The sequence below is a fragment of the Streptomyces sp. NPDC050636 genome, from assembly GCF_040654775.1.
In the GTDB taxonomy this organism is placed as follows: Bacteria; Actinomycetota; Actinomycetes; order Streptomycetales; family Streptomycetaceae; genus Streptomyces.
The window spans coordinates 1-57,671 of sequence record NZ_JBFAIP010000033.1; the positions used below are offsets into that span (position 1 = coordinate 1).

Genomic DNA, 57,671 nt, shown 5'->3' on the forward strand with positions numbered 1-57,671 from the left:
CGTGGACCGGCCCGGTGTGGGCATTGCAGCGGTGAACGGCCCCAAGGCCGTGGTGATTTCAGGCATCGAAGACGAAGTGCTGGCAGTGGCCCAGGCGTTGGCGCAGGCCGGGGCGCGCACCAGTCGTCTGCGGGTCTCGCACGCGTTCCACTCGCCACTGATGGACCCCATGCTGGAGGAGTTCGCGCAGGTCGTCGGCTCCGTCGAGTCCCGGGCACCTCGTCTGACGCTGGTGTCGGCCCTGACCGGGCAGCCGGTGACCAGCGAGGTGACAGATCCCTCGTACTGGGTGCGGCATGTCCGTGAGGCGGTCCGCTTCGCGGACGCCGCGGAGGGCCTGCGGGGCAGCGGTGTGCGGACCTTCGTGGAGATCGGTCCGGACGGTGTGCTGTCGGGCATGGGCCCGCAGACCCGCACGGATACAGAAGGCGGGGGCAAGGGCAAGGGCGACGTCGCCGAGGTGTGGCTGCCGGTCCTGCGCCGCGGCCGCGACGAACCCCGTGCCCTGCTCACGGCGCTGGCGAAGGTGTTCGTACGAGGCGTAGCCGTCGGCTGGGACAAGGTCTACACGGGCACGGGCACGGGCACGGGCGCGCGGCGGATCGACCTGCCGACCTATGCCTTCCAGCGGCAGCGCTACTGGCTCACCCCCGCCGTGGGAAGCCGTGCCGAGGACCTGGGCCTGGAAAGCCCGCGCCATCCGTTGCTGGGCGCGGCCGTCGAACTGCCCGCGACCGGTGGGGTGGTGCTGACCGGGCAACTCGTCGTGTCCGCGCAGCCATGGCTGGCCCAGTCGCTCGTGGCAGGGCGGGCGGTGGTACCTGCTGCGGCGCTGCTGGACATGGCGGTGCGGGCCGGTGACGAGGCCGACTGCGGACAGGTCGAGGAACTGGTCATCGAGACGCCGCTGGTGCTGCCGGAACGTGGCGACATGCGGGTCCAGGTCACCGTCGGGGAGGCCGGTCCTGCGGGGCGGCGCGAGGTCACCGTGTTCGCGCGGGCGGCCGAGGGGGAGTGGGTGCGCCATGCGTCGGGCACCCTGTCTCAGGCCGAACCGGACGGTGACGCCGTCGCGGAAACGGCGGTGTGGAGCGTGCAGTGGCCACCGGTGGGTGCCGTGGTGGCCGACGTGGACGGGCTGTACGAGGCTCTGGAGGCTGCCGGGTTCGAGTATGGGGGGGTGTTCCAGGGCGTACGGGCGGCTTGGCGGCGCGGCGACGAGGTGTTCGCGGAGGTGGCGCTGCCGGAGGGCGTGAACGCGGACGGCTTCGGGGTGCATCCGGCGCTGCTGGACGCCGCGTTGCATGTGACGGGGCTGGAGCAGGCGGGCGACGAGGGGCCGTTGCTGCCCTTCGCGTGGAGTGGTGTGCGGGTGCACGCGTCGGGAGCGATGGCGGCGCGGGTACGGGTGGCGCCGTCGGACTCGGGCGAAGGCACCTCGGTGACGCTCGCCGACGCGGCCGGACAGCTGATCGCCTCGGCGGGATCGGTGGTGCTGGGGCCGCTGGCCGCCGGAGCGCTGGACCAGGCCGCCGGACCGGCCCGTGAAGGGCTCTTCCGGATGGAGTGGCTCCCGGCCGCCGTGGAGGAGGGGGCCGGTGAGCCGGGCCGCAGCTGGGCGGTGCTCGGCGAGGACGGCGGACTGGGCGTGCCCGGCGCGGCGGCGTACGCGGATATGGCGGAGATGCTCGCGGCGGTCGAGGCGGGCGCCGCGGTGCCCGACGTGGTGGTGACCTGCTGCGTCCCCGGCCTCGTACACGACGGTGGCGCCGCGTACGGAGAGGGCTCAAGAGGTGATGGCACCGCGTACGGAGAGGCCTCAAGAGGCGATGGCACCGCGTACGGAGAGGCCTCAAGGGGCGATGGCGCCGCGTACGGAGAGGCCTCCGGCGGTGTCGAGGACCTGGCGCAGGGCGCCGTACTGCGTGTCCTGGGCATCGTGCGGGAATGGCTGGCCGCGGGAGTGCTGGACGGGTCGCGGCTTGTAGTGGTGACTGAGCGCGGCGTGGACACCGGACCAGGCGTGGGCCTGCGGATGGACAGCGCGGGCGTCACCGGCCTGGTGCGCGCGGCGGCGGGTGAACATCCGGAGCGGATCGTGCTGGCGGACGTGCAGGCGCTCAAGCGCTCAGGACCTCTCGTCGTGGCCGGAACGGCGCTGGGGGAGCCCGAGTTCGCGGTGCGGGACGCGCAGGTACGAGTGCGGCGTCTGGCGCGTGCGGCCGGGGACGGATTGGCGGTGCCGGACGGGACGGAGTGGCGGCTGGGGGTCTCCGAGCGCGGCACGGTCGAGAACCTGGTGCTGGAGGAGTACGAGGACGGGCGGCGGCCGCTGGCGGCCGGTGAGGTGCGGGTGGCGGTGCGCGCGGCCGGCGTGAACTTCCACGACGTTCTGAACGTGCTGGGCAGGTACCCCGGTGAGGCGGGGGCGCTGGGGCTCGAAGGCACCGGTGTCGTGCTGGAGACCGGGCCGGGCGTGGTGGAACCGGCGGTCGGGGACGCGGTGATGGGTCTGTTCCCGGCCGCGTTCGGGCCCGTGGCGGTGGCCGATGCGCGCGCCGTGACGCGGGTGCCGTCGGGCTGGTCGTCGGCGGAAGCGGCCGGTGCGCCGATGGCGTTTCTGACCGCGTATTACGCGCTGGCGGAGCTGGCCGGGCTGCGGCGTGGTGAGCGGGTGCTGATCCACGCCGCCGCGGGTGGTGTGGGGATGGCCGCCGTGCAGGTGGCCCGGCACCTGGGCGCCGAGGTCTTCGCGACCGCGTCGCCGTCGAAGTGGCGGGCGTTGCGTGAACTCGGCCTGGATGAACGGCACTTGGCGTCGTCCCGGACCACGGAGTTCGAGGAGGCGTTCCGTGCGGAGTCCTGTGGACGCGGCATGGACGTGGTGCTGGGCTCCCTGACAGAGGAGTTCGTGGATGCGTCGCTGCGGTTGACCCGTCCCGGCGGGCGGTTCATCGAGATGGGCAAGGCCGACGTGCGCGACCCCGGCCGGGTGGAGCGGGATCATCAGGTTGCCTATCGGACGTTCGACCTGCTGCTTCAGGACCCGGATGCGATCGGCGGGCTGCTGTCGTCGCTGTCGGGGCTGTTCGCGGAGGGTGTGCTGCGGCCGTTGCCGGTGGCGTGCTGGGATGTGCGGCGCGCGGTGGAGGCCTTCCGGTTCCTGAGCCAGGCCCGGCACGTCGGGAAGGTCGTCCTGACCGTTCCCTCGTCGGCCGGCCGTGTGGGCACGGTACTGGTGACCGGTGCGTCCGGTGCGCTGGGCGGCCTCGTCGCCCGGCATCTGGCGACGACCGGGCGGGCCCGGCGCGTGCTGCTGGCCTCGCGGCGCGGCATGGGCACGTCCAGGATGCCGGAACTGGTCGCCGAGTTGGCCGGCTCCGGGACGAGCGTGCAGGTGGTGGCCTGTGACGTGGCGGACCGGGACCAGCTGGCCGGGGTGATCGCCGGTGTGCCGACGGAGGCACCGCTGACGGGGGTCATCCACACGGCGGGCGTTCTCGACGACGGTGTCATCGGGTCGCTCACCCCGGACCGGGTACGGCAGGTCATGCGCCCGAAGGCCGATGCGGCGTGGCACCTGCACGAGTTGACCCGCCACCTGGACCTGGACACCTTCACCCTCTTCTCCTCGGTGGCCGGGGTATTGGGCACCCCGGGGCAGGCCAACTACGCGGCAGGCAACACCTTCCTGGACGCCCTTGCCGCCCACCGGTGCCACCAGGGCCTGCCCGCCGTGTCTTTGGCGTGGGGCCCCTGGGAACAGGGCATGGCCGGCGAGATCACGGACGCCGACCGGCAGCGGATGGGCCGGCAGGGGCTGCGGCCGCTGGCCACACCCGACGGGCTCGCCCTGCTGGACGCGGCCGCAGGACAGACGGACCCGCTGCTGGTGACGGCCCGCCTCGACCTGCCCGCGCTGCGCCGCCTCGGAACTGCCGTCCCCGCCCTGGTCACCGGCCTGGTCCGCCCCGGTCGACGCACCGCCGCAGCGGCGGGGCCGGACGCCGGCAAGAACCTGGCGAACCAGCTGGCCGCGCTGCCGCCCGAACAGCTCGAAGGCGCGATCACGAATCTGGTCCTGACCCAGGCGGCCCTCGTGCTCGGCAGGCCCGGCCCCGAATCCATCGAGTCCGCCCGGTACTTCCGCCAGCTCGGCTTCGACTCGCTGACCGCGCTGGAACTCCGTAACCGGATCAGCAGCGCCGTCGGGCTGCGGCTGCCCGCCGCGGTGGTCTTCGACTACCCCACTCCCGCCGAGCTCGCCGGATATCTCCGGGAAAGGATCGCCGACCAGGAAATCGACTACGAGCCGGTGCTCAGCGAACTCGACCGGCTCAAGTCCCTGCTCTCCGGGATAGCTCAGCGGGGCGGCAAGAAAGCGAAGATCATGAGCCGCCTTGAGGGCATCGTGGAGGAATTCCGCGGCGGGGACGCGGACAGCGCGCCCGACGACAAGGACATCAGCGGGGCGACGGACGACGAGATATTCGATCTCATCGACAAGGAATTGGGCATCTAGCGTGGTCGGGCACCCAGGGGAAAACCGGCGGAGTCAACGGATTTGTGAAGGAGCGACGTGATGAATTCCGCGAAGGGGAATACGCCTGCGGAACGGGGTGATGAAGCGGAGCTCTCTCCGAAGGAAGAGGCCCTGTGGCTGCTTGAGTCGCTGGCGCCGGGCACCCCCGTGAACAATCTGTCCGTGGCGTTCGCCGTCGCAGGACACGTGGATGCGTCCCGGCTCGGCACGGCGCTGGCCGTCGTGCTGCGGCGCCACGAGGCGCTGCGCACCGTCTACCGCAGCGAGGGCACCCGGCTGGTCAAGCGCGTGGTCGGCCCGGACGCAATCCGGCTCGACGTGGTGCAGGTCGTACTGCCGGGCGAGCCCACCGAGGACGACCTGGCGACCGTGACCGCCGTACCTTTCGGCCTGGACGGCGGGCCGATGCTGAGGGCGGCCCTCTTCCGCTCCCCGGACACGGACGTCTTCTGCGTCACGGCGCACCACCTGGTCTTCGACGAGGTGTCCGCCTCGGTCTTCCGGGAGGAGCTGATGTCCGCGTACGAGCACGCGGACGGAGCGCAGGAGGAGGGCCTCGCAGCGGTGCCCGGGTGGACAGAGCCGCCGCCGAGCGGGGAGAGCCTCGCCTTCTGGCGCGAGGAGTTGGCGGGCGCGAGCACCGACGGCATGGAGCTGGCGTGCGCCGTGCCCGAGCCGGACCGGCCGACGCCGGCGGCGGCGCAGGTCGGCCGCGAGCTGCCGCCGCGTACGGTGTCCGCGGTCCGGCGGCTCGCCGACGACCTCGGGGTCCCGGAGTCCGCGGTCCTGCTGGCCGCGTACTACGTGCTGCTCGACGCGCACGGCGCCGGACCCGACCTGCTCGTCGGCTCCCCGGTCGACGTCAGGCCGGCGCACGCCGCCCGCACGATCGGATACCACGTCACCCACGTGCCGCTGCGGCTGCGGGTGGACCGGGAGGAGAGCGTGCGCGACCTGGTGCGCCGGAGCAGCGAGCGACTGCTGACGGCCGTGGCGCACGCCGACGTGGCCGTGGACGCGTATGCCGACCTCATGCCCGCGGCGCGGTCCGGCCGAGGGTCCCTGCCGTTCCGGCACGTGTACGACCACCGGACGGAGCGCGGTCCCGCCGCCTTCACCCTCGGCGGCCTCGTGGCCAGGCCGTTCCCCGCCGCGAGCGGCTTCGGCAAGTTCGACCTCCACCTCTCCACCACCTCGACCGACGACGGCGTCTCGGTACGGGCCGTCTACCGGACCGAGCTCTTCGAGCGGCCCCACGCCGAACTGCTGCTGGCGCGTTACGAGTCGGTGCTGTCCTCGTTCACGGACGCCCCCGAGCGTGCGGTCGGGGACCTCCACTGGTGGAGCGAGAGGGACCACGAGATCATCGGGGCGGCGAACGACACGGCCCGGCCCGTCGAGCCCGCCTCGGTCCTCGACGCCGTCCACGAGCACGTTCTGCGGACGCCGGATGCCGTCGCCGTCGTGGACGGTGACCGGTCGGTCGGCTACGGGCAACTGTGGAGCGCGGCACACGCCATGAGCGCTCTCGTCCGGGGCGCCGGCCTCCGACCGGGGGACGTGGTGGCGATAGCCCTCCCGCGCGGGCCCGAGCTGGTCGCGGCGGTCCTCGGGACCTGGCTGGCGGGCGCGGCGTACCTGCCCCTGGACGCGGCCCACCCCGAGGAGCGGATCCGCTACCAACTCACCGACTCGGCCGCGAAGTTGCTCGTGGCGACCGAGGACATGGCGCACTTCGCCGACCACGGACTCGTGGTGCTGACCGCGCCGGCGGTCGACGCGGCCTCGGATGCGAAGACGGCCGACGTCTCGCCCGTGGAGGTGGACCCGGAGTCCTGCGCGTACCTGATCTACACCTCGGGATCGACCGGCCGGCCGAAGGGGACCCTCGTCACACACGCGGCCCTGGCCAATGTGGCCGCGCACTTCGCTGAGCAGTTGGAGGCGCAGCCCGGTGACACGATGCTGTGGACGACGACGTTCGCGTTCGACATGTCCGGCATCGAACTGCACGTGTCGCTGGTCTCCGGCGGCCGCCTGGTGGCTGCCCCCGACCGGGCCAGGAGCGACGGCCGGGTCCTGAGGGAGCTGGTGGAGCGGTACGGGGTGCGGTTCGTCGAGGCGACGCCGACGACCTGGCGGCTGGTCATCGACCGGATGGAGGGCTGCCTGCGGGGCCGCAGCGTCATAGTGGGCGGTGAGCCCGTGCCGGTCTCCCTGGCCCAGCGGCTGGTGGCCGCCGGCTGCGTGTTGCACCACGCCTATGGGCCCACGGAGACGACCATCTGGTCGACGTCACGCGTTGTCACGGAACACCCGGCGGCCCGCCTCGACGTCGGCCGGCCGATCCGTAACACCCAGGTCCATGTGGTCGATCAGCACGGTCGCGAACTGCCCGTCGGCGTCCGTGGGGAACTCTGCATCTCGGGCATCGGCGTGGCGATCGGGTACCACGGCCGGCCGGAGCTCAACGCGCAGCGCTTCGGTGAACACCGCGAGTATGGCCGCTTCTACCGTACGGGCGACGTGGCCTGCTGGCGTGCGGACGGAGTGCTCGACCTGTTCGGCCGGAGCGACCGGCAGGTCAAACTCCGCGGGAACCGTATCGAGCTCGGCGAGATCGAGTCGACGCTCCTCGCGCACCCCGAAGTCGGTGCCGCTGCGGTGGTCATGGTCGGCGACCCGAGTGCGGACGCCGTGCTCATCGGCTGCCTGGAGCCGGCCGCCGGCTCGCTCGACACCGGGAGCGTCTGGACGCACGCCGGTGCCCGCCTGTCCCGGGCGATGCTTCCCGGCGACCTCGTCACGGTCGACCCGATGCCGATCAACGCCAGCGGGAAGGTCGACTACCCCGCACTGGAGCGGATGGTCGCCGACCGGCGCGCGAACCTCGCCCCGACACGGCTGGAGCTGCACCACCCGGACCTGGACGAGCTGACGGACCGGCTGACCGCGCTGTGGCGGAGCACCCTCCGGCGCGAGGACGTCAACGCCGACACGGACTTCTTCGCGTACGGAGGGAACTCCATGCTCGCCGCCGTGGCGATCCAGGAGTTCGAGAACATGAGCGGCGTGTCGCTCAGCCTCACCGAGGTGTTCGAGCGGCGCACCCCGCGGGAACTGGCCGCCCGCGTCCGGGACATGGAGGGGCGCGAGGAGGCGGCCGCCGGTTGAGGCCCCGCGGCCCCGGCTGCTACTTCGCTGTGAGGTCGTTGCCGGTGAGGGCGAGGAACGCGTCCTCCAGTGTCGCCTGTTCGACACGGAGGTGCTCGGGCATGACGGTGTGGCGCGCCAGTTCCGACGTGACCGCGTACAGCGCGTCGGTGGTGCCGGTGACCGTCACGTAGTCGCCCTCGCGGGTCATGCCGGTCACGTCGGGCAGCCGGGTCAGGAGGTGGTCGTCGAACGGCACGGACGGGCGGAACGTGATCCGCGTGTCGCTCTGGATCCGCTCGATCAGTCCGGACGGTGTGTCGACCGTCGCGACGTGGCCCTTGCTGATCAGGGCGATCCGGTCGCACAGCCGCTCCGCCTCCTCCATGAAGTGCGTGGCGAGGAGGATGGTGATGCCGCTGGCGCGGACGGTCTCGATCAGTTCCCATGTGTCGCGCCGGGCCTGCGGGTCCAGGCCGGTGGTGAGCTCGTCGAAGACCGCCACCTGAGGGTTCCCGACCAGGGCCAGTGCGACGGACAGGCGCTGCTCCTGGCTCTCGGACGACGTGCCTAAGGGGGGCTTGGCCTTGCCGGTGAGCCCGAGTGACCCCATGAGCTGAAGCCAGTCGGCGGGGTCGCGGTAGAAGGAGCTGTAGAGCGACAGCGCCTCGGCGACCTGCAGCCGGTCGGGCCGCCCGCTGTCCTGGAGCCGGACGTCGAGCCGCTGGGTGATCTCGGCCCGCTGTGCGTGGGGGTCGCTGCCGAGCACGCGGATCTCCCCGCTGTCGCGCTTCCGCAGCCCCTCGATGCATTCCAGGGTCGTGGTCTTGCCTGCGCCGTTGGGGCCGACGATCCCGAAGATCTCACCTTCCTCGACGGTGAAGGACACATCATCGACCGCCACCAGGTCGCCGTATTTCTTGTGGAGGTTCTGCACTTCAATCACTGCGGACATGATCTTGTCCTTCCGTGTGCTGGTCGCTTGGCGTCCTCGGCGTCGCTCTACGCCGTGTGCGCGGTGGGTCAAGACCCACTCACTGGCCGTAACGGTGTGCGGAATCGCGGCAGCCGACTGCGCTGCTTGCTGGTTGCCCGGCTCACGCCGGACCGGCCCCGATCACCAGGGCAGGTCCGCATGTTCCCGGCACCACGTGCTCAGGAACTGACGTGTGCCTTCACTGATCGTTCGGTGCGTCGGCGCCGAGATAGGTGAGGACCGCCCGGACCCGGCGGTTGGTGTCGTCGTCGGTGGCGAGGCCGAGCTTGGCGAAGATCGTGGTCGTGTACTTGCTGATGGCGCCCTCGCTCAGGAACAGCCGGCCCGCGATCGCCGTGTTGGAGAGGCCCTCGGCCATCAGCGCGAGCACCGAGCGTTCCCGCTCGGTGAGCGTGGCGAGCGGATCGGTCCGCATGGGTCTGCCAAGCAGTTTCGCGACGACCGTCGGGTCAAGTGCCGTACCGCCGCCGGCGACGCGGTTGAGCGCGTCCATGAACTGGCCGGCGTCCAGGACCCGATCCTTGAGCTGGTAGCCGACGCCGCCGTGCCCGTCGGCGAGAAGTTCGCGCGCATACAGCTGTTCCACGTGCTGCGAGAGGATGAGCACAGGCAGCCCCGGAACCTCCCGGCGGGCGGCGAGAGCGGCCTGAAGTCCTTCGTCGGAGAACGTCGGCGGCAGTCGGACGTCCACGATCGCCGCGTCCGGCCGCAGGGTGAGCAGCGCATCCAGCGTGTCGGGCCCCGTGTCGACCGCTGCGACCACGGTGTGCCCGTGCGCCTCGACGATGCGGACCATCCCGTCGCGGAGCAGGAAGAGGTCTTCGGCTACGACAACGCGCATGGCACCGCCACAGTGATGTGAGTGGGACCCCCGGTGGGGCTGTCGATCTCCAGACGGCCGGTGAATGCCGCCATCCGACGCTCGATCCCGCGCAGCCCTGAGCCTGCCGAGGCGACGGCTCCGCCGATCCCGTCGTCGGTCACCGTCGCGGTGAGCATCTGCTGCGCATAGCCGAATTCGACTGTCACCTGAGAGGCTTCGGCATGCTTGGCGACATTCGCCATCAGTTCCGCGACGGCGAAGTAGACCGCCGACTCGACGGGACGCTCGACTCGGGAGGGCACCGTGCTGTGCACGGCGATCTCGACAGGAGCGTCGAGCGCCAGGGCCCGGACGGCGTCCACCAGGCCGCGCTCGGCGAGCACGGGCGGGTTGATGCCGCGGACCAGCGAGCGCAGCTCGGCGAGCGCGGTCGCAGACGCGGTACGGGCCTCGGCGAGGATCGCCTTTGCGGCGGCGGGGTCAGTGTCGACGAGTTGCTCGGCGGCCCCCACGGACATACCCATGGCGAGCAGCCGGGCCTGGGTTCCGTCGTGCAAATCCCGCTCGATGCGCTCCAGTTCGGCTGCCTGAGTCTGGGTCAGGTCCGCCTGGATGGCTTCCAGCTCCTTCACCCGCCGACCGAGCCACGAGCGCGGGATCGGTCCGAGGAACCGAAGCGCCGGGGGCCCGAAGATCCGCCACGCGAACGGGGCAGCGGCCAGGCCGGCGACGATCAGGGCGACGCCGTATCCGATGAGATCCGGCGTCAACGTCATGTACACGCCGCCGGCGAGCCCGAGCAGCGGCAGGGCCGCGACCGGTAGCACGGTCACACCGGCGACCACGCCCCACAGCCCGTCCCAGTGCAATTGCGGATCATGGAATCGGGCGTGCACCCTGGCCCGGCGGCGCGCTTCCCGTTCGGATCGGTGGTACTCGTGGCCGTCCCACCAGTAACCCGTCGACATACGGCTGACCTGTGGAACGGAGCGGTAGGTCACCTCGATCCGCACGTCCAGCCAGCGTTCCGCGCATCGGCGCGCGGCCTTGGCGAGGGGCCGGCTGGTCAGTGGGTGCACGACCCAGACGGCCACGGTGATCCACAGAATCACCATCAAAATCTGTCCGAGGGTCACCAGCGCCCGGACGATCAGGGGCGCGCTCAGCCCCTCAGACCAGGAGCTGACCGCTTGGGAGCCGCCCAGCCCGACGGCCAGCCATACCGCCGGCATCAGCCAGGTCAGTCCGGTCAGTACCGCGGACCGGTACAACCCACGCACGATCTCGACCCACCAGCGCAGTGGACCGCCTCCCGCAGGCAGCCTCATCCGTCTGTTCCTTTCGCCACGGCGCCATTCTGCCAGCCGGGAATCGATGTACCCGACCGCTACTGGAGAACGTATGCCCGGACGGTCTGTGCTGGTATCCCGCTACGCCCCGCGGGCGGTGGGGCTAGCCCCACCCGGCCCAGTCCCACCCGGTCCAGGCCGTCCGACCGCGGCGTGGGATCAAGGGTGGTGGACCGTCACCGCGGTCGTGACCAGGCCCTGGCGGACGGTCCACCGCCCCTCGAAGTGTCCGAGCCGTCGGGGGCCCACCAGCGGTCCGGGAACGAGCAGTTCGGCGCGGAAGCGGCCGTGCGGCGCCGTTCCAGGGTCCGCGTGGATCTCGATGTCCGCCTCCTCGAAGCCCAGCCACTTCCCCGTCAGGGGGAACCACGCCTTGTAGACGGACTCCTTCGCGCTGAACAGCAGCCGGTCCCAGTGGACGGCGGGCTGCCGGGCGGCGAGGAGGGCCAGGCGCTCCTGCTCGGCGGGGAGCGCGACGGGGCTCAGGACGCCGTCCGGGAGCGGACCGTGGGGTTCGGCGTCGATGCCGAGAGAGGCCAGGTCGGTGGCGCGCACCAGGGCGGCGGCGCGGTAGCCGTCGCAGTGGGTCATGCTGCCGAGCAGGCCCTCCGGCCAGCGCGGGGCGCCGCGCTCACCGGGCAGGACGGGCTGCGGCGGCACGCCGAGCTTCTCCATGGCGCGGCGGGCGCAGCCGCGCACGGCGGCGAACTCGCGGCGACGCTTGTCCACCGCCCGCGCCACCACCGCCTGTTCCTCGGGGTAGAGCGGGGCCTGGTCGGCCTCGTCGTCACCGTAGGTCTCCACGGCCACCACCGAGTCCGGGAGCAACTCCTCGATCACCGGCCGTGCCCTTCCGTCGGCAGGATGCGGCGCGGTCTGCCGGGCGGCCCCGGGCGGTTGCGCCACTCGCGGGGATAGCCCACCGACACCTCTTCGAAGCGGACGCCCTCGTGCCAGGTGGTCCGCGGGATGTGGAGATGGCCGTAGACCATGGCGCCCACGCGGAATCGGCGGTGCCAGCCGGCGGTCAGCCGGGTGCCGCACCACATGGCGAACTCGGGGTACCACAGGACGTCCGTGGGGTGGCGGTCCAGCGGGTAGTGGTTGACGAGGACCGTGGGCAAGTCGTCGGGGAGCGCGGCGAGTCGGCGCTCGGTCTCGGCCACCCGGTCCCGGCACCAGGCCTCGCGGCTCGGGTAGGGGTCGGGGTGCAGCAGGTACTCGTCGTTGCAGATGACGCCGGTTTCGTGCGCGTAGGCAAGTCCCTCGTCCTTGGTGGCGCAGCCGGCCGGCAGGAAGCTGTAGTCGTACAGCAGGAACAACGGCGCCACGGCGACCGGGCCGCCGGGGCCGTGCCAGACCGGGTAGGGGTCCTCGGGGGTGGTCACGCCCAGGTCGCGGCACAGGTCGACCAGGTGCTCGTAGCGGGCGGCGCCGCGGAGGGTGACGGCGTCTTTCGGATGGGTCCACAGTTCGTGGTTGCCGGGAGCCCAGACGACCTTGCGGAAGCGGCTCGCCAGCGTCTTGAGGGCCCAGCGGATGTCGGCCACGGTCTCGGCGACATCCCCGGCCACGAGCAGCCAGTCGTCGTCGGAGTCGGGCACCATACGCTCGACCAGGGCACGGTTCTCGGCGTAGCTGATGTGCAGGTCGCTGATGGCCAGCAGCTGCCCGGTACCGTCGGCCATCGATGTCCCCCTCGCCCCGCACACACACGATCGGGACCACGAGAACACACCCCGTCGCACCCGGGCAAGGGTGTTCAAGTGCTGCCGGCAGGTGTCAGGCGGCAGTAGAACGACGGTGGCTGGGCGGTGCCGGGGCGCGGAGTGGCCGCGCCACCGACGGCCACCGCGACGGCGTGGAAGGAGTGGGGCTGGACCCACCCGCGACGGGGCGTAGCGGGATACCAGGGGTGGGTCTGTCGACCCTACCTTCTCCAGCGTCGGCCGTTCCTGCGGACGTACCCGGAAACGGTCTGCGGACAGACAACCATCGACGAACGTCCCCCACGGATCAGTGCAGCCCGGAACGGACTGTTCCAGCTTCCACGAACCAGACGTCAGGAGATCTCAATGCCCCGCTCCGCACATGTCGTTGCATCTGTTCTCCTGCTTGCTACTCCGCTGTTGGCGGTGACCGGCTGCGCCCCTGAGGACGTCGATGCGCGCTGCGCGGGAAGCTCATGCACCGTTCATGCACGCTCAGGGACGTCAATCAAGATCCAGAACCTTGAGCTGGATATCAAAGAGGTGAGCGAGAGCTATGTGAAGCTCAGTTCACATGGTGTGAGCCTGAAGCTGGCCAAGGAGCTCGACCTCCGCTTGGGGAGCCACCGGCTTCACCTGGTGGGGACGGAGGGGGGAACGGCGGACATCCAGATCAAGTAGAACGCGCGCAACGCGCGCAACGCGCCCAACACGACAAACAGCCGTCCTGTCCCGGGTGACAAGTACCCGGGACAGGACGGCTGTTGGCGTGGCGGTCGCGCCTTACGAAGTCTTGGGGAATACGGCGCGCATTCCGGCACCCTTGACGACGGATGCGGCAAGGAGGAGGCCCAGGGCGGAGACGCCCTGCATCACGGCGTACCACGCCGGGCAGAGGCCGGGGATCAGGTCGACGCCGATGATCGCGATCGGCAGGATGATGGTGAGGGTGCTCAAGCGCTCGTACGCCCGTCGCGATCCCTGTGAAGCGCTCACGGCCATCCGGTGGATCAGCACGGAGACCACAAGCAGGATGGCCGACCGGACCCACATGAACGAGGTCACCGACTCGCCGCGGAACGCCATCACGGCAACCGTGCCGAGGACGATGGCGCTGACGACGCCATAGAGCACGATGCCCTTCTTCGCCGTGTCGAAGGCCTTTTGGACGTGCGGGGTGTTGAGCTGAGCTTCCTCGACCTGAGCGTCGTTGGTCTTTGCCATGACTTTCTTCCTCCGTCTAGTTGTGGTGTCGACGCTACGGAGTGCGTGGGCGGCGCGGTATGGGCCTGGGCGTACGGGTGGGTGGGTCCAGACCCACCCACCTCTCAAAGAGGCGGAACCTGACCGATGTCGGGCTCGGACCGTACCTCGATCCGGTCCCCGGTCCGCTCCATCTCCAGGACGACGAGCTCGTTCCGCCCCCGCCGCCACAGATGGCTCGGCGCGTACAGGGTGACCTGCGGGCCGAGGGACCAGTACCGGCCGAGCGGGAACCCGTTGAGCCACACCATGCCCTTGTCCCAGCCGGGAAACGCGAGGAAGCCGTCCGCCGGGGTGTCGACATGAACCCGGGCCCGGTGGAACGCGGGGCCGGTCGGCTTGTCTCCGCTGCCGAACTTCAGAGCCGAGAGGTCGTCGAGAGGCAGCCGGCGGATCTCCCAGTCGCTCAGTTCCTCGTCGTCGAGGAGAACCTTGCCGCTGATTCCCTTGGGGTCATTGAGTCCCTGGCCGAAGTTGATCCGTCCGGTGGGATCGACCAGGAGGTCGAGGGTGCTGGACGTGCCGGCCACGGTGAAGTCGACGGTGTGGTCCGGCTGGTTTCGGTCGAAGGTGCCTATGCGCTCTCCGTCGCCGAACACCAGGGCACGGTCGCCCAGGCCCGTGACCCTCAGCCCCTTGGTCCCCTGCGGCCCGCGCACCCGGGTGCGGTAGTGGATCAGTCCGTACGACTGCCCGAGCGCCTCCATGTGGACCGGAGCGGTACGCCGTACCGGAGTGCTCAGCGCGTCGAGCACGTCCATCAGCGGCACCGACTCGCGGACGGCGACCCTCTGGGCCGGTATGCGGCGCGGCGTGGCCGGCAGGGGCGTGCCGGGCAAGGTGGTGTACTTGGCCAGCACGTCACGCACCTTGTGGAACTTCTCGGTGAGTTCGCCGGATTCGCTGATCGGGGAGTCGTAGTCGTAGCTGGTGACGGTGGGCTGGTAGGAGCTACCGCTCAGGTTGGCGCCCGCGAACCAGCCGAAGTTCGTTCCGCCCACCGCCATATAGAAGTTGATCGACGCTCCCGCTTCGAGGAGCTTCTCCACGTCGGCGGCGGTCTGCGCCGGGTCGGTGGTGTGGTGCTGCTCCCCCCAGTGGTCGAACCAGCCGTCCCAGAACTCCGTGCAGAACAGGGGCTTGTCCGGCTGGAATTCGCGCAGCTCGGCGAAGGGTCCGGTGGGGTCCCCGGCGAAGTTGACGGTGGAGAGGAGGTCGGGAAGGCTGCCGTCCTTCAGCGCTTCCTGGGTGGCTCCGTTGGAGCAGAAGAGCAGGCTGTCCACGCCCTGTGCCCGCATGGTGTCCCGCAGATGTTCCAGGTGCGCATGGTCGTCGTCGTAGCTGCCGTACTCGTTCTCGACCTGCATGGCGATGATGGGCCCGCCGCGCGTGGCCTGGAGATCGACGAACCGGGGCAGCAGTTCGGCGAACCAGGCGTCAACCGCCCGCTCGTAGGCGGGGTCGGAGCGGCGCAGCGGCGCGTCCTTGTCCTTGAGGAGCCAGGCCGGCAGGCCGCCGAAGTCCCATTCCGCGCAGATGTACGGTCCCGGTCTCACGATCACCTTGAGCCCGACCTCGTCCGCGATCCGTACGAAGGCTGCGACGTCGCGCCATCCGGTGAAGTCGGTCTTCCCCTCATACGGTTGGTGGAAGTTCCAGGCGACGTAGGTCTCCACCGTGTTCAGGCCCATGGCCCGCATCCGCAGCAACCGGTCGCGCCAGTCCTTGGGATGTGTCCGGAAGTAGTGGAAGGCACCCGAGAGGATCCGGAACGGCTCGCCGTCCAGCAGGAATTCGTTCCCGCGGATGGTCAGCCCCCGCGGGCTGGCGGCCTGGGCGAGGGGCGTACGGCCGCCGCCCAGGGCGACACCCACGGACGCGACCCCCACCATGGCCGCGCTCACAAATCTACGGCGGCTGAACTGCGTCATGTCTGCTCTCCTCGACTCGACCGGCCGTCACTCAAGGTTCGAACATGTTCAGTGGTGCGCGTTTCTGTGTATTGAGAGTGTTATGTAGAACAGAAACGAGCACAAGGGTTCGTGGCTGAGCACGGCGAACCGGACGTGCGGGGACGCGGACGGGCGGGGACGCGGACGTGCGGGCACCTGCCCGGCCGGCCGATGGACACCGCCTCCACCACCACGGCATCAGGGAAGTCGCTGACGCGCTCCGCTCGCACATCGATCCCCGGAATCACCGCACTCTCAAGTGCCTTGCTCGGGCGGTGGCGGTCATTCCTCCGTCGGGCGTACCGCTCGAAGGATCTTCCGGATGCTCTCGATCCGCTCCTTGTCGGTGAGAGTCCCGGAGTGCAGGAGCCCGGACGCGCACTCCGCGCACACCTCCACCACCCCCTTGAGCTGCTTGCGCAGGGGCGCGCGATTCTCGCCGGTGGCGGAACGCATCTGCTCACGTACCGCCAGCGCCTGTTGGTAGAGCGCGACGGCCAGATGGTAATGCGCCTCCACGTTGTCCGGATCCTGCTCCAACAGCTCGCGCAGATCGTTCGAGAGCGCACGCGTGGCGGTCACGGGGTCCAGACCGCTGCGGTCCTCGGTCAATGTCGCCGCCACGACCAGCAGTCGGAGGTCCTTGACGGTGTCGGGGTCGGTCCACCGCGCGAAGTCCTCGGCGATGCTCGACGCGGTGGGGGTGTTGTTCCCGGAGTTGATCCAGAGGTTGTAGGCCTCGGTGAGCAGGCCGCGCAGCCGCTCCTCGTCGGAGCCGTCGTCATCGTCGAGGAGCTCCCGCACCAGGTCCACGGCCTCGGCGAACCTCCCGCGGGTGAGGTCGAGACGGACGAACGACAGGGCGACCTGCCGTCGCCCCCGCGCACCGAACGCCTCACGCCTGGCCCTGGACAACACCTCCTGGGCCTCGTCGTGCAGGTCGAGGGTGGCGAGAAGCACGGCCAGGGTGCGGGCGGGGCCGGTGGCTCCGGGGAGGCGCTCCACCCAGCGCTCCAACGAGGTCACGGCAGCCGTGAGGATGTCGCGTTGCCGGTCGTCGGCGGGGAGGCCGGACTTCCTCAGGTTGTCCAGGATCCCGAACGCCGACTCCACGGACGCGTAGTAGAGGCGGTGCGGGTCGTCGAGGAGGTCGGCGTACCGCTCGGGGATGGCGTCGCCGTTGCGCCCCCAGGAGCGCGCCATGCGCCGGAACCGGTCGGAGAAGTGCCGCGTGGCAGGGCCGGACGCCGACTCGTCGGCCGCCGCGTAGATCCGCCCCAGGGCGAAGTCGCAGACGAGCTCGGAGAGTTGGTTGTACCGCTCGATGGCCTCCGTGGGATCGCCCTGGACACCCACCTGCTGGGCGACGCGCCGCATCGCCTCGTCCGCCGGATCCAGGGGCAGCGAGTCGACGAGGCTCAGATTCGCGATCACGTCGCCGGAGTGCTCGGCGAGCGGCCATTCGGCGTCCCGGCTCCGTGCAGCCTTGACGAGTCGGTCCTTCCACAGGAGCCGGCCGCGCGCCCATTCCAGGTGCGCCTCCTCCTCGGCCTCATAACGTGGCCTCCGGGTGCGCCCCCGCGCCTGGGAGGCCTCGCGGTACGCCTCGTCGATCATCTTGCGGCACAGCTTCCCGAAGGGGGCCCGGACCCTGGGCGGCAGCAGCCGTACGGCTGCTGCGACGGCGGCCGTACGACGGTCCCGGGCGGCGGCCAGCTCGGTGTCCTCGACGGAGCGGCCGACGCCGAGGAGGAGGGTCGCGCCGTGGTGGGAGAGGGCGTGGTTGAGCTCCTCCAGCCGTAGATGGGCGACAGCGGTCGCGACCTTGCCGGCGCTGGCCAGCACCGGCACCACCTGCCCCGAGTCCCCGTCCGGCTCCCGGCCGGCCGTGCGACGCGGGCAGAGGGGGGCCGTGCCGAAGGACGCGGCCAGAACGCGGTGCAGTTCGGCGCGTTCGGCGGCGCCGCGGCGGATGTCGCCGTCCAGCACAGCACCCAGATACAGCGCTTCGAGATGGCGGCTCCACGCCTGTGCGGCCGGGCCCAGGTCCCCGGCGGAGGTATGCGCCACCGCGAGGTTGCGCAGTACGGCGGGGTGCAGGGGGTCGTCGGCGAGCATCGCGTTCCAGCGCCGCCGGGCCGCCGTCGTCCGCCCCAGCCGCAGATCGGTCTCCGCCTGCTGCCCGCCGAGGCAGGCGCGCAACAGGGCGACAGCCTCCCGGTGCCTCAACCCGACCGGATAGGCGTCCAGCGTCCGCCAGGCGTCCGAGAAGTTGGCGTCGAGGCTCTGCTCGGCGGCGGCCCGGGCGTGGTCGACCCGCTCTCGGGGACCGGCTTGGGCGGGCAGCGGCGGGGGAGCGGGGCGCCGATCGGGAGGCGGAACGGATGAAGAGGGCGGAGCGCCGGTTGCCGTCGGGGCATCAGCGGTCGTACGGGGCTGCTGCCCCTCCAGTTCGGAGAGGCGTTCCGCGAGAGCGAGGGCGGGCGGCGAGGGCATGGGCGTGACGGTGGCGAACTCCGCCTGCTTCGCCGCCAGCTTCTTGCGGACCCTCTTGGTGAGGATGTTGCGCAGACTGCCCGGGCCTTCCTGGAAGCGCGTCTCGCATTCCTCCAGCCGCCGGTGGAACTCGGCGAAGGGCATGACCAGGCCGGATGCCGAGGTCTCGGGGGCTTTGAGCTGTTGCAGGGCCTCCAGCCGGCCCATTCGTACGGCTTCCAGACGGTCCACCAGGTCGGTGAGGATTCCCTGGTCTCCCGTGGCGCGGGCGTAGTCGGTCTCGTGGTCCACTGCGGCCTTGGCCAGGGTCTTGGCGTGGTCGAGCGCGTCGTTGGTGAGGCCGGACAGCCGGGCGGCCACCTCCTCGAACAGGGCCAGCTGTTCGTCGGGGGTGGGGGTGTGCGGGGCCGGTGCGGCGGTCGGCCGCTCCAAGGCGGACAGGCGGTCCTCCAGTGACCGTGCCTGGTCCGTGGGCGCGGGTGCGGTCGGCGGGAAGTCCTTCTCCTTCGCCGCCAGTCGCTTGCCGATCCGCTTGCTCAGGATGGTCCGCAAACTGCCCAGGGGCTCCTGGAACAGGGCCAGGCACTCGCCCACCCGCCGCTGGAACTCCTCGAAGGCCATCACCAGACCGGACGGCTCGGAGTCCTGGAACCGTTGCAGCTCCTCCAACCGGGCCTGCCGCACGGCCTCCAGGCGTTTCACCAGGACCGTCAGGACGTCCCGGTCCCCGGAGACCCGGGCGTAGTCGGTCGCGTCCGCCACTGTGGCCGAGGCCAGGGCTTTGGCCTGGGCCTGTGCGTCCTTCGCGAGGTCGGTCAGGCCGGCGGCGGCCTCCTCGAAAGCCGCCAGCCGCTCGTCGGGACCCGGCGCGTCCGGCGCGGCGCGATCGGACCGTTGCGGGACGTCCGCCATCGGCTCGGCCGGGTCGGGGTCGAGCTGCTCCGCCACCAGCCGCAGCGCCTTCTCGTACCGCTCAGGATCGCCGTCGGTGAACTCCCGCGCCGCCGCGTGGGCACCCAGGTCCGGGAACCGGAGCGGGCGCCAGAACAGGCGCCGGCGGTGAATCAGCGCGATGAGCACGTCGGGCAGGGAGCGCTCGGCGAGGCAGTCGGCGAGCCGGGCCGGGAGTTCGGCGCGGTCGGTCTCGAAGAGGTCGCAGACCAGGTGCAGCAAGCGCGTCGCGGGGCGGTCGTCCGGCGGCAGCCGCTTCGCCAGGCGACGTACGGTCGCGCTCGGATAGCCGTACACCATCCACTGCACGGCGAGGACGGTGAACGCGGCCGTTCCGCCCCGGCGGCGGCCCGCCAGCTTGACGATGCTCTCCAGCTCGGCGGCGAGTACGTCCCTGGTCTGCGTCGTCGTGTTGCCGCGCAGTCGGCTGTCGGCCACCATGTCGTGGATGCCGGTCCACCGGCACTCTCCGGGGCGCAGCAGCGGCAGTGCGGGCGGCGGCGCCGCTTCTGAGCCTTCCGAGCCTTCCTCTGAGTCTTCCTCCGAGTCTTCTGAGCCGAAGTCGTGGGCGCCCTCGCGGATCTTGGCGGCGATCGTCTCGGCACGCGCGCGATGGTTCTCGTCGGAGCCGCTGGGGCCCTGCCGTTGTTCGTCGAGTCCTCGGTGCGCGAGGCTCAGATGGGCCCAGATGCGGTGGTTGGCGGGAGACAGGGTGGCCGCCGCGGTGAACCAGCGGACGGCTGCGTCCAGTCGCCCGTGCCGCAGGTAGAGCAGCCCGACGTGGTACGGGTGCTTGGGGTTCGTGCCGTCCAGCCGGTGGGCGCGCGTCAGCATGGTCAGCGCGGTGACCGCGTCGGTGGTGGGATGCACGCCGATCCGGAAGCAGGCCTCGACGACCGCGTCGAACTGGCCCTGGGTGAGCTGCTGTCCTTCCTCCAGGTCCGACCACAGCCCGTTGACCATGCGCCACAGCACCTCGGGCCGGTTCTCCAGCGCCGTACGGGATGTCATGCCGGTTCCTCCTGCTCCTTCCGGGGAGCCGCGCTCGCGTCGGCGGCGTCCAGCTCCTCGGGCGAAAGGACCAGCAGACGCTCCCCGTCCGACACCGCCGCCCGCCGCCCGTCCGGGGACACGGCCATCGGGTGCCCGGAGAGATAGGTGGTACGGCCGTCGCGGACCAGGGCGTGGGAGCCGTCGGGATACTCCAGCACCAGCAGCCGCCCGTCCTGTCCGGAGCTCACCGGCCGGGCGCCCGGCACGGTGCGGAAGCCGACGCGCACCGCCAACTCGGCGTCGAAGGAGACACCGTGGCCTTCCGCGTCGACGATCGCGGTCAGTTCGCCACCCGGCAGTGTCCCGGTGATCGCCGTCACGGGCTGGGTGACCTGCAGTAGCCGTCCACCGGTCAAGTCCAGCCGGTGCACGCGGTGTTCGCCGACGAGGAGGACGAAGTCCCGTATACGCGTGACGGCGAGAAGCACCGGTTCCAGGGTGTGCTCCGCTCCGGCCCGGCCCCCCGCATAGTCGGCGTAGTCGGTGAGCTTCCCGTCGAGACCGCCTACCAGCAGACCCATGCCGTCGGCCGCCAACACCTGGACGCCGGACCGGTGTTCCAGCACCAACTCCGGCTCCTCGACGTCGAGGGACAGCGACCACACGGACCCGCCCCACATACCGACGTACAGGACGTCCCCGGCGAAGGCCAGCGCGCCCGGCACATTGAGCCGCGCACCGTGCGGTGCCGGGAGATCCACGACCCGGGTCCGCCCGTCCGGGGCGGCCAGGACCACCCGCCCCGACCAGTCGGCGACGGCCAGGCAGTGCTCCCCGCGCGCCCACAGCCGGGGCCGCTCCCCGAGCTCCGCCGTACCGGTGGCCTGGTACTCGGCCGAATGGAACGTCAGGGTCCGCCCGTTGCGTACGGCCAGCGCCCGGCCGTCGGGGAAGAAGACCGGGTGTCCGCGCGCGGCGAGGACAGGACGGTCGGGCTCGTCCCAGGACGGCTGCTCTTCGGGTGCCCGCACCGCGAAGGGCGCGGTCGTCGCCGGTTCGCAGCCGGGGGCGGTTGCGACGAGCCGCACCTCGGCGGCGGGCGTACGGAACGCGAGGTCGCCGAAGACCGCGGTGCTCCCGGTGACCGACGCGGACAGTGTGCCGGTCAGTTCGGCGGTGGGCGGTTGCGCGATCAGGGCGACCGTCGCCCCGGCCGGCCACGGGGACACGCCGTCCGGTGCCGTGCCGGTCACCTTCAGGGGCGGCAGCGTGTGACCGGCGACCACGCCGGTGACCGGTGTGTCGAACCGGAGGGCGGTACGGGTCTCGGCCGGGCGCAACCCCACGACCTTGCACACCTCGTCGATCCAGTGCGGCCGCGCCGTGGGGATCCAGTTGATCCGGTGCACGATGTAGGGGACCTTCGCGGCGGCCGCGGGATCGATGAGCAGCGGGATGAGCCGGCCGCCCTCCGGCGGGTTCAGCTTGTACGCCTCGTGCAGCTCCCACTGGCAGACGTCCTTGTCGAAGTACGTCTGCGAATAGAGCGCCACCACATGGCGGCTGCGGGGCAGCGCCTCCTCCAGGAAGCTCTGCCAGTCCGCGCCCAGGGGTGTGCCGCTGGTGCGGGACACATCGAGGTAGATCCTCGGCGTCGCGCCGTCGGCGGTCACACACTCGGTCAGCGCGTCGTGCAGGTCCTTGGCCTGGATGTAGTCCTCGCGGGCGTAGCTGATGAACACGTCCCAGTGGTCGGTGCCGGACGCGGTCCCCGTGGTGTCCGTCGTCATCCCAGCGCCTTCGAGATCGTGCCGATCAGCTCGTCGAGCAGCTTCAGGTCCCGGGGGTCCAGGGTGTTCTTGGAGCCGCGGCGCAGCTTCTGGGCGTCCTGGAGGATTCCGGCCACCTTCGTACGCAGCGTGTACGGATCCGGGGGTGGCGGCGGAGCGAGGGGTTGGGGCAGCAAGGGGTCGGTCCGCGGCCGGGGCGGCTGGACCAGGTCATTGAACCGCATGACGAGATCCGACACCTTCAGACCCGTCTTCACCCGGTCGAGCTCCGCGCGGCGCGCGGACACCAGTTCCGCCAGCTTCTTGCACGGATCGCCCCCGGTGCTCTTCCCGGCATTCCGGCGCGCGTCCCTGATCCGCGTGGCCAGTTCGTCGAGGGAACGGGCGAGCCGGTCGGCCGCCGCCACGTTCGGGACACCGCCCGTCACCGTGGACATGATGGTGTCGTACGTGTCGTAGAGGTCGCCGACGATCTCGGCGTCCGCGATCTCCGCGAGCCGCTGGCCGATCGCCTTCTCCAGCTCCCGGACGACCTGCCTGCCCTGCTCGGACCGGGCCGCCGCCTGCACTGTGGGAAGCCCGCGTTGCAGGGCGGTCAGCCAGGTGTGCAAGGTGTCCAACCGGTCGGGGGACACCCCGCTGTTCACGGACTTCATGGCGGCGACGTACTCGGCGATCGCCGGGTTGATGACCGACGCCTCCTGCCAGCCCCTGATGGCCTCCAGCAGTTGGCCGGCCTGGGTGATGGTGGGGTCGCGCCGGGCGATCTCGGCGCAGGCCGCCGCCCGGTCCGGATCGCGGCCCACCCGCAGAAGGCAGGCGGCGTAAAGGAAGTTGAGCCAGCGGAAGCCCGGTACCAGGGGCAGGACACGGGCCAGCACCTGCTCCGCCGCGTCGGCGAGGCCGGCCTGCATCAGGGCCGTGGCCGTCTGCCCGTCCGCCTCGGCGATCAGCGAGTAGACGTCGTCGGCGCGGTCGTCGGGCAGCTTCGGCGCCGGTGGCGAGGTGCGCTCCCGACTGGTGATACACAGGGCGAGGTAGGCGTCGAAGTCGTCGATGACGACGTTGTGGCGCCAGCGGGGGGCCATGCGGGCCAGCTCGGTGCGGGCCAGGCGCGGGTTGCGTGCCTTGAACGCCTGGACGGCCGGTTCGGCGGCGGAGCGGAGGTACGACAGGAGCAACCTGCGTGCCAGCGCCGACACCTGATCCTTGTCGACGTCCGCTTCCTCGGCGCCCCGGGTGGCGGTGTCGAGGGCCTGTTCCAGTGCGCCCTGCTTGGCCTGGCCGAGGGCGACGAGATAGGACAGGGAGCCTTCTTCCGGGGCCAGTTCCAGGAACGCCTCCGCGCGCTCAAGCGCGCCCCGCGGATCGGAGCGGGCTGTCCGGGCGTAGGCGCTGATCTCAAGTGGGATGAGACGACGGCGCAGTTCGCGGTGGAGCTCACGGACCTGCTCGCGCAGATCGGCCTCCATCGGCTCGTCGCGCAGCGGACGCAGGATCCGCAGCGCCTTCACCTGGTCCTGCCCGTCCAGGCGGTACATGCAGAACGCGCGCAGATAGCGGGCCTCTTGGTGCTCAGGCTTGTTCTGCAGGTATTCGGTCAGGAGCTCCAGGGCGATGCCGTACTCGCCGTCATGGGCGTTCGCCCGGGCGTCCTCCAGGAGGTCTTCGCCGTCGTCGTCGAGAATCAGTGACAGGTCCGTGAGCGTTCCGGCTACGGGCGTCAGATCCAGCAGGCGGTCCGGAACGGGCTGGGAATCTGCCTTTCGGGCCAACTCCTCCAGCCGTCGGTCGTGTTCGGCGAGATCCGCCTGGCGACCGACCTCGGTGAACTCGAAGGACGGCGTCCGCAACGACTGGACGGGGTTGATCTCCCGGAACGAGTGGCGGTCATTCGAGGTACCGGTCACGAGTACTCCCCTCCGAGCTCCGGCGACTCCCCGATGTCCGGCGCCTCGCCGGGTTCGGGCACGGTGCCCAGCGCGTGTTCGGCGAGCTCCCGGCAGAGCAGGTACTCGGCCTCCTGGTCCACCTTCACCAGGAGCAGCAGCACCCGGGCCAGCCCGGCCTGTTCGAAGAGCTGCTCCTCGTCCGCCGCGGGCCGGTGCTCCACGGGCGGCAGCCGGTCGAGCAGCGCGGCACGGTCCGCCGTACGACCTCGTCCGGGCACAAGTCCGGCCAGCCACCCCGTTGTCGGTGCGCCGGCCCGTCGCCCGGGCACGATCCGGCTAGGCACGATCCTGGTCATCGGTCTCCTCGGGCAGCAGGATCTCTCCGGTACTGGTGATGAGATTGCGCTCGGCTCCGTGCAGGACCTCGGCGCCGTCGGCGTACACCTGGGACGCGGCCTCAAGTTCCTCCAGCAGCGCGCGCAGGGCGAGCTTGGACGGGTCGTCCTCGTCGAGGTCGCGGAGCCTCGGGTACACGATCAGTTCGACACGGCGGCGCAGCGCCTCGGAGCGGCGCCGGAAGTCGTCCAGCGGCGCCCGCTGCCGGGGTACGGCTGAGGTGTCGAGGTCGCCCGGGTCGCCGAACCGCGTGAACTTCGCTTTCAGGCGCCGGTATTGGGCCTGGTCCTCGAGGGAACGGTCGGGATCCTGGAGGAATTCGCCCACGAGGACGAGGTATCGGGAGATGGCGTCGCCCTCCCCGCCGAGCGCACGCTCGCGCTCCATGAGGTCCAGTACCTCGGGCAGCTGGATGCCCTTGGCGAGGTTGGTGCCCCCGTCCAGTACGGCGAGGGCCTGTTCGCGCTCGGGCTGGCTGAGGGCGAAGTAGTAGCGGACCATTCCCTCGACGAGGGCGGCGTCGCCGAGTTCGGGATCGGCCTCGCGCACCGCGGCCGCCCTCCGCTCCAGCTCCAGGAAGTCGGTGAGCCACGGCGCCCCGGACAGGGCGGGCTTGCGCAGCCACTCCCGCACCAGTGCGAGCAGCCTCAGCAGCGCGATGCCGGTGCGCAGCAGTCCCGTGGTGGGGTCGTCGGCCGGGCGTTCCGCCACCTGCCGCACCAGCTGGTCCAGCCGCTCGCCCAGCTCGCCCGGATCGCCGTCCGCCCAGTCGCAGACGAGGATCCCCAACTCGGCCTCGGTCGTGGGCAGTCCGCGCTCCTCGGCGCGTCCGCGCGCTCCGGTGAACGCGTCGCGGGCCTCCTCGGTCTGGCCGTCGAACACCGACTGGACGCCCTTGACGAGCTGGAGGTCGTTCACCTCGGGCGGGATCCGGTCGGTGAGCTCGCCGAGCTCCCGGACCCGGTCGAAGTGGTGCAGCGCCCCGTCCGTCTCCCGCCGCCGCCAGTGCCCGACGGCGAGCTGGAGGTGGGAGATGGCGGCGATGCGGCGGCTTGCCGGGCGGGTCTCCAGCAGCGCGGTGTGCTCCGCGTACAGGTCGGTGACGCGGTCGTGGTTCTCCAGCCGCGCCTGCACCCACAGCTCCAGGTAGGCGGTGTGTTCCGTGCGGCCCTCGGCGTCGATCAGCTCGTCGAGGACGGTCGCGGCGGCGCCGTAGCGGGCCGGTTCGTACCTCCCCAGCATCGCCCGTACATAGGCCTGCGCGAACCGGATCCGGTCGAGCGCCCGCCCCCGCGGCCCCGCGTTGACGGCCTGCCCGAGCAGCCGGTCGGCCCGCTCCAGCTCGTCGCGGTCGTCGCTGTCGAGCAGCACCAGTGACTGCTCGTACGGAAGCCGCCAGCGGCTCGGCAGCACCACGAGGAAGTACGCCGCACCGGCCAGGCTGGACAGGAGCAGCAGCGGCAGGACGACTGCCAGCAGAATCGTGATCACGCCCCGGTCTCCCCGCCGCGCTTGAGGTGCAGATCCCGGACGAGGTCCGCGTACCGCATGCCGTGTTCATGGATGTCGTGCCGGGTCCTCTGGCCGCTCTCCCGGACGCGCCGCAGCCCCGCCCTGACCTGCTCGGCGACCTGCTCGGCCGCGTCGAGGCGGCCGAGCAGCAGGAAGGTCTCGGCGTAGTCGAGCATGAGGTCGAACCGCCACCACATCAGCGTGTCCCCGTCGTGCAGCCACTTGTGCACGAACGTGTTGGCCTCGACCAGTTCGCCTTGGCCGATGAGGCAGACGGCCAGCTCGTGGGCGTGGTCCCGGCGAAGGTCGGGCGGCAGCCGGTCGAACGCCGCGCGGGCCGTCGTGAGGAGCCGGTGGGCGAAGGAGCCGTCGGTGGCCCCGGCGAGCCGGCCCTGGACGACCGTCCACAGGCCGCCGATGATCGACAGCTGTGCCGTGTACGCGTCGCCGCGCTCCGGGTCCGCGTGTACCGCGCGTTCCAGCAGCGACAGTGCCTCCAGCGGGTCCCGCAGATCCTGGTGGGCGATCTCGGCGGCGAGTATCAGCAGTGGGTATCCGGGGCCGTCGACCAGCGCCGCGTGCGCGAGGCCGACGGCCTTGCGCGGTTCGCCCGCGGTACGGAGGGCACGGACCGCCGTCAGCGGGTCCATGGCGCGGTGCGCCTCGTCGAGGGCGTCGGCCAGCCGCAGCGGATCCGCGCTCCCGAGCCCCGTGGTGAGGGCGCGGAGTTGTTCGCGTACCGCTCGTACCGGCTCGACCCGCCGCATCCAGGACGGCAGCCGGCTGTCGTGCGGCCGGGGGGCGAACACCGCGGTGCAGGCCGCCCGCTGGAGGAGCCGCTCCGTGTCGGCGTCCGGCGGTGACTCGAAGCAGCGCAGCGCCGCGACGCCCAGGGCGTGCAGACCGGGGTCCCGGTCGCCGGTCGGGAGCCCGCGGGCCGCTTCCGGCGTGAGATGGGCCAGCCGCTCGGGCTCCGCGAAGACCTGCCCGAGGGAGGGTGCTCCCCAGGCAGGCAGCGGCAGGAGCAGCGGGCGGTGTCCGGCCAGCACGATGTCGGCGGGCAGGGCCACCAGTTCGGGGCCGATCGCCGCGCGCCAGGCCGGGAGCGCGCGCAGCGCCTCGGCCACGGACGCGATCCCCGAGGCCGGCTCGCGCCCGGCGAGGGCGTCGGCAAGGCCGCGTGGCGCGTCGGTCTCGTAGCTGACGACCTGGAACCAGCGGCCCGCGAGCTGCCGTTGCTCGCCCTGCTCGCCGGGGATCACCGGGACCAGGTCGGGGCGGCGCGGCCGGGTCTGCCAGGCCAGCAGTTCGGACCGCTGCTCTCCGTCGATCTCCTCGACCGGGATCAGCCGGTACCAGCGGCGGCGGCCTGGCGCGCGGTAGAGCGTGCCCCACCAGCCGACGCCGGCATACTCGGCGTCGAGCTCCGCGGCGACGGCCGCTTCGAGTGTGTCGACGGTCGTGGTCAAAGCTCGTCCTCCAGTACGTCGGCGAGCTCGTCCAGCGTGTCCTCGTCGGCACCGGCGCGCACGGCCTCCCAGAACGCGCCCAGGGCGGCGGTGAGAGCGGGCGGCGCCTGGCCGTCCCGGCCCGCGCGGAGGGCCTTCTTGACCATGCGGCGGTACTCGGCCGGTACGGCGGCGGGGTCGATCCCGGTGGCGGCGGTCTCGGCGGCGGGGGCGGGCGGCTGAGCGGGGACGACGGCCGGAGCGGGGACGGAAGCCGGAGCAGGGACGGAGGCCGGCGTCGTGGCGGTGACCGGCCCAGGCACGGTGGCGGTGACCGGCCCCGGCACCGCGGCGGCCACCGGTGACGGAACAGCGAACTCTGCGGATCCGCCCCCTTGTTGCCCCGCCGCCGAGCCCTCCGCGCCGCCCGAGGCCCCGCGGGGCCTGACCGTCGCGAACAGCTTCTCCAGCGCCGCCCGCCGCTCCGCCAGCTCGTCGAGCTTGCCGATGGTGGTGCTCTGGTCGAAGGTCGCCTCGTACTCCCGCCCGGTGTTGGTGTGGGTGACCCGTACCCCGAGCAGCCCGTTCACATCGAGCGTGAACTCGACCTCGAACTCGTGGTAGTTCTGCGGGCGGCGCTCGATGTCGTCGAGGTGGATCGTGCCGATCAAGGCGTTGTCGTAGATGTACTTGGCCTCGCCCTGATAGATGGCCGCCTCGATGCGAGGGGCCTGCTCCGGGTTGGTGTACGTCCGTACCTGGCGGGCCGGGATCTTGGTGCCGCGCGGGATCAGCACACTGAACTCGCCCTGCTGCACGCCGACGCCCAGGGTGTGCTCGGTGATCAGTGTGACGGCGTAGTCCTGGTCGTCCGCGGACCGCTCGGCGGTCGGCCGGGTCGCGAGGTCGAAGGCGGCCGAGGCCTCGAACCGGTGGGCCACGATCGCCGCGCCCCGGGCGACCAGGGTGTCGGGGTTGGCGTCACCGCGCACGAACCCCTCGTCTTGGTCGAAATGGTTCAGCAGCATCCGCTTGACCTGCGGGATACGGGTCGAACCACCGACGAGCAGGACCGCGTTGACGTGCTCGGGCAGCACGCCCTTGGCGGTCTGCGCGAAGCGCAGCGCCTCGTCGACCTGGCTCAGGGACCGGTCGAGGATCGGCTGGATCAGCGTCTCGAAGGTGTCCCGGTCGAGCTCCAGCGGAGCGGTCCCGCCGCCGAGGTCGATGGTCGTCGCGGCGCGCAGGGACAGCTCGCGCTTCGCCACCTCCGCCGCCGCCTTGATCTGCAGCCGCTCGATCTCCTTCGGCAGGGTGTCGCCGAGTTCCCGGACGATCCACTCGGCGACGGCGTCGTCGAAGTCGCCGCCGCCCAGCCGCTGGTCCCCGGCGGTCGCGATGACCTCGATCTCGTCTTCCCGGGTCTCGATGATCGACACGTCGAACGTGCCGCCGCCCAGGTCGAAGACCAGGTAGATCTGCCGCTCGGACTCGGCCCGGTCGACGCCGTAGGCGATGGCGGCGGCGGTGGGCTCCGGAATCAGCTGGCGCGGATAGAGGCCGGCCAGCAGCGCCGCCTCCTCGGTGGCCTTCTTCTGCCGCTCCATGAAGTAGGCGGGCACGGTGACCACCGCGTCGTGGATCTCCCTGCCCAGTGTCTGCTCGGCGATCCGCTTCATCTTCAGCAGCACCAGGGCACTGATCTCCTGTGGGCGCAGCCACTCGGCGCCGAGCCTGGCCCGCACGGGGTCGTCCACCTCGTAGACGCCCCGCGCGCCGAAGCGGTCGAGCAGTTCCGGCGTGAACACCGCCCCCATCTCGCGCTTGATCTCCACCAATGTGCCCTCGGTGCCCGGCCCTTCGCTGATGGCGTCCTTGGCGTCGTGCCCGACGACGAGGGTGCCGGTGGCCGGGTCGAGCCGTACGACCGAGGGCGTGGCGACGGCGGCGGACCCCTCGCGCTCGGGGTCGGCGAGGATCTTCGGGGCGAAGTCGTCGGGGTGATAGGCGGCGACGGCCGAGTAAGTGGTGCCGAGGTCGATGCCGACGACCCCGTGCAGCTCGTCTTCCATGGGGGACCTCCGAGGTTCAGTCGTCGGCGAAGCCGTCGAGCAGGTGAGTGCGGGTGAAGTCGCCGGTGAAATCGGTTCGGGCCGTGTCCGTGGGGTGGTGAACGCATTCGCCGGCGGCCGTCAGAAAGGCCTCGATCTCCCTGCGCAACACGGTCAGGCCGACGGCCTTCGCGTCCTCGTCGAGGAGCGGTTCCCAGGTCGGTACGAGGCGCAGCAGCGGGAGCGGTGGATGCCGAGCGTCGTGTGCGGCGCGGGCTTCGGCGTTCTCCAGGTTGACGGCATGCGCGGCGGCGATCTCCTCATCGCTCGCACCGCGCGCCCGCAGCCGGGCGTCGTACCGGTTCGCCGCCGCGCGGATCTCCTCGGCCGTCGCCTCCGGCGGCACGCCGAGACGCGTGTACTCGGTCGATCTGGGCACGACCATAGGTAAAGAAAAGAGCGACCCACCTGCCGTATCGGCATCGGGCATGCCAACAGCCCCCGTTCACGAACGCTACGCATCGAGTCCGAGACTGGGAGTGCTCGCGTACGACGCGGTTTTTCTTGACTCCGGACGACCATGTGCAGCCGTGATATTGCGCCGATTCTAGAGGCGCTTCGGGCAACTTGCCGCAGATCCGGAGTAGTTGCGGCCTCTGGGATCGACATGGCTGGAATTGATCCCACGCGTGCCACCGCCAGGGGGGCCGACTCCGTCGCCGAGCGGCCGGCGGACGGAGCCGGCCGCAGCTGAGCAGCTCACCCCCGACGTCCGAGGCCGAGCGGTGGGACGTCAGTGCGGTGCGTGGGTGTCCTTGATGTCGGCGAGACTGGCCTGGATATGGGCCCTGATCTCGTCCAGCCGGTCCAGCAACTCGTCCTCGCGCTGGTTGAGCGCAGTGAAAGGATCGCCGTATGAACCAGCCCACCATCGACGCGGCGACCTCGACTTCTCCGCCTGGAAAGGTGATCGTCCTCACCGGTCCACCCGGGGCGGGCAAGAGCACCGTGGCCCGTCTACTGGCCGACCGGCTGTCGCCCAGCGTTCATCTGCACTGCGACGACTTCTGGCACTTCATCAAGCAAGGCTCGATCGCTCCCTACCTGCCACACGCCCACCGGCAGAACGAGACCGTCATCGACGTTCTGGCCCACGCGGCCTTCGGCTACGCCGCTGGCGGCTACCAGGTGATCTGCGACGGCATCATCGGTCCCTGGTTCATCGACGTGTTTCGAGCCGTGGGTGAGACACGGGGCGTCGAGCTGCACTACATCGTCCTGCGTCCCGATCGGAATACGACGCTGGAACGGGCGGCCAGCCGCAGCGACGACGCACTGACCGCGCCTGAACCAATCCGCGCACTGCACCAGCAGTTCACTGACATCGAGGCATTCGAAGACCATGTCCTCGATACGACGCGCCTCACCCCGGAAACCACCGCTGACTCCGTCCTGCACGGCATCGACGAAGGTGCTTTCCTGCTTGAACCGAGGTCTCTCTCGCAGTGACCGAATCAACCGATCCGCAACTGTTGACGGTCAGGTCGCGGTCAGGTCGTGTCTCAAAGTCCGCTTCCCTCCCGCATGGCCAACAGCCTCGCCCGGCTGCCCGGCTGCCCGGCTGCCCGGCTGTCCGGCTGTCCGACTGCCCGGCTGTCCGACTGCCCGGACAGGGTCGGCCCTGAAATCATTTCGCCCGTGCTCGCCTCGTCCGGTACGGTCCCGGGATTGTTTTCACTGCTGGGAGCCCGTGGGGTTCGCGTGTGGTCTCCCCAGCACTTCCCCCCCCCGCAGTTCACAGGCTGAGAGCAGGTTTCGTTATGGCATGCCGTATCAGTGAGCTCGTGCTCGGTTGCCGCGACCCTGAGGTGCTGGCGCGGTTCTGGTGCGAGGTCCTGGACTTCGTCGTGCTTGATCGCGAGGACGACGGCACGCTGGAGATCGGGCCGCGCGAAGGGTTCGGCGGTCCGCAGCCGACGATCATCCTCAGCCGCGGGGATGAGCCGGCGAAGGGGAAATCCCGGCTGCACATCGACGTCAACGCCACCGACCGCGATCAGGACGCCGAGCTCGAACGCCTTCTGAAGCTCGGTGCTCGCCCGGCCGACATCGGCCAGACAGGGGAGGAGCAGTGGCATGTCCTGACCGACCCCGAAGGCAATGAGTTCTGCCTGCTCAAGGCCCGCCTCAACCCACTCTGATGCCCATCGGTCACGCCTCGACACCAGGGACCTGGGGTCTGCCGCGAAGTCCGGTGTGACGGGCGTGTCGTGATCGTGAAGTAAGCGAGGTCTCCGGTAGAGGGTTCATCGACCAAGAAGAACCTGAGGGGCGGCTCCGGCGGCGAGGAATTCCGGCCGGCCTTTCATCCGGCCGGCTTGGACGGTGAACTCCGATCGGTACTGGAGGACTTACGGGCCGGTCGCTGGATGACCACGCGGGATCTGCTGGCCCGCACCGGCACCCACTGGGCGCTGCACACCTCCCGCTCCCAGGTGCTGTCCGCGGTGGCCGCCGGGTCCAACGTCGTAGGAGCCTGGCTCGCGGAGGAGCCGCACTGTGCGGACGGCCGCATACCGAGCCCGTCCGAAGGGTCGCTTCCGCCGCCCCGGGGGAGCATCATCGGCGCGTGACCGATCAGCGCCCGATCCTCTTCCTCGATGTCGACGGACCGCTCAACCCATGGATGGCCACACCTCATCGACGGCCCAAGGGCTACACCGTGCTGCGAATGCGGCCCACGGGCTGGGAGCGGCCGCGCCGGGCCCTGCGGGTGTGCCTCAACCCCGACCACGGCCCGCAGCTGCTGGGCCTCGGCTTCCGGCTCGTCTGGGCGACGACGTGGAAGGCGGAGGCCAACACCTGGATAGCCCCGGTACTCGGACTGCCCGAACTTCCCGCTGTGGACTGGCCGCAGATGCACCGTCCGGACCCGGATGGTGTGCACTGGAAGACCCGCCCCCTCGTCGCGGCCGCGGCGGGCCGGCCCTTCGCCTGGGTGGACGACGAGATCGGCCTGACGGACCGCCACTGGATCGCCCGCCACCACGAGGGCCGTGCGCTCCCGCACCGCGTGGACCCGACGAAGGGCCTCCTCCCGGACGACTTCGACACCCTGCGGGACTGGGCATCAGGGCAGGTAGGAGGCTAGGGAGGCCAGTGAGGACACAGAGGAGGCACGGTCGATGGAACTCGCCCAGGTCCGGCTGCTCGTCACGGATTTCCGCGACTGCTACCGCTTCTATCGCGACGTCCTCGGACTGAAGCCGCAGTTCGAGGCCGAGGACGGTCCGTACGCGAAGTTCAGCTGCGACAGCGGCTCCGCGGGTATCGCCCTGCAGGACCGCGGGCAGATGGCCGAAGTCCTCGGCGAGCTGGCCGTGCAGCCGACCGGCTACCGGTTCCTCGTCGTCCTGCGGATCGACGACATCGACGGCTATTGCGCGGAGATCACCGCACGCGGCGCCGTCCTCGCCCACGGCCCGGCCCCGATGACGGACCGATGGGGGTACCCCCTGTTCCTTAAGAGCTTGGGGGAGGGTGGCCCACCTGACGGACCCCGAGGGGAACATCGTCGAGCTCCAGCAGTGGCTGGCACTCCGTACGGCGGAGTGACGGCCCCGACCGCCGCACGCCCCCGCGGCCCTCAGCCCACCAGGTCCAGCACCGGCCGCAGGCCGTCCGGGCGCCGGTCCACGGGCAGATGGTCCACCGGCAGATAGGCGCAGCCCAGCGCCGTGGCGCCGCCGTCCGCCGTGCGGTCGTCGCCGACCATCAGGACCTGGGCCGGGTCGAGCGCCAACTCCCGGCAGGCGAGGGCGAAAAGCTCCCGGTCCGGCTTCTGGATGCCGTGCTCGTAGGACAGCACACAGCTGTCCACGTAGCGGTCCAGGCCGTGGGCGCGCAGCACCGGCCGCAGATCCCAGCCGATGTTGCTGAGCACGCCGATACGGATATCGCGCCGGTGCAGTTCCGCCAGCACGCCGGCGGTGTCCGGGTACGGGTGCCAGGCCTCCGCCGTCATATGGCGTTCGTAGAGCGCGTCGTGCAACTCCGGGCGGGGGAGCGGCACTTGACGGGCCAACCCGGTGTACACCGCGCGGTGGCAGGCGGCTGCGCGGTCCCGGATCTCCCACCGGTCCGCCAGCTCGGCGGGGATCTCGACGGGCGAGGAGCCGCCGGGCAGCGCACCGGCCCGGTCCAGTTCGCCCGCCCGGCGGACGATCTCGGCCTCGTCCATGGCCGTGCCGGACGCGGCGAGGACGGCGCGCAGCCAGGTTTCGGCCGGCTCGATGCGCAGCAGGGTCCCGGAGAAGTCGAAGAGCACACCCTTGATCGTGGTCATGCCGGCCATCCTGTCCCGTGTGCGGCGTCCCTGTCTCGTGCGCGGGGCCCCGCCGGTCCCGTCAGCGGCCGCTGCCCGCCTGCCTCGGCCCCGAAGCCTCCGCGCGTCGCACGTACGCCGCGTACGCGCCCGCCGCCCCCGCCACCAGCGCGCCGCCCAGCAGCCACCCGCCGACGACGTCCGACGGCCAGTGCACACCCAGGTACACCCGGGTGAAGCCGACTCCGGCCGTTGAGACCGCGACCACCGCGCAGGCTGCCCACCACCGCTGTGGCCCCGCTCCGTGCAGCCTCAGCAGCCACAGCGCCAGCGCGCCCGCGACCAGCACCGACATCGCGTGTCCCGAGGGGAAGGCCGCATAGTCTGCGGTGTCCACCGGATCGGGCCACACCGGGCGGCCCCTGCCGACCGCCGCCTTCAGCGCCTGTTGCAGCGCCGTACCGGCGAGCGCGGTGGCCGCCACCCAGATCCCCAGCAGCCGTTCACCGCGCCGTACGAGCCACCACACCGCCGCCACGAGCAGCGCGCGCATCGCCCACGGGTCCCACACCCAGTCGCTGAGCACCCGGTTGATCCGCGTCCAGCCGGGCGCGGCGACGGCGGTCCGGTGCAGCCCGCCGCTGATCGCCACGTCCAGAGACATCAGCGGGCCCCAGCGGGTGACGACGAGGGCGAGCAGGACCGAGGCGAGAGCTGTGGTGAGGGTGGCGATACGGAGGTGGCCGCGCCGCGCCGGAGCCAACGCCGTCGTCCTAGGCGAGCGCGCTGAGTCCCGGCACGAACGTCACCAGGAGTGGCACCGCCGGGAGGAGTGCCGCGTATGCCGTCATCCGCAGCCGGCGGGCGGGGGTGAAGCGGGGCGCGGGTGCCAGCAGGCGGTCCACCCGGCGGGGCACCTCGGCGAGTTGGGTGGGACAGGGGCCGAACACTCCGCGGTCCTCGTTGAGTTCGACGAGCGCCAGGGCGATCGTCAGTCGGCCGAAGCGGCGTGAGGCCACGTCATCGGCGGCCAGCTCGACCAGTCGGTGCACCTGGTCGCGGAACGCGGCGAAGACCGGGATCTGCGGGAAGCCGACGGCCAGCGCCGACGCGCAGTACAGCAGGAGGTCGTGCCGGGCGCGGGCGTGACCCTGCTCATGGGCGATCAGCGCATCGAGCTGGCGGCCTTTCAGTCGTCGCAACGCCGAGGTGGTGATGACCAGTTGGGGCGCGGGATTGTGCAGCCACCAGGCCTCGGGACGGTCGTCCTCCAGGAGGACCAGCCGCGCTTTCGACGGATTCTCGCCGGGAAGTGCCGGGGAGCGGAGGAGGAGGTCGGCCCGGCGCTGCCGGCGCCGGGCGCGGGCGGCCCGCACCTCACGGGTCAGGACGACGGCCGTCCAGGCGCCGCCGCCCGCCAGGAGGAGGGCCAGCGCCCCGGCCCACGGCCCGTATGCCTGGAGCGCGTACGCATCGACGACGACCGGCGGGGCGAACCCGAACACCGGGCTGCGGATGGTCTCCCAAGCGGCGGCCGCGCTCAGCGACATCGCGAGCGCGCAGCACAACAGCACACCGGCGACCACGCACTGCCACACCCACAGCGCGAGCACCGGCTCGCGGTCGGGCCAGTCGGAACGGGCCATCAGCCGCGGCGCCGTCGCCGCGGCCAACACGCCGAGAATCATCAGCGCGAAGGGGACCATCATGCCGTCAGCCTATGAGCGCCCCGCTACCGGTGGGTACGGCCGCGCGCGTGAAGTGATGTACACCACCCTCGTTCGAGGTGTGATCCGCTCAAGAGTGCGAGGGCGCCAGGAGGGTTGGTGGAAGGCACCCGTCGCAGGTCAGAGAGTCAGCAGCATCGCGAACATCCCGATACCCATTGCCAGCCGGCACGCGCCCAGCACCTCCGGCCGCCGTACGGCACCGATCCCGCCCGGTGCCACCACTGTCGCCGGACCCGCCGCCGCCCCGGTCGCCGCCGGGGAGACCGCCGGTGCCAGCCGGAGTCCGGCGGCGATGACGAACAGGGTGTAGTAGCCGAGCAACAGGCCGGTCAGCAGCGGCACCCCGCCGGGCGCGGCCGGCCCGGTGTGCGCGGCGTGTCCGGCCGGGCCCGCGGCCGGCGCGGCCGTCATCGCCAGGGCCATGTAGACCATCGCCGCCGAGCCCACCACATGGTGCGGATGTCCGTGCGCCAGCGCCCACAGACCGGCCGCCCCGAAGACGCCGACGAACAGCCAGGGCGACCACGACGGCGGGGCCACAGCGGTCGCGGGCAGCGCCATCACCGCCATGCCCAGCCCCATCAGCGCCTCACCGCGCGCCTCCATCCGCTGTGCCGCGGTGCCCGTACGCGCCCGTGACAGGCAGTACCCGCCCGCAGCCGCACACTGCAACACCAGCAGCCAGCCGACCCACGGCGGTCCGTGCACGGAGCACCTCCCCACGCGCTCGCCGTACGGCCGCGGGCACGCCACAGCCGTACGGGACCCAGATCCCGTACGGCGGCAGGCTGCCCGCCATCGGACCGGCACACGGGAGCGCACGGGCGCAACGGGGGAGCACACAAGGAGAAGGGCCGGGCGGCCCGGCAGCCCGCGGGCGCCCGTCAGGGCCGGTAGCGCAGGGGGTGGTCGGCGGGGACCTCGGTCACGGCGATTCGGTGACCGTCCGGGTCTTCTATCCACCATGCGCCTGGTAATGCTCCTGATAGACGCCTCCGGCAAACGGAGTATCGCAAGAACACCGTCGCCACCTCTTCGGGCGGTCAGTCAGACGTTGGGGACGCGTAGCCTGTCCCAGCTGGACTTGCCGGGCATTCCTTCAGCATCACTGCCCGAGAAGTCGAACTTCCGCTGCCAGGCGGCGTAGAACTTCTCATCGCCCGATCCCCACACGTCGGTGTCGCTGCTGGACTGGTACCGGTTGCAGTCTTCGGTGACGAGCCGATTGTGTAGGGCGGGGATGATCGGCGATTTCTGACCGGTGTCAGCAGGCGTGCCGGTGTTGCGTGTCGCACGTCGACGATCACGCCGTGCCGAGGCAGTTGGCCGATGAGCCGGACGAACTTTTCAACGAAGGCGCCGGGGTCCTCTCTTCTGGCTGCACCTCAGCTCCTCCGCGATGGCCGGTACTCTCTGCCCGGCTCAGCTGAGCTCGACCATCCGGGTCCGCAGCAGCACAAGGTCCCGTGGCGCTTTGCACGCTCGACAGCCGACAGACAACCCGTTACTCGTCTTTGTCACAGCCCGCAATACACCCATAACTACGCCCATAACGCCATCGCCCAGCTCCCGCTCCCGAGCACCCGAACCACCCCGCCGCTTAGCCCTGGCGCTGGTAGGTCGTGCACCCCGCAAGTTCTTTGACGCACAACTCCACCGTGTCGTGATCGATGACATTGACGGTCGCGTCGTACACCTCGTAGAAGCATCTGTCACCCACTGCGCCAGACACGTGGAGGTACCTTCCCGCGTAGGAGGATCCTTCGCCTGTGATGGCGGCTTCCGCAGGATTCGTGTCCGGCCCGTAATCCTGCTCGCACGTGCCGGGGTCGATGCCATGGCTTCCCGCCTGGCTCCCGGTCGCCCTGTACTCATCCGCACCGATCGATTCGACGCGCAGGCGGAACTCGTCGCGGGTGAACGTGCCCACGACGGATGTCGGAGAAGCCGAGGACGGAGCAGAAGGCGAGGGCGGAACGGGGGATGAATCGTCTCCGCCCGAGACGAGGGCCCACACACCGATAGCCGAGGCGATGACGACGGAGGCGGCGGATACCGCAGCGACGGCCCACCAGCGCACACGACGCGGTGGCAGAGATCGCTGCGCGGGTGGGGGCGGGGTCGGGGTTTCGAGGGGCCAGAGTTGTGCGAGATTGTGCCGGGCAACCGCCGCCCCGGCCTCGTCGCCCAGGCGCTCCCTTATGTCGAGAGCACTCTCGAAGGAGTTCCGTGCGGTGTCGAGTTGGTCCCCGCAAAAGGCGTTCACGCCTTGTTGATTGGAGAAGAGCGCTTCGGACGCCTGGTCGCGGATCGCTCTGGCCGCCTCGATTCCCTGATTGAGAACGTGACTCCAGGCTTTCCAACGGCCTCTCATGATCAGGATTGGCTCGACTGCGCGCACCAGGCGGATCACAGCCGTCCACTCGCGGCGCTCGGCCACAAACGCGATCACGGACAGGGCCGCCGTGGCAGCGTCATCGGACTCCTCGCTGCCCGGTTCGCAGGTGACCAGCCAACTGCCGAGTTCACGTACCGAGGAGGACAGGTCCAGGTACCCGAAGAGGGTTGGCCGGTAACTGTCGGCCTGGCAGACCGGCAATCCGAACCGGTCGTTGCGCTGCTCCGCCTGACCACGTCGGCGCAGCTTCCGGAGAGCGTCGATGGCACCGTCGACGTCGCTCATGACAGTCACGAGATCACCCGGGAGCAGCGCTCCGGCCGCGAGGGCCAGGACAGCCAACACGCGGCGTTCGTGCTCGGCGAGGGCGTCGAGGCCAAGCCGGTCGAGGGTTTGCGGGTCGTGCTGGGCGTGCTCGGAAAGCTCATCGAACGCATAGTGATCCGCGCGGACGAGGGCCGCGGCCTGTCTGAGTCGCAGGGGCCGGCCTGCCACAGCGTCCACGAGTCGGGTAACTGCCGACCGTTCGGACTCGGTCAGCTCGGTCAGGGGCTTGTCCAGTTCATGTGCCACCAGTTCGTGTGCCGGGCCGTCGGGCAGGCCGGGCAGGCTCTGCGATACCCCGTGGCTCCCGAGGAAGGATTGGGGTGAGCTGAACACGAAAGAGTTGCCGGGAAGGTTGCCGATCAGTGGCTCGACCTGCTCGAAGCCGCCCATGACGTCGTCGAGCACAATCACGGCAGCCATCCCGGCGAGCTCCTCGGCGCACTGCTCAAGGGTGGGCACCATAGGGGGGTCGGATTCGTAGAACGCAGCGAAAATGCGCCGGAGCAGTTCCCTGGCATCTTCGTCACCGGCACGGAGGAATAGAGCCGGGGCGCCGCGCCTGCTGGAATCAGCGGCTATGCCGCGCAGGAGTGTCGATTTGCCGGATCCACAAGGCGCGTGGAACCCAAGGGGGCGCCGGGCGGCTATCGCCCTGCGTGCGTCCTGCAACTGTTCGTCACGCCCCAGGAGCAGAGATGGCGGCGTGACAGTGGGAGCGCTCCGCGGAACGATGTCTGGAGCCGCCGCAGTGGGCGATGTTCTCGTGATGCGGCCGCCGGTATCGCCGAGCAGCTCGATCTCAAGGTCTCCATAGCGCAGACTTCGCATCGGACCCCCTACCAGCGCCAGCCGGCGGATCTCACTCCCTCCGACACTGGGTCCCTGGGTGTCAGATGTCAAACGGAGGTGCCGGGCTCGTCACGCCGGCCGAAGGCGCACTTTGAGCCTGCCCCGGGACAAGGAGCCGGCCAGCGGGCTGGACTTCACCAACCCGGCTGCTCCCTCCGAGACCGGCCGTACCTCTCCGACTCTGCTGGTGCTGCCCCGCGGACACTACTTCGGCGGGAAATCAGGTATGGGGTATACCTTCCCCGCTCTGGAGAAGCCCGGTGCCGTACGCGAGTTGGCGGATGAGGCCCTGGCCCGGATCGGAACCGAGACCGGTGTCCGCGCTCCGCTCGGCAGGCGCATCCTCACCACTCATTCCGGAGGCGGCGCGTCGCTCATGGCCATTCTGCGGCACACCGACCCGGACGAGGTATTCGTCTTCGACGCGCTGTACGCCAACCCTGACCCGCTGATCGCCTGGGCCCGGCGCAGGATCGACCGGGCGTCGGGAGCGTTGCGGGTCCTCTACCGGGCCAGGGAGGGGGCAGCCCGCAACAGCGAGAAGGTACACAACGCCGTGCGCTCCGCCCGTTCGTGGTTTTTCAGCGTGGAGCGCACCACGGTGGGGCATTCCGACATCCCGCGACGTTACGGCTGGCGGCTGCTCGCCGACGCTGCGGCCGAGCTGCCCGACACCTCCCCGGTGCCGGGCGGCCCCTCGTCCCACGAAGCCGTCGAAGAACTCGAGTACGTCCCCGGAGGCTTCGACAGGTACCAGCAGGAGGCGCAGGACAGTCTGGCCGAGGAGACGTTCGCCCACGACCTGTACGGCGAGGACCCGGTCGGTGAGGAGACGGCCGGTGAGAGGACGGCCGGTGAGGAGATGGCCGCCGTCGATGTGTGGAACCCCGGCGAGAGCCTGCTGGAGGCTGAGGAGCTCGGCGAGGCGGCCGAGGTCGAGGCCGGCGAGTGGGAGTTGTCCACGCCGACCGGTGAAGCCGCGGAGCCCGATTGAGGTCGCCGCCGGTCGCTTCACGGTCACCGACCCGGAAGGGTGCGTGGTCACCTTCGAGCGGCAGGCCTGACCCAGGCCCGCAGCGACGTCTCCAGCTCGAGCTCGTCCCGCAAGGCCTCACCGCCCCCGCCGGCACCATCGCGACCGCCACCGCATCGGCACAGCGGTCGCGGACCGCCTCGACCGCCGCCTCGACGACGACCACGGCGCCGATCACGTCTACGACGCCGTACCAGCGTCGCCTGACAACTGGTCACATCACTTCGTACCTGGCTGGACACATCACTAGGAACCCCGACACCTGCGCCTGAGGGACGCGCGCCATGGGTGATCAACCGGCGCTGCCGAGCCGGGCGGCGCACACTGGAGTGAGTGGGTAACCCGCCCCGCGAGGTGATGACAATGAGCCGTATCCTCCCCGTAGGCTCCGCCTTTCTCCTGGCAGGGACAGTGGCGGTGGCAGGGGTCAGCGGCTGTGGTTCCTCCGGCGAGGGGAAGCCGGAGGAGTCGGGTGCGACGGTCACCAGCACCCAGACCGTCACCGAGCAGCCAACGCCCGCTCCTACCCCGTCGAGGCAGACGCAGAGTGCAACTCCCACCCTTGACGCCGAAGCCACCGTCGAGGCCTATTTCGCGGCCATCAACGCGCGCGACTACCGACGAGCGTGGGACCTCGGCGGCAAGAATCTCGACGGCTCGTACTCGTCCTTCGAAGCAGGATTTGCCGACACTGTCCAAGACACCGTGCACATCGTCGACGTCCACGGCGGCACCGTTACGGTCACGCTCGATGCCCAGCAGACTGATGGGACCGTGCGGTCTTTCGCGGGCACATACACGGTTAGGGACGGGGCCATAGTCGCCGCTGACATACGAGCTGTGGCAAGCCCGGCGCCGGATGAATCCAGCCGCTCCTATCCCCCGGGACCCCCAGCTGGCGGTCCTGACGTTGACTGTTCAGATCTTCCCGGCCCCGTCTGGGTCGGCCCCACCGACCCCCACCGCCTCGACGCCGACGGTGACGGCATCGGCTGCGACATCAACTAGAGGTTAAGTAGCGACGTTATGTGCTCATGCGCGGTGGCATCTGACGCTGTGCCAGCTGCATCGGATGCATGAGCGACCGGTCTGGACTTCAAGCCGCCCTAACGCCGGCCTTCAAACCAGCTGTGATCAAGTCTTGGACCGCCTGCTGGTGAAGCCCGAGGCTAGTGCGAGTCCGTGATGCGCCCTCCCCGCGTCAGCGTCCGCCCCTGCTGGCCCTGAGGCGGCGTGCACCGCCTCAGGGCCTCGGGATTCGAGGCGTGCGTTGGCCCATTCCTGCGGCGCCTGCGTCGTGCTCCGGCTGGTTGGTGATCCAGATGCGACGGTCGAGACGCAGCGGGAGCATGGGTATGAACCCTGGTCGGCCTTGGAGAATCCCGGAAAATAGGAGGATTCCAGGAAAGCGGTCGACGGGAAGGGTCCCCTACATCGGCGCACCGGTGGATGTGGCGCCGGCAGCGGAGCAGGTTGCGGTCCCGTTCTTCGGCTGTCCCGTTACGGATGAAATGGGGCCACCGAAGCAATCGCAACAACAGGCTTCAGGGCGGGCATGTGGCCTGGTCCCCTCACGAGCAGCACCCGTAGCACCGCGCATGGCCTGGCTTCCGTTTTGGCACTGTCCGCCGGTGAGGAGGACACCATGGCTGCACCAATGACGGCGGATCGGATGCTCAAAGCGCTCCGCGACGAGAATCTGACCGTTAAAGAGATACGTAACTGGCGCCACCACAACCGCAACCACAAAGGTCCGTTCAAGACGGTGAACGGGGTGATGATCCACCACACAGTCACTTCCGGCATCGAGGGAACCATCAAGCTCTGCTATGACGGTGACTCAGACCTGCCCGGCCCGCGGTGCCATGGCGTCATCGGCAAGGACGGCGTGGTCTACATGGTGGGCAACGGTCGCACGAACCACGCCGGCAAGGGGGACGACGACGTGCTGCAGGCCGTCATCGAGGAGCGGCCTTTGCCTCCGCGCAACGAGATGAACACCGACGGCAACGCCAGGTTCTACGGATTCGAGTGCGAGAACCTCGGTGACGGGGCGGACCCCTGGCCGGAGGTGCAGCTCAAGGCCATCGAGAAGGCCGCGGCCGCGGTCTGCCGCGTGCACGGATGGCATGCACAGAGCGTGATCGGTCACCTTGAGTGGAGCACCGAGAAGATCGACCCCAAGGGATTCACGATGGCCGGCATGCGCGAGAGGGTCGCCCAGCGCCTCGCCGGCCCACCAACAGGCTGACACCTCACCAAGGAGCTGACCATGACCATCAAAGGAATCGACGTTTCGGGACACCAGCCCGAGAAATACAAAACGGACGGGTTCGACTTCGTCTTCATCAAAATCACCGAGGGACACACCTTCGTGAACTCCAAGTGGGTCGCGCAGCGAAAGACCGCACGCAACGCCGGACTGCTGACTGGTTTCTATCATTTCGCTCGACCCGGACCGTTTGAACAGCAGGTCGACTTCTTCCTCGACAAGATCAATCTCGTGGAGGGGGACATGCTCGTCCTCGACTGGGAGGACGGACACATCTCGAACGCTTGGAAGGACAGCTGGATCAAGCGCGCGCAGAAGCAGAGGCCCGGCCACAAGACGCTTCTCTACTGCAACCAGGATTTCTGGCTGCACCGTGACACCACGTCCTTCGCAGGAGACGGCCTGTGGATCGCCCAGTACAACGGCAGGCCGGGGAAGCCGGACGTCAGGCACCCGTGGGTGTTCCACCAGTTCACGGACCACCCGATCGACACGAACGTCGGGAACTTCAAGGACAAGGCGGCGCTGCAGAGTTGGTCCTGAACCGGGAACGGAGTGGCGGCGGTCCGCCTGGTAACCGCGGCCCAGGATCGGGTCGAGACCAACGAGGGGGTGCCAACCGCCCGGGGCCGGATGGGCCACCTATCCGTCAGTCGGCCTCGGGAGCAGCGCAAGCTGTGATTAGCGCTGTCAGCCACACCCATATCCACGGGGAGGACGATTCGGGTCAGGGATCGTGGGAATCTGCCTCGCCACGTACGTACTGGCGGCGGCGGGGCTGTTGGACGGCAAGGCCGCGGCCACGCACTGGTACCACGCCGCCCATTTCCAGCGGCTGTATCCCCAAGGTCCGGCTCGCCGCCGAGGTGCTTTTCGTGGACGTCGCACGTGTGCTGACCTCGGCCGGGGCGGCATCGGGTATCGACCTACTGCACCTGATCCGGCTGGACCACGGCAGCGCAGTCGCCCATCACGTGGCGCGGCGCTGCGTCGTCCCCCCGCAAGCGGGAGGGCGGTCAGGTGCAGTACGTGGAACGAACGCTGCCGCAGAGCGTGGACGCCGGAACGTCCGCGACCCGCGCCTGGGCGCTCGACTGCACGAGCCCCTCCAGCTGGGCGACTTGGCGGGCCACGGGGGCATGAGCCGCCGCACGTTCACCCGCCGCTTCGGACCAAGGTGGGGTTGAGCCCGGGCAAGTGGCTCACCCAGCAACGTGTCGACCTGGCCCGCCAGCTGCTGGAGAGCAGCGATCTGCCGATCAACCGCATCGCCGAACGAGTCGGCTTCGGCACGGGCGCCACACTGCGCCACCATCTGCACGCCGCGATCGGCGTCTCGCCGGGCGCCTATCGGCGCACGTTCCAGGTCTCCACGCCGGACATCACCGGTTCCAGGTAAGTCCCGACGTCCGGCATCGGTTGCCTCAGGCCCCAAGACCCCTGGATTCCGGGCAGGTTCAAGATGCGGCACCGCACCACGGGCGGTATCGTCGGGGCAATATGAGCCGGGCAATCTGAGCATCGGCGAACCTCGCGGCCAGGGGGCGGGTTTACGGCCGGAAAATCCTTCAGACCCGCTGAACGCCCGCTAATTTCAATTTGTTTTCTTGGTCATCTTCTCGGTTGTTGTTATTTCGGGAAACTCGCTCCCGAAACGTGCTCTCTGAAGCACTACAGGAAAGGGAAGATCGGAAGGGAAGACGATGAATCAAGCGGATGTACTCATCGACATCGAAAAGACCGAGGTAGGGTATCGCGAAGGTTACTCGAACGGTCAATGGAACAACCGTCAGAAGTATTCCCCCGCAGTCCCCGGGCTGGAGTGGTCACAGAACCAGGCGTGGTGCGAGACGTTCCAGTCCTGGGCCTTCCAAGAGGCCGATGCGAAAAGCCTCGCTCCGGTCACGGCCTCGTGCGTGACCGCTGTCAACTGGTACAAGAACCGGGGCAGGTTCTCGTACTATCCCGCGATCGGGGCGCTGGCTTTCTTCGGCCCCGGGGGAGGCGCGCACGTCGGGCTCGTCTACAAGTACGATGCTGACAACGCGTACACGATCGAAGGAAACACCAACGCCAACGGTTCGCCCGAAGGCAACGGCGTGTACATGAAAACGCGTCCTCGTAGGGACGGTTTCCTCTACGGCTACGGGCTGCCGGCCTTCGCGGAAGGCGTCGTCACGGCCGATCCCGGCCTGAAGGACAAGCCCGGCTTCACGTACCACGCCACCGCCTCGTCCAGTGCGGCCGGTTCGCCCCCTACGACGCCCGTCGAAACCGCCCTGCCGTGGGTGTCCTCGAACCAGCTCATCTGGGCGGCCACCCACTCCGCGGACGAACAGCGGGCCGTGGAGCCCGGCAACAGCAACCCCGCGGACGATGTGGCGCTGGTCCAGGACGCGCTGGAGAAGGTCATGGGCGTCGCCCCGGGCGACCCGCATGGCGTGTTCGATGCGGAGACACAGAAGCTCTACGACAAATTCCGCAAGGAGAAGCTGGGCTACTCCGGGGCGGACGCCATGGGCGCCCCCGGGACGCGTTCGCTGGCCGAGCTGGGGCAGCGGTCACACCTGTTCAACGTACGCGCGGGCTCGTCGCCGGCTCTCACGCTGCCCTCGGTCAACGTGAACCAGGTGATATGGGCCGCGTCGCACAGCGCCCAGGAAGAAGAGGCGCAGCCGACCGGGGCCGCCAGTACGAAGGTCGATGTGGCTCTGGTGCAGGACGGGCTGAAGAAGGTCATGCACACGGTGGTGGCCGACGCACCCGGAATCTTCGAGCAGGCCACGCAGTCTCTCTATGACGAGTTTCGTCGTACGGTGCTGGATTTCACCGGCGACGACGCCACCGGGACCCCGGGCGGGAAGTCGGTGCGAGAACTCGGACAACGTTCGGGACTGTTCCAGGTCGAGGCCGGTTCGCCTGTGGGCGGGCTGCCGGACGGCACAGGAGTCAGCGCAGGGGCAATTGACCCGAAGGATGTGACATTCAATCGGCACGTGAGCGGCGGCAACCTCGAGGAATGGATCACGGAGGCGTGTGCGGCAGCTGGAGTCTCCGCGAACAACAACTGGATAACGGGCATCAAGACCGCCGCCGGGCGCGAGTCTTCCGGCAACCCCAACGCCTGCAATCTGTGGGACACCAACGCCATCACGCCGCATGGCTTCAGTGAGGTCCACGACTTCGGAGACGGTGTCCGGAGCGATGGAACACCCCGGAAGATGAACGGCGCTCTGACTCCGTTCCAGTGCTCCCGCGGTGTCATGCAGTGCATTCCGCAGACATTCGCCTCACGCCACGCCCCCGGTACGTCGGTGAACATTTACGATCCCGTGGCATCGATCGCCGCCGCAATCGGGTACGTCCGCAAGAGGTACGGCGTCGCCGCGGACGGTTCCAATCTCGCCTCGAAGGTTCGGCAGTTCGACCCCAACCGGCGGGGCGGGGGCTACTGATAGCGAGGAATCCTGACCGACGGGCGACCACCGCTAGCACCCGGTCCTGGTCGCCCGTCAGGTCACAGCGAGCTGCCAGACGTCGCCTCGGCTCGTAGGATGTCGAGGAACTGCGCGGAGTACAGATGCCGTCCCACGCGCGTCGGCTTCGCGGTCCTTGCTGAGGGAGCGCGCTGGCGATTCAGCATCTCTGCGTGGAAAGTAACCCTGTTCGCCCACGATTGGCTGTGGGGCGCGCGCTCTCCCCGGCAAGGGCGGCAACTTCGAAGAGCCTATGGTTTGGGGTCCGAGGTCCCGTTAGGCTGCGTTTCGTCAGGGTCGGTATCGGAGTGGATGGTCCGCGGGGATTTCGACGATTACAACTTTGTGGCCGTCCGGGTCGGCGATCCACATCTCGATCAGCCCCCATGGCTCCCGCACCGGCGGCCGCAGTACCTCCACGCCCCGGGCCACCAGTTCCCGGTGTACCGCCGCCGCGTCCGCCACCTGGAGCCACAGCTGGAGCGTGCGGCCCGAGGGCTCCGTGGAGCGCCCGGAGACCTCCAGGAAACCGCCGCCCAGGAAGTAGACCGTGCCGCGCTCGGGCCCCGTACCGAATTCCCGGTAGATCTCCAGCCCCAGCGCCTGACCGTAGAAGTCGCGCGACCGCTCCGGATCGGCCGGCCGCACCAGGACCCTGCTGCTCAGTACCTGCACCATGCGACGGACCCTACGCCGCACTACCGCGCGCGCCGTGGTGCCGGGCGGCATCACGCGCCGTGTCACCCCACGGCGGAGTCCGACGGACGAAAGGCCCTGACATGGAGGACACCCCTCTTGTTAGCCTCCACTCCAGCCCCATTTCCGTCATTACGGCCATGGGTCTCCCGTTCTCCATCCGCCCCGAGAGGACCCCGCGCACCATGCCCACCAGCGAGCTGACCTTCCGCACCGCCATCGACGCCGATATACCCGGGCTCGTCGAGCTCATCGAGTCGGCGTACCGCGGGGACAGCAGCCGGGCCGGCTGGACGACGGAGGCGGACCTGCTGGAGGGGCAGCGCACCGACCCGGACGGCGTGGCCGCCGTGGTGCGCAACGCGTCCGGCCGGCTGCTGATCGCCGAGCGCGAAGGCGAGCTGATCGCCTGCTGTCAGCTCGAACACCGCGGTGACCACGCCTACTTCGGGATGTTCGCGGTCCGCCCGACGCTGCAGGGCGGCGGCCTCGGCAAGGTGATCATCGCCGAGGCGGAGCGGACCGCGCTGGCCGCCTGGGGCGCCCGCGAGATGTGGATGACCGTCATCCGGCAGCGCGAGGAACTGATCGCCTGGTACGAGCGCCGCGGCTACCGGCGCACCGGCGAGCTCAGCCCGTTCCCGTACGGCGACGAGCGGTTCGGCGTCCCACAGCGCGCCGACCTGGAGTTCGAGCTGCTGGTCAAGCCGCTCGGCCAGGACGTACCGCCCGGCCCCGCCCGGGTCACGCCGTGAAGCGCACCGCCCGCCGGATCTCGGGCAGGTCGGTCACCACGCCGTCCAGGCCGAGGCCGCGCACCAGCCGGAGGTGATCGTGGGTGTTGACCGTCCAGCCCAGCACCTTCAGATGCGCGGCGTGCGCGCGCTCGACCAGTTCAAGGGTGAGCCTGCGGATGTTCAGCGAGAGCATGGTCGCGCCCACGGCCTGTGCGCGGTCGACGACGTCGGCGCCGTAGCGGCTGCCGACCAGGGCGGTGCGCACACCGGGCAGCAGGGTGCGGATCGCGGCCAGCGCCTCGTCGTGGAAGGAGATCACATCGACCCGGCCGGTCAGATCGTGCGCCCGCATCACCTCCGCCAGCGCCTGCGCGGCCGCCACGTCCTTGATCTCCGCCTGGAGCGGCGCCCGCACCGCCTCGACGACCTCCTCGAAGACCGGGATCCGCTCGCCCCGCCCGGCGTCCAGCTCACGCAGCTCGGCGAGGGTGCGCTCGGCGATCGGGCCGGTGCCGTCGGTCGTCCGGTCCACGTCCGCGTCGTGCATCACCACGAGCGCGCCGTCCTTGCTCAGATGCAGATCCAGTTCGATGACGTCGAGGCCCTCATGTTCGGCGCGCACGAAGGAGCGCAGGGTGTTCTCCGGCTCCACGCCCATGACCCCGCGGTGTCCGATGGTGAGAAAGGACAAGGCTGCCTCGTTTCTGTCGGCTCGGTGATCTTTCGACTGTCGACAACTGGCTGCACGAAACGGCGCACAGCCTAACGGCCCCGGACCGTGGTGAACCGGTCGCCGCAGCAGGACCGCACTGTGTCCAGTACGGGTACCCGCCACATTCCCGGATCAGGCCGGATCACCCTTGCGTGGGCGCGTCCTGCGCGCGCTGACGGCGCACGCAGGTGTGGCATATGCCACGGCAAGGCGGAGTGCCGGGATGCCGGTGACCGAGGGTCACTGCCCCGGGATGTTTCATTGCTTGCTCCCCATGCCTCAAGTCGTGGAAGAAGCGCGGGAAGCCTTGGCAGCACTGGCAGAAAATGTCGCAACGGCATCCACTCACGGGAAAAACGTGCGTGACCATGGGGTGTACGCAGAATAATTTTCACAGGCCCCCCTTGAGCTGGCGATCCTTGTCTGGTTACCGTGTCCTGACAACACGATCTACCGCCGGAGGGCAGTCATGACGGAAATTCTTTCGCCTGTGGGTGTCCGGGGGAGCACCACGACCGCAGAGCCTGTGGTTGAGCACCCGGCGTGGCCCGTGCTCAAGGACGCCGTCGAGACCATCCGACCCTGGCAGTCCAAGGACGGCTCGATCGACCTGTCGGCGGAGGGCGCGCCGCGCGCCGACGCCGTCCGCGGCGAGGTCGAGCGCGTGATAGCGGCCGTCGCGGAGCTCGCCCCGATGCTGCCGCACGACGCCGCCTACCACCAGGCGCTCGCCGCCGACCTGCGCCGCTGGGCCGACGACGGCTTCGGCGTACCGGACTTCCTCGACTCGCTGCTCGCCTTCCAGCCCGCCCAGCAGCGCGCCGACGGCCTCCAGCACCTCGTCGTGTTCCCGATGTACACCCAGAACGGCAACCCGGACCGCAACTTCGAGGCCGTCGTGCTGCGCATGGTCTGGCCGGACTGGCTCGCCGAACTGGAGCGCACGCGCTACGACAACCCGCTCTTCTGCGGCATCGCCTTCGAGGACTTCACGGCCGGCTACGACACCAACTCCGCGGTGCTGTTCCCGGAGACCATCGCGGTACGCGAGGCCCCCGAGCGGTTCACCTGGGGCGGCATCTTCTGCGACCGCGAGGCCGCCCGCTTCCGCCGGGTCAGCGAGGCCGCCATCGAGACGCTCGGCGTCGAACTCCCGCAGGACATCAGCGAGATGCTCGCCGACCAGGACCGCTGCCAGCAGGCGTTCGTCCTGTGGGACATGGTGCACGACCGCACCCACAGCCATGGCGACCTGCCGTTCGACCCGTTCATGATCAAGCAGCGCCAGCCGTTCTGGATGTACGGACTGGAGGAGCTGCGCTGTGACCTCACCGCCTTCAAGGAGGCGGTCAAGCTGGAGGCCGAGGGCTACTCCCAGGCCCGTGACGTCCAGTTCGCGGTGATCTTCGACCGGATGTTCCGGTTCCCCGTCACCGGCGACCGGGTGCGCAATTATGACGGCCTCGGCGGACAGCTGCTCTTCGCGTACCTGCACAAGCACGACGTCGTACGCTGGACGGACAACACACTGCACATCGACTGGGAGCGGGCGCCGAAGGTCACCAACCAGCTGTGCGGCGAGATCGAAAAGCTCTACCGCGACGGCATCGACCGGCCCAAGCTGGTCCACTGGTTCGCCGCGTACGACCTCGTCTCGACCTACCTCGCACCGCACCCGGGCTCGGTCTGGGCCAAGGGTCCGGATGCCCTCGACCTGGACCAGCCGCCGCGCAAACTCGTGGACGACGTGCTTCCGGACGAGTTCCCCCTGAGCATGTTCTACGAGGCGCTCGCCAAGAAGCTGCGCAGGGTGATCGCCTCCACCAAGGGCATCACGGCCGGCAGCGACGCATTGGCGGCGGTGTGAAGACCGACCGGAGCACCCGGCAGATGGCCGTCCAGGAGCAGAACGAGGAGGCGACGAAGATGGTTACTTCGACGGGCGGCCAGGGGCCGCTGGAGGGCGCGGTCATCGCGGTGGCAGGAGCGGCGGGCCCGGCCGGCCGCGCCACGCTGCTGCGACTGGCCGAGGCGGGGGCCGTCGTGGTCGGCTCGGACGCCAACGCGGAGCGGCTTGCGGAGGCGGTGGACGCGGCGCGTTATGCGCATGGCGGCGCCACGGTCATAGGGGACACCGTGGATCTCCTCGACCTGGAGCAGACCCGTGAGTGGGCGGCCCGCACCGAGAAGGAATTCGGCCGGATCGACGGCCTGGTGCACCTCGTGGGCGGCTGGCGCGGTTCGGCGACCTTCGCGGAGACCGACCTGTCGGACTGGGACCTGCTGCACAAGCTGCTGATCCGCACCACCCAGCACACCTCCCTCGCCTTCCAGGAACCCCTCCAGCGCAGCGGCAACGGCCGCTATGTGCTGATCAGCGCGGCCGGCGCGAGCAAGCCCACCGCGGGCAACGCCGCCTACGCCGCCTCCAAGGCCGCCGCCGAGGCCTGGACGCTGGCGCTGGCGGACGCGTTCCGCAAGGAGGGGGGCGAGCAGGGCCCGGCCGCCGCGGCTGCCATCCTGATCGTGAAGGCGCTCGTCAACGACCAGATGCGCGCCGAGCGACCGAACGCCAAGTTCGCGGGCTTCACAGATGTCACGGAGCTGGCCGAGGCCATCGCCGGGGTCTGGGGCAGGCCCGCCCAGGAAGTGAATGGAAAGCGTCTGTGGCTGACCCCCGAGCCGTGACCGGAGAGAAAACCGACGCCCGGCAGCACCACGACACCCAGGTACGCGGCTTCGCCAGCGACAACTACGCGGGTACCCACCCGGAGATCCTCGCCGCGATCGCCCTCGCCAACGGCGGCCACCAGGTCGCCTACGGCGAGGACGACTACACCGCACACCTCCAGCGTGTCATCCGCAGCCACTTCGGGCAGAGCGCCGAGGCGTTCCCGGTTTTCAACGGCACCGGCGCCAACGTCGTCGCGCTCCAGGCGGTCACCGACCGCTGGGGCGCGGTGATCGCCGCTGACACCGCGCATATCCACGTCGACGAGTGCGGCGCGCCCGAGCGGGTCGGCGGGCTCAAGCTGCTCACCGTACCGACCGAGGACGGCAAGCTCACCCCCGAGCTGATCGACCGCCAGGCGTTCGGCTGGGACGACGAGCACCGCGCCATGCCGCAGGTGGTCTCGATCGCCCAGAGCACCGAGCTCGGCACCGTCTACACGCCCGACGAGGTCCGCGCCATCTGCGAACACGCCCATGAGCGCGGCATGCTGGTGCATCTCGACGGCGCACGGATAGCCAACGCCGCCGCCACACTCGACGTCCCGATGCGCGCCTTCACCAACGCCGTCGGCGTCGACATCCTGTCCTACGGCGGCACGAAGAACGGCGCGGTCTTCGGTGAGGCCGTGGTCGTCGTCAACCCCGACGCGGTCCGCGCGATGAAGCATCTGCGCAAGCTGTCCATGCAGCTGGCCTCCAAGATGCGCTTCGTCTCGGTCCAGTTGGAGGCCCTCCTGGCCAAGGACCTGTGGCTGCGCAACGCCCGCCACGCCAACACCATGGCGCAGCGCCTGGCGGCCGGCGTACGCAAGATCGACGGCGTCGAGATCCTCTATCCCGTCCAGTCCAACGCGGTCTTCGCCCGCCTCCCGCACGACGTGAGCGAGCGCCTCCAGAAGCGCTACCGCTTCTACTTCTGGGACGAGCAGGCCGGCGATGTCCGCTGGATGTGCTCGTTCGACACGACGGAGGAGGACGTGGACGGGTTCCTTGAGGCGCTGCGGGAGGAGATGGGGCGCTAGCGTCTCCATGACCCCGAAAACTGTATAGCTATGCGCCTGACCGAAAAGTCATTGACCTTCGGTCGGGCGCATGGCTACGCTCCCCGAGTATGGAGCTGATCCAGAACACCCCGGAATTGTCCGCGTACTTGGCGGCGAGCGACGTCATCGACCATGAACACCCGCTCGTCCGTACCGTCGCCGCGACGCTGCGCGCCGATGCCTCCGATGCATACACATACGCCAAGGCCGCCTTCGAGTTCGTCCGCGACACCATCCCGCACTCGCACGACATCGGTGATCCGAGGGTCACCTGGCGTGCCTCGGATGTGCTGGAGCAGGGCACCGGTATCTGCTACGCCAAAGCCCATGCGCTGGTTGCCCTGTTGCGGGCGGAGGGTATCCCCGCCGGGCTGTGCTACCAGAAGTTTGATGTCGTGCACGGGCTGATCGCCGTGAGGCTGCCGGGTGAGGAGCGCTGGGCGCGGCAGGATCCGCGGGGGAACAAGGTCGACGTTGATGCGCAATTCCGGATCGATCGCGAGCAGCTCGCCTTCCTCATCCGCCCGGAGTTCAATGAAGTGGACTGGCCAGTGCTATTTGCTGAACCACATCCCGCCGTGCTCCAATGCCTCCAGGAGGCCGTCGACGAGCCCCATCTCTGGCAGACGCTCCCCACCGAACTCTGAGGAAGCACACCCATGACCCGCTCCCTGCATGTCTCCGACGAGGTGCGCGCTCTCGCACCCGGCTTCGGCTACCTCGCCGTCGAGGCGCACGGCCTGACCAACGGGCCCAGCGACGAGACGAGTTCGGCGCTGCTGGACGAGGCCACCCGACGGCTGGCCGAGCGCCTCGGCGGAGGCGCCCCGCAGGACGACCCGCACATCGCCGCCTGGCGCGCCGCGTACACCGCCTTCGGTTGCAAGCCGTCGCGCACCCGCAACTCCGCCGAGGCACTGGCCAAGCGCGCCCTCGCGGACGGCGGGCTGCCGCGCATCAACCGTCTCGTCGACCTCTACAACGCCATCAGCGTCGCTCACCTCATCCCGGTGGGTGGCGAGGACCTGGACCGCATCCAGGGCGGCATGCGGCTCGTACGGGCCACCGGTGAGGAGCCGTTCGCGACCGCGGCGGGCGGCGCGGAGGTCATCGAGCACCCCGAGCCGGGCGAGGTCGTGTGGTGCGACGACGCGGGCGTCACCTGCCGCCGCTGGAACTGGCGCCAGGGCGTGCGCACCCGGCTCACCGAAGAGTCCACCAGCGCGCTGTTCCTGCTGGAGCGCATGGAGCCGATGACGCTCGGCGAACTGGGGACCGCGGCCGCCGAGCTCGCCGAGGCGCTGCACAAGGCCTGCCCCGAGGCCCGCATCGAGATCGGTGATGTCTGGGCCCGGCCCTGAGGCCTGCCGGATCAGCCGCCGAAGGCGAACGCCTTCGGCGGCAGCATCGCCCGCGGGTCCGCACCGCCCACCCACAGCCCGATCAGCAGCGCCGTGGCCGCCCCCTCGACCAGCCCGGCGCTCCAGTCACGGGGACGAGATCATCGCCGCCCAGGAGCGGTCGGGAGACGGCTCCTGGGACGACGACGAGCGATAAGGGTCCTTACGCAGGTGCCCCGGGAGCCGCCGGAGCGGTGCCGCCGAGGTGGGCCGGCATCCACCAGGTGTCCTCGGGACCCTTGGGCCGTACGGGGTACGCGCGCTGCGCCGCCTCCAGGAGGTCCTGCACCCGGGCCCGCAGCCGGTCGGTGATCTTCTCGGCATGCTCGGCCGGATCGGCCTCCAACGGTTCGCCCACCCGGATCGTGATCGGGAAGTGGTTACGGCCCAGATCGCGCTTGTGGCCCTTGGTCCACAGCCGCTGGGTGCCCCACAGCGCCACCGGCAGCAGTGGCACCCCGGCCTCCTGTGCCAGCCGCGCCGCACCCGACTTGAAGTTCTTGAGGGTGAAGGACTCGGAGATCGTCGCCTCGGGGAAGACCCCGATGATTTCACCCGAACGCAGCGCGGTCAGCGCGTGCTTATAGGCGTGCATGCCCTGCGCACGGTCCACGGGAATGTGCTTCATGGCGCGCATCAGCGGCCCCGACACCTTGTGCCGGAAAACCGATTCCTTGGCCATGAAGCGCACCAGCCGCTTGGCCGGCCGCGCGGTCAGGCCGGCGAAGACGAAATCCAGATACCCGATGTGATTGCTCACCAGAACCGCGCCGCCGCGGCGCGGGATGTGGTCCGTCCCCGCTATGTCGAACTTGAGGTCAAGCGCCTTGAAGACGGTGCGGGCGGCACCGATCACCGGCGGATAGACGAGCTCTGGCATGTCGGGGGACCCCTTCTCTGTGCCTGGGGAGGGTTCTCCCGGCGGAAACCTACGCAGCCGTAAGTGTGCGGCTCCGGGAGATCGTGCCCGATCACGGCCCCGGCGGCTAGCACGCAGGCCACCGCGACCGGGAGATTCTCGTCACGTAGGGCTCACATAAGGCGCACACAGGGCTCGCTCAAGGGTCCTGCGCGGCTCACACGGTGCTCGCCTCACCCGCTCGCTCTCCGCAGCAGAAGGTACACCTCGCACCCCAGGCAGTATCCGAAGAAGGCATTGAGAAAGGCCGCCGCGAGCGCGCAGCCGGTGGCCGCGAGACCCAGCCATTCCGGTCCCACGGCATAGCCGACCAGCCCGATCACCGCGAAGACCAACCCGACACTCTGGGCGAACCGCGGCGGCGCGGCGCCCTCGAATTCGGTGGGCGGCGCCAGCCGCGGGCGCACCGCCACCTTGAACAGCCAGGCGTAGGGCGACCGCTGGACCCCGGCCCCCGCCCCGATGGCGAAGACCAGCGCCTGGAACGCCAGCAGCCACCCGCTCCCACTGATCAGTACGGCGGCCAGCACGGCGCTGGTCAGCGCCGCCCCGAACCTCGGGCCCCGTACGTCGATACCGTCATTGCTCATGCCTTCACCCTTCCGCAGACCGGGCCGGATCCAACCCCGGGAATTCTTGCGGTCTCATGAACGCTGCATCCGGAGATGACCGGACTCATGGTGTGTATCGCGGTGCTGGCGGCGGCGACCGTCTTCGGCGTGCTGCGGCAACGCCGCAACGGGAGGCTGACAGTGCGAGGGCGGGACGACGGAGAGCGGCTGGGCGCCGCCGAGATCGGCGTGGAGCTGGGGGAGCGGGCCACCCTCGTGCAGTTCTCCAGCGCCTTCTGCCAGCCCTGCCGCGCCACCCGGCGCACCCTCGCCGAGGTCGTGAAGATGGTGGACGGGGTGGCGCATGTCGAGATCGACGCCGAGGACCATCTGGAGCTCGTACGCAGCCTCAACATCCTCCGTACGCCCACGGTGCTGGTGCTCGACGCGGCCGGCACGATCGTGCGCCGGGCCTCCGGCCAGCCACGCAAGGCGGACATCATCGCCGCATTGGGCGCCGCGGTCCGTGATTGATCTCCCAGATGGCGGGCGCCACTTGACGCTGTGGGGCACGCATCGTCAGTCTGACGTTATGCGGCCTGGAACCCTTCTGTACGGACGCGCGCATGTGGACCTTCTGCGGACCGCCAGCGCGCGTTGTCCGAGCGTGTGAGCAGCGAAGACATCAGTGCTGCCGGCAGTCGTACGGCTGTCGGCGCCCCCGATCGGTCTCGTACACCACACCAGAAGGACAACTCCATGACGGCCTCGCCCGACCTCGGCACGCCCCGCACCGCCACCCCTGATCTGCTGCGCTCCGTCTTCCGGCAGCACGCCGCGGGCGTCTCGGTGATCACCGCGCACGGCTCCCGCCCCGTCGGTTTCACCGCCACTTCTCTCACCTCCGTCGCCGCGGACCCGCCGCTGCTCTCGTTCGGTATCGGCACCGGCTCCTCCAGCTGGCCGGCCGTCGCCGAGGCCGAGCACGTCGGCGTCCACATACTCGGCGAGCACCAGCAGGAGCTGGCCGCCACCTTCGCGCGCAGCGGCGCGGACCGCTTCGGCCCCGCCACCTCCTGGCGTACGGGCCCCGAGGGCGTGCCCCTCCTGGACGGCGTGCTGGCCTGGCTGGTGTGCAAGGTCGTGGCGCGGGTTCCGGCCGGCGACCACCGGATCGTGCTCGCCCAGCCCGTCGTCGGCGACCCCGCGGGTCCCGGCCGGCCGCTCCTCTATCACCAGGGGCGCTTCAACGCGTTGCGGGACTGACAGGTTCCCGTACAGCTTCGTCGTTCCCCGGTCGGGGCCGTTGGCAAGGTCACATTTCGACAGCCTTGATTCGGGGCGCGAGACTGGATGTACTGGTGGGTAACATGAGCGTCGGCGCGGGGATCCGCAACCGACCGGGAGCCGCCCCAACAGGCGCCTATGCTGCCAGCACAAGGCAGTTCTGAAGAGACGAAGCAGGTAGGAGAGCCGGCGTGAGCTTGAGGATCGTTGTCTGTGTGAAGTACGTGCCCGACGCCACCGGCGACCGGCACTTCGCCGAGGACCTGACCGTCGACCGCGATGACGTGGACGGCCTCCTCTCGGAGCTCGACGAGTACGCCGTCGAGCAGGCCCTGCAGATCAAGGAAGCGGCCGACGACGCGGAGATCACGGTCCTGACCGTCGGCCCCGAGGACGCCGGTGACGCGCTCCGCAAGGCGCTGTCGATGGGTGCCGACAAGGCCGTCCACGTCGAGGACGACGACCTGCACGGCACCGACGCGCTGGGCACCTCGCTCGTGCTGGCCAAGGCCATTGAGAAGACCGGCTACGACCTGGTCGTCTGCGGTATGGCCTCCACCGACGGCACCATGGGCGTGCTGCCCGCGCTGCTCGCCGAGCGGCTGAACGTACCCCAGGTGACCCAGCTCTCCGAGGTCGCCGTCGCCGATGGCAAGGTGACCGGCCGCCGTGACGGTGACACCGCCAGCGAGCAGCTGGAGGCCGCGCTGCCGGCCGTCGTGTCCGTGACGGACCAGTCCGGTGAGGCGCGCTACCCGTCCTTCAAGGGCATCATGGCCGCGAAGAAGAAGCCGGTGGAGTCCCTGGACCTGGACGACCTGGACATCGACGCGGACGAGGTCGGCCTGGAGGGCGCCTGGACCGCGGTCGACGACGCGACCGAGCGCCCGGCCCGTACGGCGGGCACGATCGTCAAGGACGAGGGCGAGGGCGGCAAGCAGCTCGCCGAGTTCCTCGCGGGTCAGAAGTTCATCTGATCCGGCGTCACGTCCCGTCAACCGCCCTCATTCTTTCCGCAGGAGAGTCATCCCATGGCTGAAGTCCTTGTCTACGTCGACCACGTGGACGGCGCCGTCCGCAAGCCCACCCTCGAACTGCTCACCCTCGCCCGCCGCATCGGCGAGCCGGTGGCCGTGCACCTCGGTGCCGGTGCCGACACCGCCGCGTCGGTGCTCGCCGAGCACGGCGCGGTCAAGATCCTGACCGCCGACGCGCCCGAGTTCGCCGAGTACCTCGTCGCCCCCAAGGTCGACGCGCTGCAGGCGGCCTACGACGCGGTCTCCCCGGCCGCCGTGCTGCTGCCGTCCTCCGCGGAGGGCAAGGAGATCGCGGCCCGCCTCGCGGTCCGTATCGGCTCCGGCATCATCACCGACGCCGTCGACCTGGAGGCCGGCGACGAGGGCCCGGTGGCGACGCAGTCCGTCTTCGCGGCGTCCTTCACCACCAAGTCCCGCGTCTCCAAGGGCACCCCGGTCATCACCGTCAAGCCCAACTCCGCCGCCCCGGAGGCCGCGCCGGCCGCCGGCGCGGTCGAGCAGCTCGCGGTGACCATCGCCGAGTCCTCCAAGGGCACCAAGATCGTCTCGCGCACCCCGCGCGAGTCGACCGGCCGCCCGGAGCTGACCGAGGCCGCGATCGTGGTCTCCGGTGGCCGCGGCGTCAACGGCGCCGAGAACTTCCCGGTCATCGAGGCGCTCGCCGACTCGCTCGGCGCGGCCGTCGGCGCCTCGCGTGCCGCGGTGGACGCCGGCTGGTACCCGCACACCAACCAGGTCGGCCAGACCGGTAAGTCGGTCTCGCCGCAGCTGTACATCGCGGCGGGCATCTCCGGCGCGATCCAGCACCGTGCCGGTATGCAGACCTCGA

The 57,671-nt window shown here is 70.0% G+C and carries 45 protein-coding genes and 5 pseudogenes (1 of these 50 running past the window's edge); 24 read left to right on the forward strand and 26 right to left on the reverse strand.

The features are described from left to right. Positions 1-16 precede the first annotated feature (16 nt). Together AB0I10_RS22990 and AB0I10_RS22995 are read left to right on the forward strand one after the other, a co-directional pair. A complete protein-coding gene (locus AB0I10_RS22990) occupies positions 17-4,522 on the forward strand; it encodes an SDR family NAD(P)-dependent oxidoreductase (protein WP_363154433.1) in 4,506 nt (1,501 codons plus the stop codon). Between the two features lie 60 nt (positions 4,523-4,582). Further along, on the forward strand, positions 4,583-7,717 hold the full coding sequence (locus tag AB0I10_RS22995; RefSeq protein ID WP_363154434.1) for an amino acid adenylation domain-containing protein: 3,135 nt from the start codon (positions 4,583-4,585) through the stop codon (positions 7,715-7,717). A gap of 19 nt (positions 7,718-7,736) precedes the next feature. Here the strand turns inward: AB0I10_RS22995 and AB0I10_RS23000 are convergent, their stop codons facing one another. The 5 genes from AB0I10_RS23000 to AB0I10_RS23020 form a co-directional block, all read right to left on the reverse strand. Further along, a complete protein-coding gene (locus tag AB0I10_RS23000; protein WP_363154435.1) occupies positions 7,737-8,651 on the reverse strand; it encodes an ABC transporter ATP-binding protein in 915 nt (304 codons plus the stop codon). Between the two features lie 220 nt (positions 8,652-8,871). Continuing rightward, complete coding sequence (locus AB0I10_RS23005) at positions 8,872-9,534, reverse strand: response regulator transcription factor (protein WP_363154436.1); 663 nt, start codon at positions 9,532-9,534, stop codon at positions 8,872-8,874. Then, entirely contained in the window at positions 9,519-10,844 is a 1,326-nt protein-coding gene (locus AB0I10_RS23010; protein ID WP_363154437.1) for a histidine kinase, read from the reverse strand. The genes AB0I10_RS23005 and AB0I10_RS23010 overlap by 16 nt, the downstream gene beginning before the upstream one ends. 180 nt (positions 10,845-11,024) lie before the next feature. Then, positions 11,025-11,705 (reverse strand): 4'-phosphopantetheinyl transferase superfamily protein, encoded by a 681-nt coding sequence (locus AB0I10_RS23015; protein ID WP_363154438.1) that lies wholly within the window; start codon positions 11,703-11,705, stop codon positions 11,025-11,027. Then, entirely contained in the window at positions 11,702-12,553 is an 852-nt protein-coding gene (locus tag AB0I10_RS23020) for a metallophosphoesterase (RefSeq protein WP_363154439.1), read from the reverse strand. Before AB0I10_RS23020 ends, AB0I10_RS23015 begins: the two co-directional genes overlap by 4 nt. Before the next feature lie 387 nt (positions 12,554-12,940). Between AB0I10_RS23020 and AB0I10_RS23025 the strand changes: the two genes are divergently transcribed. Further along, the gene (locus tag AB0I10_RS23025; RefSeq protein ID WP_363154440.1) at positions 12,941-13,255 is read left to right on the forward strand and encodes a hypothetical protein; all 315 of its coding nucleotides are present in this window, start codon (positions 12,941-12,943) and stop codon (positions 13,253-13,255) included. 102 nt (positions 13,256-13,357) lie between these two features. On the opposite strand, the gene AB0I10_RS23030 is transcribed toward AB0I10_RS23025, so the two are convergent. The 10 genes from AB0I10_RS23030 to AB0I10_RS23075 all read right to left on the reverse strand — a co-directional run bounded on the left by AB0I10_RS23030 (position 13,358) and on the right by AB0I10_RS23075 (position 29,757). Then, positions 13,358-13,798 (reverse strand): hypothetical protein, encoded by a 441-nt coding sequence (locus tag AB0I10_RS23030; protein ID WP_363154441.1) that lies wholly within the window; start codon positions 13,796-13,798, stop codon positions 13,358-13,360. A gap of 104 nt (positions 13,799-13,902) precedes the next feature. Then, complete coding sequence (locus tag AB0I10_RS23035) at positions 13,903-15,768, reverse strand: beta-galactosidase family protein (RefSeq protein WP_363154442.1); 1,866 nt, start codon at positions 15,766-15,768, stop codon at positions 13,903-13,905. Between the two features lie 303 nt (positions 15,769-16,071). Next, positions 16,072-20,247, reverse strand: coding sequence for a tetratricopeptide repeat protein (locus AB0I10_RS23040; protein ID WP_363154443.1), 4,176 nt, complete (start codon positions 20,245-20,247; stop codon positions 16,072-16,074). Continuing rightward, positions 20,244-22,019, reverse strand: a complete 1,776-nt coding sequence (locus AB0I10_RS23045) for a toll/interleukin-1 receptor domain-containing protein (protein ID WP_363154444.1) — start codon at positions 22,017-22,019, stop codon at positions 20,244-20,246. The genes AB0I10_RS23040 and AB0I10_RS23045 overlap by 4 nt, the downstream gene beginning before the upstream one ends. Next, entirely contained in the window at positions 22,016-23,929 is a 1,914-nt protein-coding gene (locus AB0I10_RS23050; RefSeq protein WP_363154445.1) for a hypothetical protein, read from the reverse strand. Before AB0I10_RS23050 ends, AB0I10_RS23045 begins: the two co-directional genes overlap by 4 nt. Then, positions 23,926-24,267 (reverse strand): hypothetical protein, encoded by a 342-nt coding sequence (locus AB0I10_RS23055; protein WP_363154446.1) that lies wholly within the window; start codon positions 24,265-24,267, stop codon positions 23,926-23,928. The genes AB0I10_RS23050 and AB0I10_RS23055 overlap by 4 nt, the downstream gene beginning before the upstream one ends. Then, a complete protein-coding gene (locus AB0I10_RS23060; RefSeq protein ID WP_363154447.1) occupies positions 24,248-25,798 on the reverse strand; it encodes a hypothetical protein in 1,551 nt (516 codons plus the stop codon). Before AB0I10_RS23060 ends, AB0I10_RS23055 begins: the two co-directional genes overlap by 20 nt. Next, positions 25,795-27,288: a hypothetical protein gene (locus AB0I10_RS23065; RefSeq protein WP_363154448.1), complete on the reverse strand. Its 1,494-nt coding sequence runs from the start codon at positions 27,286-27,288 to the stop codon at positions 25,795-25,797. The genes AB0I10_RS23060 and AB0I10_RS23065 overlap by 4 nt, the downstream gene beginning before the upstream one ends. Continuing rightward, positions 27,285-29,339 carry an Hsp70 family protein gene (locus AB0I10_RS23070; protein WP_363154449.1) on the reverse strand — a complete coding sequence of 685 codons (2,055 nt, stop codon included), beginning with the start codon at positions 29,337-29,339 and terminating at the stop codon, positions 27,285-27,287. The genes AB0I10_RS23065 and AB0I10_RS23070 overlap by 4 nt, the downstream gene beginning before the upstream one ends. Positions 29,340-29,355: 16 nt before the next feature. Next, positions 29,356-29,757 (reverse strand): hypothetical protein, encoded by a 402-nt coding sequence (locus AB0I10_RS23075; protein ID WP_363154450.1) that lies wholly within the window; start codon positions 29,755-29,757, stop codon positions 29,356-29,358. 476 nt (positions 29,758-30,233) lie between these two features. Between AB0I10_RS23075 and AB0I10_RS23080 the strand changes: the two genes are divergently transcribed. The 5 genes and pseudogenes from AB0I10_RS23080 to AB0I10_RS23100 all read left to right on the forward strand — a co-directional run bounded on the left by AB0I10_RS23080 (position 30,234) and on the right by AB0I10_RS23100 (position 32,933). Continuing rightward, on the forward strand, positions 30,234-30,827 hold the full coding sequence (locus AB0I10_RS23080) for an AAA family ATPase (RefSeq protein WP_363154451.1): 594 nt from the start codon (positions 30,234-30,236) through the stop codon (positions 30,825-30,827). Positions 30,828-31,138: 311 nt separating this feature from the next. After that, positions 31,139-31,519, forward strand: a complete 381-nt coding sequence (locus AB0I10_RS23085; protein ID WP_363154452.1) for a VOC family protein — start codon at positions 31,139-31,141, stop codon at positions 31,517-31,519. 228 nt (positions 31,520-31,747) lie between these two features. Next, positions 31,748-31,951 carry a hypothetical protein gene (locus AB0I10_RS23090; RefSeq protein WP_363154453.1) on the forward strand — a complete coding sequence of 68 codons (204 nt, stop codon included), beginning with the start codon at positions 31,748-31,750 and terminating at the stop codon, positions 31,949-31,951. 53 nt (positions 31,952-32,004) lie between these two features. Next, on the forward strand, positions 32,005-32,469 hold the full coding sequence (locus AB0I10_RS23095; protein WP_363154484.1) for a hypothetical protein: 465 nt from the start codon (positions 32,005-32,007) through the stop codon (positions 32,467-32,469). 34 nt (positions 32,470-32,503) lie between these two features. Continuing rightward, positions 32,504-32,933: pseudogene (locus AB0I10_RS23100) on the forward strand (VOC family protein). 31 nt (positions 32,934-32,964) lie between these two features. Here AB0I10_RS23100 and AB0I10_RS23105 read toward each other — a convergent pair. The 7 genes and pseudogenes from AB0I10_RS23105 to AB0I10_RS23135 form a co-directional block, all read right to left on the reverse strand. Beyond that, positions 32,965-33,663: an HAD-IA family hydrolase gene (locus AB0I10_RS23105; protein WP_363154454.1), complete on the reverse strand. Its 699-nt coding sequence runs from the start codon at positions 33,661-33,663 to the stop codon at positions 32,965-32,967. Positions 33,664-33,724: 61 nt separating this feature from the next. Further along, complete coding sequence (locus tag AB0I10_RS23110) at positions 33,725-34,405, reverse strand: phosphatase PAP2 family protein (protein WP_363154455.1); 681 nt, start codon at positions 34,403-34,405, stop codon at positions 33,725-33,727. Positions 34,406-34,415: 10 nt separating this feature from the next. Continuing rightward, positions 34,416-35,351 carry a M56 family metallopeptidase gene (locus AB0I10_RS23115; RefSeq protein WP_363154456.1) on the reverse strand — a complete coding sequence of 312 codons (936 nt, stop codon included), beginning with the start codon at positions 35,349-35,351 and terminating at the stop codon, positions 34,416-34,418. Positions 35,352-35,489: 138 nt separating this feature from the next. Beyond that, complete coding sequence (locus tag AB0I10_RS23120; protein ID WP_363154457.1) at positions 35,490-36,080, reverse strand: DUF5134 domain-containing protein; 591 nt, start codon at positions 36,078-36,080, stop codon at positions 35,490-35,492. A gap of 176 nt (positions 36,081-36,256) precedes the next feature. Beyond that, positions 36,257-36,334, reverse strand: a pseudogene (locus AB0I10_RS23125) (VOC family protein); the annotation flags it as partial. Between the two features lie 85 nt (positions 36,335-36,419). Beyond that, positions 36,420-36,623 (reverse strand): annotated as a pseudogene (locus AB0I10_RS23130) (peptidoglycan-binding protein); the annotation flags it as partial. 349 nt (positions 36,624-36,972) lie between these two features. Further along, on the reverse strand, positions 36,973-38,517 hold the full coding sequence (locus AB0I10_RS23135) for a hypothetical protein (protein ID WP_363154458.1): 1,545 nt from the start codon (positions 38,515-38,517) through the stop codon (positions 36,973-36,975). 520 nt (positions 38,518-39,037) lie between these two features. Here AB0I10_RS23135 and AB0I10_RS23140 point away from each other — a divergent pair. From AB0I10_RS23140 to AB0I10_RS23165, 6 genes and pseudogenes are all read left to right on the forward strand, one after another. After that, positions 39,038-39,940 carry a hypothetical protein gene (locus AB0I10_RS23140; protein ID WP_363154459.1) on the forward strand — a complete coding sequence of 301 codons (903 nt, stop codon included), beginning with the start codon at positions 39,038-39,040 and terminating at the stop codon, positions 39,938-39,940. A 402-nt stretch (positions 39,941-40,342) separates the two neighbouring features. Further along, the gene (locus AB0I10_RS23145) at positions 40,343-40,987 is read left to right on the forward strand and encodes a hypothetical protein (RefSeq protein WP_363154460.1); all 645 of its coding nucleotides are present in this window, start codon (positions 40,343-40,345) and stop codon (positions 40,985-40,987) included. 637 nt (positions 40,988-41,624) lie between these two features. After that, positions 41,625-42,227: pseudogene (locus tag AB0I10_RS23150) on the forward strand (peptidoglycan recognition family protein); the annotation flags it as partial. A 24-nt stretch (positions 42,228-42,251) separates the two neighbouring features. Then, positions 42,252-42,794 carry a glycoside hydrolase family 25 protein gene (locus AB0I10_RS23155; protein ID WP_363154461.1) on the forward strand — a complete coding sequence of 181 codons (543 nt, stop codon included), beginning with the start codon at positions 42,252-42,254 and terminating at the stop codon, positions 42,792-42,794. A gap of 181 nt (positions 42,795-42,975) precedes the next feature. Then, positions 42,976-43,650: pseudogene (locus tag AB0I10_RS23160) on the forward strand (helix-turn-helix domain-containing protein); the annotation flags it as partial. A gap of 304 nt (positions 43,651-43,954) precedes the next feature. Then, entirely contained in the window at positions 43,955-45,706 is a 1,752-nt protein-coding gene (locus tag AB0I10_RS23165) for a transglycosylase SLT domain-containing protein (protein ID WP_363154462.1), read from the forward strand. A 312-nt stretch (positions 45,707-46,018) separates the two neighbouring features. Here the strand turns inward: AB0I10_RS23165 and AB0I10_RS23170 are convergent, their stop codons facing one another. After that, a complete protein-coding gene (locus AB0I10_RS23170; protein WP_363154463.1) occupies positions 46,019-46,405 on the reverse strand; it encodes a VOC family protein in 387 nt (128 codons plus the stop codon). A 203-nt stretch (positions 46,406-46,608) separates the two neighbouring features. On the opposite strand from AB0I10_RS23170, the gene AB0I10_RS23175 reads away from it, so the two are divergent. Further along, on the forward strand, positions 46,609-47,178 hold the full coding sequence (locus AB0I10_RS23175; RefSeq protein WP_363154464.1) for a GNAT family N-acetyltransferase: 570 nt from the start codon (positions 46,609-46,611) through the stop codon (positions 47,176-47,178). Here AB0I10_RS23175 and AB0I10_RS23180 read toward each other — a convergent pair. After that, entirely contained in the window at positions 47,168-47,851 is a 684-nt protein-coding gene (locus AB0I10_RS23180; RefSeq protein WP_363154465.1) for a glycerophosphodiester phosphodiesterase family protein, read from the reverse strand. The genes AB0I10_RS23175 and AB0I10_RS23180 overlap by 11 nt on opposite strands. Positions 47,852-48,341: 490 nt before the next feature. Here AB0I10_RS23180 and AB0I10_RS23185 point away from each other — a divergent pair, with 490 nt between their 5' ends. From AB0I10_RS23185 to AB0I10_RS23205, 5 genes are all read left to right on the forward strand, one after another. Next, complete coding sequence (locus tag AB0I10_RS23185; protein WP_363154466.1) at positions 48,342-49,739, forward strand: DUF6421 family protein; 1,398 nt, start codon at positions 48,342-48,344, stop codon at positions 49,737-49,739. A 23-nt stretch (positions 49,740-49,762) separates the two neighbouring features. Next, on the forward strand, positions 49,763-50,560 hold the full coding sequence (locus AB0I10_RS23190) for an SDR family NAD(P)-dependent oxidoreductase (protein ID WP_363154485.1): 798 nt from the start codon (positions 49,763-49,765) through the stop codon (positions 50,558-50,560). Next, positions 50,539-51,627: a low specificity L-threonine aldolase gene (locus AB0I10_RS23195; RefSeq protein WP_363154467.1), complete on the forward strand. Its 1,089-nt coding sequence runs from the start codon at positions 50,539-50,541 to the stop codon at positions 51,625-51,627. Before AB0I10_RS23190 ends, AB0I10_RS23195 begins: the two co-directional genes overlap by 22 nt. Before the next feature lie 89 nt (positions 51,628-51,716). Continuing rightward, positions 51,717-52,295 (forward strand): transglutaminase family protein, encoded by a 579-nt coding sequence (locus AB0I10_RS23200; RefSeq protein ID WP_363154468.1) that lies wholly within the window; start codon positions 51,717-51,719, stop codon positions 52,293-52,295. 12 nt (positions 52,296-52,307) lie between these two features. After that, complete coding sequence (locus AB0I10_RS23205) at positions 52,308-53,009, forward strand: phenylalanine--tRNA ligase beta subunit-related protein (RefSeq protein ID WP_363154469.1); 702 nt, start codon at positions 52,308-52,310, stop codon at positions 53,007-53,009. Between the two features lie 202 nt (positions 53,010-53,211). On the opposite strand, the gene AB0I10_RS23210 is transcribed toward AB0I10_RS23205, so the two are convergent. Together AB0I10_RS23210 and AB0I10_RS23215 are read right to left on the reverse strand one after the other, a co-directional pair. After that, on the reverse strand, positions 53,212-53,928 hold the full coding sequence (locus AB0I10_RS23210; RefSeq protein ID WP_363154470.1) for a lysophospholipid acyltransferase family protein: 717 nt from the start codon (positions 53,926-53,928) through the stop codon (positions 53,212-53,214). Positions 53,929-54,140: 212 nt separating this feature from the next. Then, positions 54,141-54,557: a DUF4395 domain-containing protein gene (locus tag AB0I10_RS23215; protein ID WP_363154471.1), complete on the reverse strand. Its 417-nt coding sequence runs from the start codon at positions 54,555-54,557 to the stop codon at positions 54,141-54,143. A gap of 75 nt (positions 54,558-54,632) precedes the next feature. Between AB0I10_RS23215 and AB0I10_RS23220 the strand changes: the two genes are divergently transcribed. The 4 genes from AB0I10_RS23220 to AB0I10_RS23235 form a co-directional block, all read left to right on the forward strand. Further along, entirely contained in the window at positions 54,633-55,052 is a 420-nt protein-coding gene (locus AB0I10_RS23220) for a thioredoxin family protein (RefSeq protein WP_363154472.1), read from the forward strand. A 225-nt stretch (positions 55,053-55,277) separates the two neighbouring features. Continuing rightward, on the forward strand, positions 55,278-55,784 hold the full coding sequence (locus AB0I10_RS23225) for a flavin reductase family protein (RefSeq protein ID WP_363154473.1): 507 nt from the start codon (positions 55,278-55,280) through the stop codon (positions 55,782-55,784). A gap of 212 nt (positions 55,785-55,996) precedes the next feature. After that, entirely contained in the window at positions 55,997-56,782 is a 786-nt protein-coding gene (locus AB0I10_RS23230) for an electron transfer flavoprotein subunit beta/FixA family protein (protein ID WP_363154474.1), read from the forward strand. Positions 56,783-56,836: 54 nt separating this feature from the next. Further along, on the forward strand, positions 56,837-57,671 hold the 5' portion of the coding sequence (locus AB0I10_RS23235) for an electron transfer flavoprotein subunit alpha/FixB family protein (RefSeq protein WP_363154475.1). 128 nt of this gene lie beyond the right edge of the window; the window shows 835 of its 963 coding nt (coding positions 1-835); it begins with the start codon at positions 56,837-56,839; its stop codon lies off the right edge, out of view.

What these genes read in the sequence shown, in the direction of transcription:
- AB0I10_RS22995 (WP_363154434.1), top strand. Translation starts at nt 4,583, where the DNA reads ATGAATTCCGCGAAGGGGAATACGCCTGCGGAACGGGGTGATGAAGCG.
- AB0I10_RS23000 (WP_363154435.1), bottom strand. Translation starts at nt 8,651, where the DNA reads ATGTCCGCAGTGATTGAAGTGCAGAACCTCCACAAGAAATACGGCGAC.
- AB0I10_RS23005 (WP_363154436.1), bottom strand. Translation starts at nt 9,534, where the DNA reads ATGCGCGTTGTCGTAGCCGAAGACCTCTTCCTGCTCCGCGACGGGATG.
- AB0I10_RS23010 (WP_363154437.1), bottom strand. Translation starts at nt 10,844, where the DNA reads ATGAGGCTGCCTGCGGGAGGCGGTCCACTGCGCTGGTGGGTCGAGATC.
- AB0I10_RS23020 (WP_363154439.1), bottom strand. Translation starts at nt 12,553, where the DNA reads ATGGCCGACGGTACCGGGCAGCTGCTGGCCATCAGCGACCTGCACATC.
- AB0I10_RS23025 (WP_363154440.1), top strand. Translation starts at nt 12,941, where the DNA reads ATGCCCCGCTCCGCACATGTCGTTGCATCTGTTCTCCTGCTTGCTACT.
- AB0I10_RS23030 (WP_363154441.1), bottom strand. Translation starts at nt 13,798, where the DNA reads ATGGCAAAGACCAACGACGCTCAGGTCGAGGAAGCTCAGCTCAACACC.
- AB0I10_RS23035 (WP_363154442.1), bottom strand. Translation starts at nt 15,768, where the DNA reads ATGACGCAGTTCAGCCGCCGTAGATTTGTGAGCGCGGCCATGGTGGGG.
- AB0I10_RS23040 (WP_363154443.1), bottom strand. Translation starts at nt 20,247, where the DNA reads ATGACATCCCGTACGGCGCTGGAGAACCGGCCCGAGGTGCTGTGGCGC.
- AB0I10_RS23045 (WP_363154444.1), bottom strand. Translation starts at nt 22,019, where the DNA reads ATGACGACGGACACCACGGGGACCGCGTCCGGCACCGACCACTGGGAC.
- AB0I10_RS23055 (WP_363154446.1), bottom strand. Translation starts at nt 24,267, where the DNA reads ATGACCAGGATCGTGCCTAGCCGGATCGTGCCCGGGCGACGGGCCGGC.
- AB0I10_RS23070 (WP_363154449.1), bottom strand. Translation starts at nt 29,339, where the DNA reads ATGGAAGACGAGCTGCACGGGGTCGTCGGCATCGACCTCGGCACCACT.
- AB0I10_RS23080 (WP_363154451.1), top strand. Translation starts at nt 30,234, where the DNA reads ATGAACCAGCCCACCATCGACGCGGCGACCTCGACTTCTCCGCCTGGA.
- AB0I10_RS23085 (WP_363154452.1), top strand. Translation starts at nt 31,139, where the DNA reads ATGGCATGCCGTATCAGTGAGCTCGTGCTCGGTTGCCGCGACCCTGAG.
- AB0I10_RS23090 (WP_363154453.1), top strand. Translation starts at nt 31,748, where the DNA reads ATGACCACGCGGGATCTGCTGGCCCGCACCGGCACCCACTGGGCGCTG.
- AB0I10_RS23095 (WP_363154484.1), top strand. Translation starts at nt 32,005, where the DNA reads ATGGCCACACCTCATCGACGGCCCAAGGGCTACACCGTGCTGCGAATG.
- AB0I10_RS23105 (WP_363154454.1), bottom strand. Translation starts at nt 33,663, where the DNA reads ATGACCACGATCAAGGGTGTGCTCTTCGACTTCTCCGGGACCCTGCTG.
- AB0I10_RS23115 (WP_363154456.1), bottom strand. Translation starts at nt 35,351, where the DNA reads ATGATGGTCCCCTTCGCGCTGATGATTCTCGGCGTGTTGGCCGCGGCG.
- AB0I10_RS23135 (WP_363154458.1), bottom strand. Translation starts at nt 38,517, where the DNA reads ATGGCTGCCGTGATTGTGCTCGACGACGTCATGGGCGGCTTCGAGCAG.
- AB0I10_RS23145 (WP_363154460.1), top strand. Translation starts at nt 40,343, where the DNA reads ATGAGCCGTATCCTCCCCGTAGGCTCCGCCTTTCTCCTGGCAGGGACA.
- AB0I10_RS23155 (WP_363154461.1), top strand. Translation starts at nt 42,252, where the DNA reads ATGACCATCAAAGGAATCGACGTTTCGGGACACCAGCCCGAGAAATAC.
- AB0I10_RS23165 (WP_363154462.1), top strand. Translation starts at nt 43,955, where the DNA reads ATGAATCAAGCGGATGTACTCATCGACATCGAAAAGACCGAGGTAGGG.
- AB0I10_RS23170 (WP_363154463.1), bottom strand. Translation starts at nt 46,405, where the DNA reads ATGGTGCAGGTACTGAGCAGCAGGGTCCTGGTGCGGCCGGCCGATCCG.
- AB0I10_RS23175 (WP_363154464.1), top strand. Translation starts at nt 46,609, where the DNA reads ATGCCCACCAGCGAGCTGACCTTCCGCACCGCCATCGACGCCGATATA.
- AB0I10_RS23185 (WP_363154466.1), top strand. Translation starts at nt 48,342, where the DNA reads ATGACGGAAATTCTTTCGCCTGTGGGTGTCCGGGGGAGCACCACGACC.
- AB0I10_RS23190 (WP_363154485.1), top strand. Translation starts at nt 49,763, where the DNA reads ATGGCCGTCCAGGAGCAGAACGAGGAGGCGACGAAGATGGTTACTTCG.
- AB0I10_RS23200 (WP_363154468.1), top strand. Translation starts at nt 51,717, where the DNA reads ATGGAGCTGATCCAGAACACCCCGGAATTGTCCGCGTACTTGGCGGCG.
- AB0I10_RS23205 (WP_363154469.1), top strand. Translation starts at nt 52,308, where the DNA reads ATGACCCGCTCCCTGCATGTCTCCGACGAGGTGCGCGCTCTCGCACCC.
- AB0I10_RS23210 (WP_363154470.1), bottom strand. Translation starts at nt 53,928, where the DNA reads ATGCCAGAGCTCGTCTATCCGCCGGTGATCGGTGCCGCCCGCACCGTC.
- AB0I10_RS23215 (WP_363154471.1), bottom strand. Translation starts at nt 54,557, where the DNA reads ATGAGCAATGACGGTATCGACGTACGGGGCCCGAGGTTCGGGGCGGCG.
- AB0I10_RS23220 (WP_363154472.1), top strand. Translation starts at nt 54,633, where the DNA reads ATGACCGGACTCATGGTGTGTATCGCGGTGCTGGCGGCGGCGACCGTC.
- AB0I10_RS23225 (WP_363154473.1), top strand. Translation starts at nt 55,278, where the DNA reads ATGACGGCCTCGCCCGACCTCGGCACGCCCCGCACCGCCACCCCTGAT.